At 40.2% G+C, this 57,671-nt stretch carries 47 protein-coding genes and 2 pseudogenes (1 of these 49 running past the window's edge); 38 read left to right on the top strand and 11 right to left on the bottom strand.

The features are described from left to right. Window positions 1-58: 58 nt before the first annotated feature. The 9 genes from AB3N00_RS29195 to AB3N00_RS29235 all read right to left on the bottom strand — a co-directional run bounded on the left by AB3N00_RS29195 (window position 59) and on the right by AB3N00_RS29235 (window position 11,649). Entirely contained in the window at window positions 59-523 is a 465-nt protein-coding gene (locus AB3N00_RS29195) for a hypothetical protein (RefSeq protein ID WP_413037639.1), read from the bottom strand. Between the two features lie 618 nt (window positions 524-1,141). Beyond that, on the bottom strand, window positions 1,142-2,908 hold the full coding sequence (locus tag AB3N00_RS29200; protein ID WP_413037640.1) for a glucosaminidase domain-containing protein: 1,767 nt from the start codon (window positions 2,906-2,908) through the stop codon (window positions 1,142-1,144). A gap of 19 nt (window positions 2,909-2,927) precedes the next feature. Next, window positions 2,928-5,621 carry a CD3337/EF1877 family mobilome membrane protein gene (locus AB3N00_RS29205; protein WP_413037641.1) on the bottom strand — a complete coding sequence of 898 codons (2,694 nt, stop codon included), beginning with the start codon at window positions 5,619-5,621 and terminating at the stop codon, window positions 2,928-2,930. Further along, window positions 5,599-8,241: an ATP-binding protein gene (locus tag AB3N00_RS29210; protein WP_413037642.1), complete on the bottom strand. Its 2,643-nt coding sequence runs from the start codon at window positions 8,239-8,241 to the stop codon at window positions 5,599-5,601. Before AB3N00_RS29210 ends, AB3N00_RS29205 begins: the two co-directional genes overlap by 23 nt. 33 nt (window positions 8,242-8,274) lie before the next feature. Continuing rightward, window positions 8,275-8,679 (bottom strand): TcpE family conjugal transfer membrane protein, encoded by a 405-nt coding sequence (locus AB3N00_RS29215; protein ID WP_413037643.1) that lies wholly within the window; start codon window positions 8,677-8,679, stop codon window positions 8,275-8,277. Between the two features lie 3 nt (window positions 8,680-8,682). Then, window positions 8,683-8,994: a hypothetical protein gene (locus AB3N00_RS29220; protein WP_110756157.1), complete on the bottom strand. Its 312-nt coding sequence runs from the start codon at window positions 8,992-8,994 to the stop codon at window positions 8,683-8,685. Then, window positions 8,969-10,147 carry a conjugal transfer protein gene (locus AB3N00_RS29225; protein ID WP_413037644.1) on the bottom strand — a complete coding sequence of 393 codons (1,179 nt, stop codon included), beginning with the start codon at window positions 10,145-10,147 and terminating at the stop codon, window positions 8,969-8,971. The genes AB3N00_RS29220 and AB3N00_RS29225 overlap by 26 nt, the downstream gene beginning before the upstream one ends. Window positions 10,148-10,164: 17 nt before the next feature. After that, on the bottom strand, window positions 10,165-10,569 hold the full coding sequence (locus tag AB3N00_RS29230) for a hypothetical protein (protein ID WP_413037645.1): 405 nt from the start codon (window positions 10,567-10,569) through the stop codon (window positions 10,165-10,167). Window positions 10,570-10,722: 153 nt separating this feature from the next. After that, the gene (locus AB3N00_RS29235; RefSeq protein ID WP_413037646.1) at window positions 10,723-11,649 is read right to left on the bottom strand and encodes a replication-relaxation family protein; all 927 of its coding nucleotides are present in this window, start codon (window positions 11,647-11,649) and stop codon (window positions 10,723-10,725) included. A 575-nt stretch (window positions 11,650-12,224) separates the two neighbouring features. Between AB3N00_RS29235 and AB3N00_RS29240 the strand changes: the two genes are divergently transcribed. The 4 genes from AB3N00_RS29240 to AB3N00_RS29255 all read left to right on the top strand — a co-directional run bounded on the left by AB3N00_RS29240 (window position 12,225) and on the right by AB3N00_RS29255 (window position 19,721). Next, complete coding sequence (locus tag AB3N00_RS29240; protein ID WP_413037647.1) at window positions 12,225-13,553, top strand: hypothetical protein; 1,329 nt, start codon at window positions 12,225-12,227, stop codon at window positions 13,551-13,553. Window positions 13,554-13,593: 40 nt separating this feature from the next. Then, on the top strand, window positions 13,594-14,214 hold the full coding sequence (locus AB3N00_RS29245) for a hypothetical protein (protein ID WP_413037648.1): 621 nt from the start codon (window positions 13,594-13,596) through the stop codon (window positions 14,212-14,214). A gap of 1,862 nt (window positions 14,215-16,076) precedes the next feature. Further along, window positions 16,077-17,066, top strand: coding sequence for a hypothetical protein (locus AB3N00_RS29250; protein ID WP_110756168.1), 990 nt, complete (start codon window positions 16,077-16,079; stop codon window positions 17,064-17,066). 114 nt (window positions 17,067-17,180) lie between these two features. Then, window positions 17,181-19,721 carry a TraM recognition domain-containing protein gene (locus tag AB3N00_RS29255; protein ID WP_413037649.1) on the top strand — a complete coding sequence of 847 codons (2,541 nt, stop codon included), beginning with the start codon at window positions 17,181-17,183 and terminating at the stop codon, window positions 19,719-19,721. 20 nt (window positions 19,722-19,741) lie between these two features. On the opposite strand, the gene AB3N00_RS29260 is transcribed toward AB3N00_RS29255, so the two are convergent. After that, window positions 19,742-20,047, bottom strand: a complete 306-nt coding sequence (locus tag AB3N00_RS29260; RefSeq protein WP_413037650.1) for a hypothetical protein — start codon at window positions 20,045-20,047, stop codon at window positions 19,742-19,744. 1,412 nt (window positions 20,048-21,459) lie between these two features. On the opposite strand from AB3N00_RS29260, the gene AB3N00_RS29265 reads away from it, so the two are divergent. From AB3N00_RS29265 to AB3N00_RS29375, 23 genes and pseudogenes are all read left to right on the top strand, one after another. After that, the gene (locus AB3N00_RS29265; RefSeq protein ID WP_413037651.1) at window positions 21,460-22,305 is read left to right on the top strand and encodes a 30S ribosomal protein S1; all 846 of its coding nucleotides are present in this window, start codon (window positions 21,460-21,462) and stop codon (window positions 22,303-22,305) included. 11 nt (window positions 22,306-22,316) lie between these two features. Continuing rightward, window positions 22,317-23,225, top strand: a complete 909-nt coding sequence (locus AB3N00_RS29270) for a replication-relaxation family protein (protein ID WP_413037652.1) — start codon at window positions 22,317-22,319, stop codon at window positions 23,223-23,225. A 13-nt stretch (window positions 23,226-23,238) separates the two neighbouring features. Then, complete coding sequence (locus AB3N00_RS29275; protein ID WP_413037653.1) at window positions 23,239-24,597, top strand: hypothetical protein; 1,359 nt, start codon at window positions 23,239-23,241, stop codon at window positions 24,595-24,597. 428 nt (window positions 24,598-25,025) lie between these two features. After that, window positions 25,026-26,012 carry an SAF domain-containing protein gene (locus tag AB3N00_RS29280; protein ID WP_413037654.1) on the top strand — a complete coding sequence of 329 codons (987 nt, stop codon included), beginning with the start codon at window positions 25,026-25,028 and terminating at the stop codon, window positions 26,010-26,012. Next, complete coding sequence (locus AB3N00_RS29285) at window positions 26,009-26,683, top strand: hypothetical protein (RefSeq protein WP_413037655.1); 675 nt, start codon at window positions 26,009-26,011, stop codon at window positions 26,681-26,683. Before AB3N00_RS29280 ends, AB3N00_RS29285 begins: the two co-directional genes overlap by 4 nt. 3 nt (window positions 26,684-26,686) lie before the next feature. Then, the gene (locus AB3N00_RS29290; RefSeq protein ID WP_413037656.1) at window positions 26,687-27,526 is read left to right on the top strand and encodes a hypothetical protein; all 840 of its coding nucleotides are present in this window, start codon (window positions 26,687-26,689) and stop codon (window positions 27,524-27,526) included. 4 nt (window positions 27,527-27,530) lie between these two features. Beyond that, on the top strand, window positions 27,531-29,384 hold the full coding sequence (locus tag AB3N00_RS29295) for an ATPase, T2SS/T4P/T4SS family (RefSeq protein WP_413037657.1): 1,854 nt from the start codon (window positions 27,531-27,533) through the stop codon (window positions 29,382-29,384). A 3-nt stretch (window positions 29,385-29,387) separates the two neighbouring features. Beyond that, a complete protein-coding gene (locus AB3N00_RS29300) occupies window positions 29,388-31,460 on the top strand; it encodes a hypothetical protein (protein ID WP_413037658.1) in 2,073 nt (690 codons plus the stop codon). A 19-nt stretch (window positions 31,461-31,479) separates the two neighbouring features. Continuing rightward, the gene (locus AB3N00_RS29305; RefSeq protein WP_110756197.1) at window positions 31,480-31,941 is read left to right on the top strand and encodes an ABC transporter permease; all 462 of its coding nucleotides are present in this window, start codon (window positions 31,480-31,482) and stop codon (window positions 31,939-31,941) included. 65 nt (window positions 31,942-32,006) lie between these two features. Then, window positions 32,007-32,384: a hypothetical protein gene (locus tag AB3N00_RS29310; protein WP_413037659.1), complete on the top strand. Its 378-nt coding sequence runs from the start codon at window positions 32,007-32,009 to the stop codon at window positions 32,382-32,384. A 122-nt stretch (window positions 32,385-32,506) separates the two neighbouring features. Continuing rightward, window positions 32,507-32,956 (top strand): hypothetical protein, encoded by a 450-nt coding sequence (locus AB3N00_RS29315; protein WP_413037660.1) that lies wholly within the window; start codon window positions 32,507-32,509, stop codon window positions 32,954-32,956. Continuing rightward, a complete protein-coding gene (locus tag AB3N00_RS29320; RefSeq protein ID WP_413037661.1) occupies window positions 32,943-33,929 on the top strand; it encodes a hypothetical protein in 987 nt (328 codons plus the stop codon). The genes AB3N00_RS29315 and AB3N00_RS29320 overlap by 14 nt, the downstream gene beginning before the upstream one ends. A gap of 529 nt (window positions 33,930-34,458) precedes the next feature. Continuing rightward, window positions 34,459-34,695 carry a hypothetical protein gene (locus AB3N00_RS29325; protein ID WP_413037662.1) on the top strand — a complete coding sequence of 79 codons (237 nt, stop codon included), beginning with the start codon at window positions 34,459-34,461 and terminating at the stop codon, window positions 34,693-34,695. A 63-nt stretch (window positions 34,696-34,758) separates the two neighbouring features. Continuing rightward, window positions 34,759-35,715, top strand: a complete 957-nt coding sequence (locus AB3N00_RS29330; RefSeq protein ID WP_413037663.1) for a copper amine oxidase N-terminal domain-containing protein — start codon at window positions 34,759-34,761, stop codon at window positions 35,713-35,715. A gap of 11 nt (window positions 35,716-35,726) precedes the next feature. Next, window positions 35,727-39,053 (top strand): DUF5704 domain-containing protein, encoded by a 3,327-nt coding sequence (locus tag AB3N00_RS29335; RefSeq protein ID WP_413037664.1) that lies wholly within the window; start codon window positions 35,727-35,729, stop codon window positions 39,051-39,053. A 420-nt stretch (window positions 39,054-39,473) separates the two neighbouring features. Continuing rightward, window positions 39,474-39,782, top strand: coding sequence for a hypothetical protein (locus AB3N00_RS29340; protein ID WP_413037665.1), 309 nt, complete (start codon window positions 39,474-39,476; stop codon window positions 39,780-39,782). A 323-nt stretch (window positions 39,783-40,105) separates the two neighbouring features. After that, window positions 40,106-40,543: a hypothetical protein gene (locus tag AB3N00_RS29345; protein WP_413037666.1), complete on the top strand. Its 438-nt coding sequence runs from the start codon at window positions 40,106-40,108 to the stop codon at window positions 40,541-40,543. An 821-nt stretch (window positions 40,544-41,364) separates the two neighbouring features. Further along, window positions 41,365-41,904: a hypothetical protein gene (locus tag AB3N00_RS29350; RefSeq protein WP_413037667.1), complete on the top strand. Its 540-nt coding sequence runs from the start codon at window positions 41,365-41,367 to the stop codon at window positions 41,902-41,904. 193 nt (window positions 41,905-42,097) lie between these two features. Next, the gene (locus tag AB3N00_RS29355) at window positions 42,098-42,409 is read left to right on the top strand and encodes a hypothetical protein (protein WP_183524447.1); all 312 of its coding nucleotides are present in this window, start codon (window positions 42,098-42,100) and stop codon (window positions 42,407-42,409) included. A 472-nt stretch (window positions 42,410-42,881) separates the two neighbouring features. Continuing rightward, on the top strand, window positions 42,882-43,256 hold the full coding sequence (locus tag AB3N00_RS29360) for a MarR family winged helix-turn-helix transcriptional regulator (RefSeq protein ID WP_413037668.1): 375 nt from the start codon (window positions 42,882-42,884) through the stop codon (window positions 43,254-43,256). Window positions 43,257-43,876: 620 nt separating this feature from the next. Continuing rightward, entirely contained in the window at window positions 43,877-45,841 is a 1,965-nt protein-coding gene (locus AB3N00_RS29365; protein ID WP_413037669.1) for a GTP-binding protein, read from the top strand. 846 nt (window positions 45,842-46,687) lie between these two features. After that, a pseudogene (locus tag AB3N00_RS29370) lies at window positions 46,688-46,990 on the top strand (GrpB family protein); the annotation flags it as partial. 47 nt (window positions 46,991-47,037) lie between these two features. After that, window positions 47,038-47,562, top strand: a complete 525-nt coding sequence (locus AB3N00_RS29375; protein WP_413037670.1) for a DUF3841 domain-containing protein — start codon at window positions 47,038-47,040, stop codon at window positions 47,560-47,562. A gap of 885 nt (window positions 47,563-48,447) precedes the next feature. Here the strand turns inward: AB3N00_RS29375 and AB3N00_RS29380 are convergent. Beyond that, complete coding sequence (locus tag AB3N00_RS29380) at window positions 48,448-48,681, bottom strand: hypothetical protein (RefSeq protein WP_183524433.1); 234 nt, start codon at window positions 48,679-48,681, stop codon at window positions 48,448-48,450. 187 nt (window positions 48,682-48,868) lie between these two features. On the opposite strand from AB3N00_RS29380, the gene AB3N00_RS29385 reads away from it, so the two are divergent. The 11 genes and pseudogenes from AB3N00_RS29385 to AB3N00_RS29435 form a co-directional block, all read left to right on the top strand. Continuing rightward, window positions 48,869-49,630, top strand: coding sequence for a LytR/AlgR family response regulator transcription factor (locus AB3N00_RS29385; RefSeq protein WP_413037671.1), 762 nt, complete (start codon window positions 48,869-48,871; stop codon window positions 49,628-49,630). Between the two features lie 737 nt (window positions 49,631-50,367). Beyond that, window positions 50,368-51,318 carry a tyrosine-type recombinase/integrase gene (locus AB3N00_RS29390; protein ID WP_413037672.1) on the top strand — a complete coding sequence of 317 codons (951 nt, stop codon included), beginning with the start codon at window positions 50,368-50,370 and terminating at the stop codon, window positions 51,316-51,318. Window positions 51,319-51,401: 83 nt separating this feature from the next. After that, window positions 51,402-52,214, top strand: a complete 813-nt coding sequence (locus AB3N00_RS29395) for an Rpn family recombination-promoting nuclease/putative transposase (protein ID WP_110756241.1) — start codon at window positions 51,402-51,404, stop codon at window positions 52,212-52,214. 304 nt (window positions 52,215-52,518) lie between these two features. Beyond that, window positions 52,519-53,253 (top strand): Fic family protein, encoded by a 735-nt coding sequence (locus AB3N00_RS29400; RefSeq protein WP_110756243.1) that lies wholly within the window; start codon window positions 52,519-52,521, stop codon window positions 53,251-53,253. Window positions 53,254-53,437: 184 nt separating this feature from the next. Beyond that, window positions 53,438-53,626 carry a WG repeat-containing protein gene (locus AB3N00_RS29405; protein ID WP_110756282.1) on the top strand — a complete coding sequence of 63 codons (189 nt, stop codon included), beginning with the start codon at window positions 53,438-53,440 and terminating at the stop codon, window positions 53,624-53,626. Between the two features lie 338 nt (window positions 53,627-53,964). Beyond that, window positions 53,965-54,408 carry a hypothetical protein gene (locus AB3N00_RS29410; RefSeq protein ID WP_110756245.1) on the top strand — a complete coding sequence of 148 codons (444 nt, stop codon included), beginning with the start codon at window positions 53,965-53,967 and terminating at the stop codon, window positions 54,406-54,408. A gap of 202 nt (window positions 54,409-54,610) precedes the next feature. After that, window positions 54,611-55,045, top strand: coding sequence for a hypothetical protein (locus AB3N00_RS29415; protein WP_110756247.1), 435 nt, complete (start codon window positions 54,611-54,613; stop codon window positions 55,043-55,045). Window positions 55,046-55,130: 85 nt separating this feature from the next. Next, complete coding sequence (locus tag AB3N00_RS29420) at window positions 55,131-55,688, top strand: hypothetical protein (RefSeq protein ID WP_110756250.1); 558 nt, start codon at window positions 55,131-55,133, stop codon at window positions 55,686-55,688. A 169-nt stretch (window positions 55,689-55,857) separates the two neighbouring features. Further along, window positions 55,858-56,429 (top strand): annotated as a pseudogene (locus AB3N00_RS29425) (histidine phosphatase family protein). 179 nt (window positions 56,430-56,608) lie between these two features. Further along, window positions 56,609-57,148: a hypothetical protein gene (locus AB3N00_RS29430; RefSeq protein WP_413037673.1), complete on the top strand. Its 540-nt coding sequence runs from the start codon at window positions 56,609-56,611 to the stop codon at window positions 57,146-57,148. A gap of 394 nt (window positions 57,149-57,542) precedes the next feature. Beyond that, on the top strand, window positions 57,543-57,671 hold the start of the coding sequence (locus AB3N00_RS29435; RefSeq protein ID WP_413037674.1) for a DNA/RNA non-specific endonuclease. Its footprint extends 774 nt past the window's final position; 129 of the gene's 903 nt are visible here — the first part of the coding sequence; the start codon lies at window positions 57,543-57,545; the stop codon falls past the right edge of the window.

Genomic DNA, 57,671 nt, shown 5'->3' on the forward strand with positions numbered 1-57,671 from the left:
AAAACATTATCTAATCATGTTATATATTTAATGTTAAACATCGCACAACTGAACATTATCATTTCCATCCGAACTCAGCCTTTTTGTATCCAGTAATGAATACATCAGTATATGACCAGTTGATGACCTTCTGCCATTCTCTGGACCGCCTGCTGATGTACTGACTGTCCTTATGCTTACCAACTACCCCCTCCATCCCCCTAGCTTCTATCTGGGTGTACAGGTCCTCTCCTGCGCCTTCGATGTGCGGTACAATCCCAAAACTTCGGGAAGGCAATTGAAGACGGTGTAGGATAGCCTTTCGATCCAGGAGTGGCAAGTTACGTAGGTCCTGACCTTTGTACTGCAGGATATCGAATATGGCAAACGTGACCGGTAGTGTCCTGGTGAGCTGTTGGATCTTTGAAGGTTGCCGCGTACTAAACCGGCTCATTACAGCTTCAAAGTCGTTTATGCCCGTCTTTTGATCCGTACATGCAACCTCACCGTCTAGGATAATATCAGAGTCAAACGGTAAAACCAATTCTGGGTACTGGCGGGTGCAGTTATTGTGATGACGTGTATATAACCGGACAGTCCGGATTGTTGTGAGTATATCAACCGGTGGCCATCGACCTTTGGTTCAAAGATGAATTCTGAGTGGCTGAACGGTCCCGGTGCTGTTTCAAGTAACATAGGACTGATAAACATAATAACACCTTTTCCCCATTATAGCGTTTGCTATAAGGGATTGAGGAGGTAAGTTATGGTTCCTTGTTAGATGGATGTTTGGACTCACATGCGTTTCGTGACAACGCTTTATCTCTCCATAAGGATATAAATATATCTAAATCATAAATCAATTATAATTCAATTATATGAAATCAGTGAAACAAAAAAGCCCCTATACTAGGGGCTTTTCCCATCATCATGAATGAAAATCGAAGAAATCATGTAATGAAGTATACAACGTGTATCTAAATTTTATCATTCCGTAGGGATGGATTATAGCTCAATAAGTGCACGTCCACCATGAATGGTTTTATACTGGAGATGCAAAGCAGTAATAGACGCCCCGGGTTCATTCGTGTCGGTTACCGTTACATATACTCCAAGTTCATCATGAAGAAATTAAAGTTTAAATCGACCGTTTGTGATTTCATCAGTATTTCCCCTTTATATATTGTACATTAGTTACGAGTAAAGCATCCTTATCGGATGAATTAACCGTGACGCTTATCGCTTCCGGAATGTCTTTCATATAGATTCGTGGAGGATTTAAATCCCCATATCCTAGGTTTAACACACGATTATAATTCTCCAAATTGACGATCGTGTTGCCGCTGTCCGGATCTCTAAAGGAAGTGCCTGAGTTCCCTAGTGTTGCGGGAGTTCCGTAGTACTGTCTTAACCCAAAGGTGATCGTAATCGAGTCTACGAGACCAGAGCTTGGCCCACTCCCAAATGGATTGCTTACATAGGCTTCCCCAGTGACTGGATTAACTCCTCCGTTCATGTCTAAAGCAACCAGGTTCTGACTGATCATAATGGATTTCAATTTATTCGCGTATTGACTGTCTGTAGCGTAGCCGGCCCGCTGCAGTTCATTTGCAAAATCAAAAGGATTGTCCATCTGTAGCGCTTTTTTATATCGGCTATTTTTCATGAGGAAACTTGAATGATCCGCAAATGACTCGGCAGGACTACTGTATGCTCTAAACTTAGCTTGAATCTGTACGCTGACTCCGCCAATTTCTTCATGCGTTGTAGCTATACAGGTAGCCCCTTTCCAGCTACTATTCGCTTTTATGCCAAACATATTATTGCATATGGCTCTTTTCCCATATCCCGATTCCAAGGCTGCTTGAGCAAGCGTAATACTGGCTGGCACCCCACTACGCCGTTCTTCTTCCTGGGCAGCAGATGCATTGGAAATGAAGAAGGGGTGGGTCATCCCTCCTATTTCAGACGGTAATTGAACTGGAGGAGATTCTTCGGGTTCTATGGTACTCCCGTCAGGTGCAAGAATCTCGACAACGTTGGTGCTTCCGGATACAAGTTCACGAATGTATGTGGTTGCTTGATCGCTAAACTCTGGAGCTGCAGTAGTCATATACACATTACTGATATACATCATTTGGTTAGATATAAAATCCGAACCGTCGGTGTTCGCGTTCGTCCACTTGATTTTCTTCGCTAGTTCAAAGGCTTCAATACTTGCCGTCTCCGTTACTTTGGACATTAACATCACGTAAGGTTTAGGATCGATCGCCTCTTCCCCTTGCGGCATCATCTCAAAATGAAGGTGAGGGCCGGTGGATCTTCCGGTGTTACCCGATAAACCAATGATATCTCCTGCTCGAACAGATTGTCCTGTGGTGACTAATGCATTACTGAGATGAAGGTAGCGACTGCTCATCCCAATTTCAGGGTTGGTGCTTTCCACGGTCACGTAAATGCCAGCATTCTGTGTGGACTCCGGATCGGTTTTCCGGGGGTAACTAACCTGAGTCACGATCCCATCGAAGGAATTGGTTACGGGAGTTCCAATCGGGATACCGATATCGATTCCTTTATGGAATGACTCGACAACCCCTGTTACAGGGTGCGTCCGCTTCCCAAAATCACTGGTAATCGACTGCTCAAAATTTCGTACGTATATGGTTGGTGGGAGAATGCTCTCAAAGATTTGGGTTTCCTCGGCAACCTCTTGGGCGGATGAAATGGCTGCTGCTAGCGTATAAAAGATTAAAAAGAATGCTAGAATACTGAGAATAATCCCCCAAAATACGGGGGATTTAAGCAAGGTTTTACCGATGATCTCCTTGGCTTTCTTATTCACTTTGTTTTTGACCTGCTGCTTCATTTGCTCTTTGAGCATTTCGCCTGCGCCAGACGAGGGGTTAGTCCCAGGAGTCAGGATAATCACGTCCCTTTAAACTTAAAAATTAGCTTTCGTCTCCGGTTGGTTTAGATTTCACCGATTGTGTACGGGCTGCTTGAGCTTTTCTTCGGATCTGTTGTGTAACATCCTCTACTTCCGCGTTAATTGGGGCCGTTCTTGCCCTTTTCATCGTTTTTAAATGCTTCAGTTCACCTTGGAGTCCGTCCGAGACTTCGGTAGAGATCTTCCCTTTAAGCTGAACGGCCACACGCTGGTTGGTTTCAGCGTCGACATTGATTTTTATATCTTCTGGCCGCATGCCTGCCTTAAGCCTACCTACGGAGTCATCCATCTTCGCTTTCAATTCCCGGTTATTGAATTGGAGTGATTTCGGAGAAAACGGTGTCTCGACTGAACGTTTTACATTCAGTAACACGGCGGCCTTCTGTTCCATCGTCTGTGCTGTCGCCTGAATCTGACTATTTGGCATAGGAGGTAACGACTTCAGAATGGTCTTTGGATTGGCTGGAACAGTCACACGTACTTGTGGTCCAGGAACAACAATGCCTTCTTGAGGCACGTTAACTTTCCGGAATGCTTCATTCGCTTGCAGTAATTGCATTTTGTAGGCTTTAAATTCTTCCATGCCTTCGAATTTGGAAGCAATAGAGACCCTACCAGACCGGACTAGCATCATGTCGTTGATCTTTTGATTCGTGCTTAAGCCAGATTCTTTGAATCTACCATTCATTTCTTTCACAAAGTCGGTATGTTGGACCGGTTGATCCGTCATATTAGAGGTATCTACCGCTTGTTTGTATTCGACTTTGTACCGATCAAACAGTTGGATCATACAGAAATCGTCGACGGCCGTTTGCAATTTGCGGTTTCGATTGAGCGATTTGACCCTTTGCATCTGATCCACGGCGCGTTGCGGACGCTGAACCATAAATGTGGATGCCTTACGAATGGCATTCTCATTGCCATATACCGTTGCAGCCACTTCTTGATCATTCATATCTTCGCGAACACCTTGCGACAAGATAGCTTGTTTGACATCTCCACCATCGTCTTTAATCTCCTTCAGCCGCGTTTTTTCCTCTTTCCATTCCTTGTCCATCCCGCGGAACGGGTTCGTGGTACCATGTCGAAGGTTCTCATTGACTTTGTTCACGTATGGCGTGTATTGAACCGGTTCACCATTTTCTTCAGCAACATCCTCTGCAGCTTGTCTTTCACGTTGGTACCGCAGCATCATACTGGCAGAGGTTGCATCATTAAGGTTGTTGTCAGCCCGGGTAATGGCACTTGGGTTAAAGGAACGGGGTACTCCCTCATGTTCCCTGCGATTAAACATGCCTGTCACTTTGTTTGTTGCACGGTTATAGATTGAGCGGGTAATGTTACGTTGCACGCTGTCCAGTACCGTCGATTTTTGTTTGGGCATAGCGGGAATCACGCCAACTGCTTTGCTAAACACACCGTTAATTTCTGAACGGTATTTAAATACCATAAAGATGGCGATGGCCTCCAAAAGCATACCGGTAAACCAGCCCTTGTTACTTTTCACTGCAACAACTTCGTATATCAAATGGCCAAATACCAATGAGAAATGTAAGAAGATCATGGTCATAGCCGTCATAATGAGGGCTCCGATCAGTTTAACGAATTGAGTTCGAAGAACGGATATACCTGCCTCTTTGCCAGGAAGCAACGATGCTAATAGAGTAATCGACATAATAGCGGCATGAATCAGTGTTTTGAGGCGCATAAATATGGTGGATACGGCCCAAAACGAGAAAAGACCTAGTATTATGATCGAAAATAGCAAGTTAAAGAGAACGATAATGGCTTGTGAGGCTGAACGTTCTTGTTCCACTTTGGGATATTTGGTTACGGCTTCTTTTAACGCTTCCTCACGTTCCTCTGAAAAGGCTGCAGTCTTGAGTACTTTATCCAGAAGTTGAGGGTCTTTCTCGCCGATTTTGCTATCATCAAATTGGAGCATGGTGTAAGGACGGAGTACGAGCTCTTCCCATACCTGTTCAGATATGATCGTAACTCCATCTTGGGAATTCGTTTTTAGCCCAGTGGTTTTAGCGAGAGAAACATAAATGGAATCGCTAATTGAGGTAACCAGGCTATTAGAGAATTTCAAAAACGTTGCTGCCTGAGAAAAGAATGCGATGGAGACCAGTAGTGCTAAGACAAAGCTGACCGCTTGGGAAAAGCCATCGATCACTCGTCCTCGTACCATAAGATAAAGAATGTATCCTACCGTGATCATGACAAGCATGCCACCCATGGTGTCCCAAAAGCTTCCGGAAGTAATCATGCCATTCTTAATCCCCGTAATGTTCTGAATCATTTCCCCGATTGCATCGATGAGCTCGTCCATAAAGCTAAAGGTGAAAGCTTCTCGGATGACGTAATTCGTGAACTTGACAATCATCACATTGGCCAAGAACACCATGGACAACATGGCATCAAATGCCCGGACAATTCCATCCTGTGCTTTCGCACCGACTTGCCAAAAATGATGGTCCTTCGCAACGGTTTGGAAAGAGTAGTGTGATACACCGTACTTGTTATAATTGGCTTCGGATTGACTATCTTGGGGAATCATTTCATCCAACGAATCTGCCATTACCACATTACTGTTTAGCAAGCTAGTGAACAGGATAATGATCGCCATCCCCAAGGAGAGCCATATAGGGTGATGAAGCCATGTAAAGCTACGTTTTATCTTTTTGTTCATCCTGCGAGGCAACCTCCTCCTCACCGTACTCTTCATCATAATAATGTTGGAAACGCTGCAGTACATTCGCGTTTTCTTCCTGAGCTTGATCTTCCTCTTTGGCATGAGGACGGGTATCGAAGCAATCAAACAAGTGCTGAAATACGACATCAATGTGGACAAGACCAATACGCCCATACAGGTCCTGCATCAAACACTGGCCATTTTCTAGATTTCGTATCATATCAATGTTCTGCTGAGTAGCTTCTAAGCCGAAGTAGGCAAGGGTGTTTTTAATTTTGTCGCTGTCTTGGTCGCGAAAAGCAAACTTGGCACCGATATTCCCTGCTAGATCGCCAGCAACATCCGTTGCATTTTGCGTGATGAACACGGCACCCCCATTGAGGCTTCGGCCGGTACGGACAATGGTATCGGCCAATGCTTTACCCGCTTCGGTTCCAAGCAAGGCCCACGCTTCATCCATTAAAACAAATTTAAAGATGGAGGTATCATGATAAATGAATTTATGAGTGAATCGGGCAATTGCAAACATCAAAGCCACACTCATTTTTTCCGCCAAAGAGTAGTTCTCTTGGGCTTTTTCTGGAGAGGGCAACTTGAGATTTTGAATTTGAATAATGTTAATGGAGTAATCCATTTTGATCGTGGATTCTCCTCCGGTCCCAAACAGCAATTTCGCAAAGGAAAGGGTTTCGAAGCTTTCCAATATCTCAGCTAGAATCGTAGCCTGAGGTTTGGTTACACCCATGCCGTAAAGGACGGATATAGTTTTTGCGAGATAGGGATCGGGCTCTTTGGCTACGATATTGACGGCTTGGGAGATATAGCTATACTCCACGGAGTTCGTTTTCGTAGAAGATAGGTATGCCAGGATCTCAACCGCTGCCTCTTTTGCCGTTTCAATATCGTTAAGCATGACGAATGGATCCAGTTTCCCCATATCTTCTTTTTCTGTGGATAGGGTGGCCACTTGGATTTGACCGGCAAGCTCCGGTAGATCTTCAGGCCAGTTCGATCTCTCCCCTTTCGGGTCAAAAATGAGTGTTTTACCCCCCAGAATGGCATTTTGATATCCGAGTAGGTTGGCAGTGACCGATTTACCGCCACCTAACGTACCCGTAACGGTCATACTAGGACTTCGGTTTTCTTGACTGGCGTTAGCCGGGTCAAAATATACGGGGTGTTCCAATGAACCGGTTGTACCGATGTATAGTCCTTTACCATCACCAAGTTCCTGTGTAGCTCCTACCATGCCTGCAGCTAAGAATTCAGGGGGGATCCGATGGATATAGTCTGTGACATATTTTGGTGAACCCGGTATGAAGTCATTAAACAGTAGCCATTGATCACCACTAGGCAGTTCAACCTGTATATTTCCGAAATCACGGTAATGGTCTGTTAATATGGAGACGTTACTCTTTAACATTTCCAGGTCAGTATGATAGAGCCCATAGGTGACTTGCGTGATGAAGGTGGGATTCTTCCGTTTTTTGTATTCATCTTCCAAATACATGGCATTCTCTTGTTTTTCTTGGAGATCTACTGGAACGGTAGCTCGTGCTTCGTGTATGTTTTTCACCTGGTTGTCGATGTCCATCCGCTTACGGCTTAATTTCTTCAGTGCGTCTCTTGCTTCCAGAATGTCTACCTTGATACTCATCGACACGGGGAATGGGAGGGTTGCTGCACTATACAGCCATTCACTCCCTGGCATATCCATGCTTTCCGGTAAATCCGAGAGTGAAAGATACGCATGGTGAATGGATTGCTCTGTACCCTCATAAAGTTGCGTCATTGTTATACGCCGCGGATGACTGGTATCGATGTCAGCTTCGGTGAGGGTAAGAACTTGTCTCGAGTCATATAAGAATGATCGTTTTCCCTGCTTCGTACCTTTCGTCTTTTTCGGAGACCAAGGATCCTTTTCGGATGAGCGCATTGGAGGTTCGGCAATCCCCCACCAGAAATTCCGACGGATGAGCCATTCTGTTGTTGCTTCGGTACCTCGCTTGATCTTTAATCGGCGAGATAGTCGTTCGAAAATCTGTCGTTCCTTGGATTGGTAACTTACGTATTCATGTTCAAAAATTTCAGGATCGTTTAAACCTGCAAAATTCTCAATGGCTCTCTTTGGATTTAAGACGAACTTTTTAAGTTCAATGGCGAGTGTGCCCAGTTCTTCGGCTAAATCTTTACTATCGCTGCTAGGAAGAAAGACAATCAGGTATGCTTTGTAGTTGGCGTTGTTTGCTCCATCCACGGCGTTGTAATTTCCAATAAGGTAATCTTCCATCATATCAATGATTCCAAGTGCTCGGCTTTTTAGTGGACCGGAGACCCTTTTATGCCTAAGTTTTTCATGATGCTCATGAATATCATGGGTTTTGGGTAGCCAAAGGAGTTGAAAGCGGTCTGTGAGCATGTTTAGAGAAGCTGTTTGCGTTAAGAGTCGATCTAGTTTTTGCTGGTCACTGAGATGATCATAGATATAGGAGTTCAACTCGTAGACGGCCCAAACTTCTTTGTTATGGTTGAAAATGAGGTTTCCCTCGAAGTAAGCGATTGGGAACTCAACATTGATTTTGTTTGGTTTTTTCTGCACTTTTCCAAGCGTAGACAATGGGTAGTTCCTCCTTATTTAAAGAGAGCGTGGTTACTCGCTCTCTCTTCTACTGTTGCGGTATGTAATTCTGGTTTTGTAAACATACCGGTGATTGTGCTCAACTTTGCGGTACCTATGTAAATGTTTGGGGCGCATCCAATAGAAAATCATGCCCAATAGCCATTTATGGGGGGCCTTGCCGTCGAGCTTTTGTTTAGCGATAATCCAAGCGGATACTCCTGGTAGAAAGGCATATGTGTAAACCGCGGGTATGAAAAATAGAATGTTCCCAACGATAGCCCAAAAGATTAAACAAGCGAAAAAGATTCCCACGATTCGAAGATTGGCTGGCAGGGGAAGTTTCTTTCCTTCTATCGCGTAAATGACCCAGTCCAATGTCCATATTTTTGAATAGTTCGATACGGTGATCCTGGGATTTTCTTTTTTATTGCTCATAGCTTAACCAAAGATGGTAGTCCAGAGGGATTTGGCAAAACCTTTCATGGCTTCCCAGTCAGAGATTACTGCAACTAACAACACCAAGCCAAAGAAACTTAAAGCTTTCATCCAGTCACGAGTAACTAGGAATATAACAGCCCCAATAATAATGACACCTGGTATAAGAGCACCAATATTTCTTACAATCCAAGAGTTTGCTTCCACACCTGGATCTTTAGCAGCAAATGCAGGTAAAGCAATCAATAGTCCAGTACAGACCATAAGAGAGACCCGAATCAATAAGGATTTATTTAGAAAATGGTTTAAACGCATAAAGTAATTTACTCCTCTCGGTTATTCTGTTGAAGTAATGGAATGCATGATTATCTTCCGGTGTGGAGATCTCTTCTCGTGTTTCCTCATCGTTAGATGGTTGTTGAGTGTTCATGCCCATCTCTTCCCCAGATTCTATCGACTCTTGTTTAGGGTTACCGATGGACAAAACATAAAGCCGATCTCCTTTGTTCACGACATTAAGAATCCAACGGTTCGTAAAAACTTCCCCTATGTCGTTTTGAACCAAAACGGAAGTCTCCATACGAATATGCTCAGGACGGCCTTCGCTACTTGGCATATTATAAAGTGATACATTTTCGACTTTGTCCAATGTGAATTCACTTTGACTTAAGCTCGAAGGAGCGGTACCACTGTCTTCGTAGAAATACTTCAGCTGATTAACATTCCCAGCAAAATAAGCTTGAAGAACGTTTGTTGCCAATTCGGATGATTGATTAATGAGATCTACATTCGTATTCAATTCCCCTGGTGTTAAGGGGGCGGACTCCCCTTTTAATTGATTCCCAATGAAACGCGGGTAAGACTGGATCACATATCCGGAGGGGGACACAGTTACTGGAACAACCATGTAAGTTTTTTTGATTACACTGCCTTTTTTATCTTTGGATGGCTCAGCACCTTGTAGTGAATCTAAATCCACTTCACGTCTAACGTTCAAAGTAACTTCATACTGTGAATCACTGATCTGTGACGTGTCATAAATCTCAACGGAAATTACGTTGGATGACCCTTTAATTTCATAGCCTTTCAAGCCAGCATCCTGATCGATTCCACTGATAAAGCGTTGAAGGCGTACAGCGCGATCATTAACATTGTTAACTGACCATGTGAAATATTCGGTTGCAAAATCACTGGCAAAGCCCTTAAGGCTGTCCTCAACTATGGTTTGGTTTTTTCCTATATTGGTGACCTCTTGGATAATTTGAGTTCCCTTAGCATAGGACACTGCACCTTTTATGATGAGGAATATAACGAAGATCCAGAATAGGTAACGAATAATTCGCTTACCTGCAATTCTTTTTGGAGATTTGGGTTTCAATCCTTTTTCAAACTTACGTTCTTTCTTAATGCTCTCTTCATTTCCTTGTTCACCATCTTGTTTCGATGGTCTTTTTGATAGGAATCCCAAAGGAACACCCCACTTTGCTAGCGTTTATTTTTCTTTCTGCTCCCCTCTCCACCAACTACTGAGAAAATAAGGACGGAAACACCTAGAAGAATCAGTGCATACTTGGTATCAAACTCCATAAACCAGTTCCCTGTGTTCTTCACTTTCTCCCAAAAACCAGGTGCTCTGTCAACAACGATACGGGTAGCTTGGTCTATGATGTTCTCAACCTTCTCATGCGATTCATCACGGTCTTTAACTACCTCATCTGTTACAGGTGGAGAGTTATTTTCCGGTGACGCTTGTACGGTAGGTTCTGTAGTTTGTTGTGAAACCTCCTGTTTCTCTGTGTTCTGACTTGGCGTACGGATAAACAAAAAAAGAGCTGTTAATAGGAGGAGTAAACTGATACTTATTAAAACGACCTTGGTGTTTTTTTTCACTGTAGGTAAACCTCCTCTCATTGGAGAAATTATAAGTAGTATACTAACATAATAGCTAACTAATTAGTATATTAATATATAATACCTCATTTTAGTTCCATACGAATATAAGCCTGAGTTAATGAAACTAATTCATCAATGTTGTTATAAGCATTAGGTTATCTTTAGAATGATGTCTTCTATTACTTTCCCCGTAAGTACTTTGTTGTTGACTCGGAATATTTCAGCTGCAGCCTTCTCAATATTATCTAATCGCGTTTTATAGATTGCTTCAGGAATAATGAAAGCTATTATCCCTTGCTGAATAATTTCATTTGATGTAAGCCTAAATACGTTACGATACCTTTCTAGTTTCTTTTCTATGGATACTTGTTCTGTTTGAAAAGGTGAACGTTGAATTGGTTCGGTTGAGCGATCCAACTCCACAAAGAAAACTTGCTGGCCTATCCGAAGTATTGCATCAGGCCGTACATAAATGGTTTCGTCATCGCTATAGACCGTCATTGACGGATGCCAATCCCATTCATAATACTGACGAAGTTCTTGATTCGTGTTTAACAAGTTATATCTTAGATCTAAGTATACTTTGCCAAGTTCCCAGAAATGTTCCTTCTTAGCTCGCTCCATATCTAAGTCATTTTTAGATAATCGATTTTCTTCAAGTATCCCTCTCTTCACTTCCACCACTCGAAGACCTCTACTACTCAGGAAGTACCACGTATTCCCTGATCTCGTATGGGTTCTTTTTTTTGCTGGTAAACTCGACGCGTTGGGATCGAACGAAGAGTACTCAATTAAACCTCGATCTTTTAATCTCTTTACGGTTCTCCTGAGTCGATCTAATGCTCGAATGCGGTTTTTTCCTTCTAGCTCTCTCCTCTTCTCATGGGATGCTTTTTCGTATTCTGAATAATGATAGGCTGGAGTGTCGATGAAGTAATACTCCATTAGGGCTCTTTGAGGCATGCACCTACACATATATAGGTCAGTGAGCATATTCCAATCTTTATCGGTAAGTAAATCGATGACTTCACCCAATGAAAACTCGGATGCAGGTTTTCTTTTCTTTTTTGGTTCCATTATGCTCTCCTTTCTTAAGCCATGAGTGGCTTGGGTTGATTGGAGAGTATTATACGGTGTTGGTCGCGTTTTGTTCAAGAGAATAACTCTTTGATATTCAATTGTTAGCTGCATTATCAAGTGGTTTTCATCACTGAATGAAAATGTAGATGAATTGGATTAGATAATGGATTACTAATTTATCGATTAATTGGTTGCTCAGAGTGTTACTAAATTGAATTCTAAAAGGTTACTAAATGTATATATCAAATGTTGTTTTTATCTGAATAAATACAAATTAATTCGGATAAATAGGGCATTAACCGGATATATCCGGATATCCGTATTTATTCGATAGGTGGATACACGGATATATCCGGATTTATTCGCATTAAACTGATTTAATACGGTTAAACCGAGGTATACTTGTATTTATAAACAATTTATATTTAATTATAAATGGAACATAAAACAAATATAAATGATTAAAAATACAATCATTATTATATTAAATTAGTGGTTGACTGTAATTATGAAAAAAGATAGACTCTTTATGTGGTATGTTATGGTAACGTACAAATTTAGGAGGTAAACAAATGACTTTAAAATTACATATGAATATTGGAAATGATATTGGTAACAGTGAGATAGATATGTACATCAACGGTCAATTGATCAGACAACCGAATGTTTATTCCCTGATTGGTCAAATGCCTTGGAAAGATGACGATGTTGAGGTTCAGAAAAACCTGAAGAATATTTATGATAATCTGGTGGTTTCTATCATTTCGTCTGCTGTACCAACAGGAATGTACACAGTTGGGACACATGCCCTCAAAACAAAAGGTGAAAATGTAACAAATTTATATGTTAAAGGAAATGAGTCGAAGTCAGATCAACTGGTTCCTTACATAAATACTTTGGCTTTAGTTGCTGCCAGAGCGGTTCAAGAAGCTCACCTTGCTGGAGAAAGCCTTGATGAGATTAAAGTAGTTGCTGATATGGGTACAGCGTTACCGGTTAAACAATGTTCCCCTGAAAACGTGGCGACATATCGGAAAAAGTTTATGAGTGAAACTCATACGGTTACTGTGCATTTGGGGCTAACAAAGAAAGTTAACGTGTCGATTGATTTTGATTATGTCCATGTGCTTCAGGAAGGTACCCCAGTGACTTTTGCTTTACAAATGGACAGTGAGGGTAACTGGAGAACGAACTCTTATGAATCAAGTTCTGATGAGACCAATGATTTGTATTCGGAATTTGCTGAGTTATATGATTTAGAGGATGTCGATGGAAGCTACTTCGACGGAAAAAACATCTTGCATGTGGATATGGGAGATGGTACTACTGATACCCCATTCACTCGGGGAGATGCAGTTGATAATGATTTTTGTGATGGTGTAAACAATGGGATTGGACATGCACTTAGGGATGCCATTCCAGACTTAGTATCTTTAGCACCGCACGCATTCAACTCTGTTACGAGACAACAATACAGTGAAATTCTGAAAAGTCAGTATGCTCCAAGGAAGCACAAGTTCTTGAACGAAGCAATTCAGGCTTTCAACCCACACTGTGAGAACCAAACAACTCAAATTGTTCATCATGTAAATGACCAAGTTTTTAAAATTGGACCAAACGAAATTGATGTTGTGGTTGTTTACGGTGGCGGTAGTATCCTTACAAGATCAATTATCTTTGATAAATTGAAAGAGATGTGCGACAAGACTCGTATAGAGTTGTTTTATGTACCAGCTAAATATGCTGTGACTCTTAATGCTGAAGGATTAGACTATTTTGTTCGTAGCGAAATCTACGCACATTTGAAAAAAAATTACATGTCTTCTGCAGAGTACACTGCCGTTACAGGGAAAAATAATGCGGCTCAGAAGAAGAAAAAGGATGCAACACCAACCGTATAAGAATAATCACTAGACTTGTTTCATGAAAGGAGGATTGAAAATGGCTAGAGCAAAGTCTCCAGAACGCGGAAAGCCGGCTGTGATGAAACTCCGTGATGACGAGGAAGAAGCAATCATTGAGTGGATCTCAGCTCAATCCAACTACTCTGATTCACTTCGGTATCTGATACAAAAAGAAATTGCAATGAACGGCATCCAAAATCTTCAACTTCAGATTCCTACAGTTCGCAGTATTGAAACACTAAGAAGTTCAATGAATATTTCAGCAGCGAACCTGAAGACTGAAAATGTTAATTCTAACATTCTCGTGAAACGTCCAGTATCTATCCCTCATCAGGAAGTTGCAAGTTCTGAAAATGTGTCAGTTGTCCCACAAGAACAGCATACGATGTCTTCTCCTATCCAGAATGAGAACGTGGAAAATGGTGTTTTGGATTATAGTGTAGAGCCTGAAAGAGAAGTGTTTATCCCGCCGGGAGTTGATACTGAACCAGAGATGAAAGATGTTCCAGTTGTTGAATCTGTACCTACTCCTTCAACAGTGATTGCAGATACTCCTAAGTCTGAGAATAAATCGTCATCATCGTTAGGGACGGGAACAACAACCAAACGGCCAGCTAAGAAGAGTTTTGATCCATCGGTTATAAGCAGTTATCAGTAATATAATCTTTATTATGGAGTTCACTTGATATTTATCAGGTGAACTTTTTTTATTCAGCCCAGTGTACTATTAACGCTATTATATCTTCAGTAACACTTACATTTAATGCTGTGGACCATCCCCTTCAAAACTCTCTCCCCTTTGAGGGTTCTTTTCGTGGCATATTAATGGAATTACCAGTTCTTGCTGCGCAAATTCTAAACTTGTTAGTGGCAGTTCCGATGATTAGGAATCTCAAAGCTTTGATCTTTTCTTTCTAGGCTGTGTGGTCGATTGTTTCAATTTCAATCTCAATCTCAATCTCTATAGACGGGCAAGTTATCTGAAGGTAACATTGGGATACTTGTTTCTACTATGATTTGGCTTATTGCTTAATCTAGACAGGAAAACAAAACAGTAAATTTTTTGAGACCTGCATATCGTTAGTTAAGTATCATCGTTACTCTACTTCCCTTATACATTCAAAGACCCAAAGTTGATCTCCTCATGGTTGTTTTTTTCAGTATCATTTCGTTGATTTTATCCTATTTATAGCCCGCTTACTTTATTCCTTGCCCTTTCTTCCACATATTAAGCGTCTGTAAGTTTCGTTCTGTTAATTAAAACGCACAAAAAAATGTGTCAAACATAGCCCCTCCCCTACTCCATCTACTTCTTCAATACCATTTCGTCGGATCTGCCCCAGCTACAGCGTTCATTATGACTAGGACGTTAACGTGAGCGTGCTGAGGACCTCCACCGAATAGACAGACTGCCTCCGTATAACAAGCGCCGAACCGTAGGAACTGCGAGTATCGCTTGGTTGATAGCCTTTAATCGTTGCGTGATTGTGCCATCCGGGTAAGCACGTGTTCTTTTTATGATGCTCTGACTAACGGTAGTTCAGCCGGGTATTCACGAATTAGTTTTTCGATAGTCTAGATAGTCTTATTTGATTTTATGGTTTCAGACAACATTATCGAATTCTTGCGGAGCGCAAATTCGGAATAGCGGTACATCAGCCGTTGATTGCAACTCCCCATAAAAGCAATCGATAGCAAACACTTCACATCAATGTAGCGATGATGGTTTCTTATACACGCAATAGTTTTATGAACGAAATGTAGGCCTCCCCTCACATCCCTGTTATTTGAATACATCCTTTAGTGAACTTGTTACCGCTTTGGTTATACGCCCGTTTTTAGTCTGGTAAGTCCCCCTAATTCTATTGAAAGAGGATCTGATGAATGTGATGAGACCGGTAGTCGCTAATTAAAACAATTAAGTTGTTGCAGCCTCATTTTTAAATGAATTGATTGGTAAGAGTCTTCTCTCTTCAGCACAAATATGTACATCAAGCTAACTAGTGAAGTATGTCCTGTTATTTTCCTGCCAATACTGCAATTCAAATTATGTGCTTATTTATCAAATAGCATATACCGCTCTTTTATTATGATTATTTTGAATGATTATACAAGATTTAAGAAGGATTCATAAATGAAATTGAATTGAATATTTATAATAGTATTATTTAATTATAATTGAATTTAACCAAGGGATTATTAAAAGAAGTGTATTTATCCGTATAACTCGAGTTATTCGCTCTTATCCACTTGATTTGCTATCCGGATATATCCGGATAAATCCGTATAAATCCGTGTATATACGTAGATATCCGGATAAACACTGAATTGAGCCTTTTATCTCTCTTTATTCGGTAATGAATATATACAGATTAATACGTATAAGACCGGATAAATCCAGATAAATACGTACTAATTCGGATATAACCGAATAAGAAAATTGGTGTATAAAGCTGTATAAGCTGTTCTTATTCAGTTATAATAGAGTTATATACTGAGAACGAAGCGGGTGTTGAAAGAATGAGTGATTATATATCGAGAGAAGAGATTGAAGAAGCTCAGCAAGAGGAAATGAGAGATCTTTTGATGGATGCCTTTTCTGGACATTCAGTTCTCTTTGAGATTTACAGTAGAAGAGGTTGGTTAGAACGGTTATTTACACCTAAGATCCTTCTTATGGACAATGAGGCACTATACACTACTCAACAAGTAGCTGATATCTGCGAGACACAAGCCTACGTGATAAAGAATAAAAGACGAGAATTACTAGATTATGTAAACCCAACAGTTTTAGGGGAAGGGAATACAAAAATCTATAAGCACAATTATATCTCTGTATTTAAAATGAAAATGATTGTTGGGTTAACTGGAGAGGGTTCGGAGTATACAATTCCACAACTGAAGGAGATTATTTCGGGTGGAGTTACTAGAAGCAATCCATCAACTGGAGTCAATGAGAGTTCAAATGAATTGTTACTCAAAGTATTGCAAAAACTCGAAAACTTCGAAAAGTTTGAAAGATTAATAGAATCGGATGAATTTTTTCAGGATATCGAAAAGCGAGTAAAGCAGACTTCACAGCAATTACTTCTAGAAGACTCAAAAACCGAAGCAGAAGCTAAACAAAGTGCAATTGATCTATATGAAAAAATATTGTCAAGTAGTACCACCATTGCTGATAAAGAGTTATTTCTAGTTGAACTTAGTTCCTTAGAATCGAAGTATCCGCAGCACGCATACACAATTAGATTATATAAAACCTCCGCGGAAGATAAGATTTTGCGTTTTAAACAGGATGAAAAAGAATTGAACGTAATGAACCTAAAACAAGAAGTGAATGAACTTTTTGAAGAGTATGATAGGACCAAGAATGAGGCAGAACGTGATACCGTAAGAGACAAAATCAAAAAATTAGCAAGTGAGAATCCCGACCTTAGTTTTGAAATTAGGTTATGGCTTTCAACTGCTGGCCAGAAGAAGAAAAGCTTTTTCAAAAGGTTATTCTCATAATTTCTGAAGCAAGCCCTAATAGGAGGCTTGCTTTTTTTATTGAAATCGAAATTTCATGACACATATTAATATATATAGTAATATACTAAATAATATAGGAGGATTGATTCGTTCATGAAGTTCATAGCCATGGTTCTTGGTGGAATTATATCAGTGATAGGTCATATCTTTGCGTTTGTTTTTAAGAATATTTATATTTCTGTTCGTAGATATGCTATGGACCCAGCAAACAAATATTCATTATGGAATACTCAGGCAGTTACGATCTTATGCATTCTATTGTTATGTTTTTTTTGGTTAGTAGGGAGATACCAGGATATATGGTATGGCACCAGTGAACCAATATTCTTAAGAGCCATCCCACTTTTGTTGGCAGCTTTTATGGGACATACTATTTATTCATCACCAATGTTTTTCAAGAATCTGTATTCAAAACCGACCATTCAGACCTTTCTGAATACACTAAGTTCCTTGGCGCTTGGACAAATAGTTTTATGGTTTGAATTATCGACATGGACTGTTTTTATAGTTATGTCCATAGTTGCAACCACTGTGGCCTTCTCTTTAATACATGTCTTAAAAGGGAATACGAACAACACAATATTTTCAAAACTACATATTGCGGTTGAAAAGTCTAAAAGTGTGAGAAGCAATCCAAAACTGAAAATGACTTTGCCCGAAATAATAGATCAGAATAAATTGGATTGTGACTCTTCCGGACATGTAAATGAAAGAGAGGAATCTTTAACCACATTAAATGAATCCAAAGAAGTTGATTTAGTATATAAGTTTGACATTTCAGAAACCATTGATATTTCAAAAAAAGGGTCGCTTGCGCATCTCAGGTACAGTTCTGAAGAATGTAAGATCGTACTATTTCATACACAACCCACAAAAAATCGTCAAAGTCAGTTAGTTACAATATCAAGAAGTGATAGAGCACAGCATGGACAAACCTTAGGTGGAACTGGAGCTGGTAAGACACTTTTTGCGACGAATAAAGTGACGCAGGATCTTCTAAACGACTATATAGGAAGCACTATAATCGAACCCAAAGGGTCTTTTATCAGACGATTAGCTAATTTCTTGGACCGGGTAGGTAGGCCCTACCATCGGTTAGATCCGGAATATGAGCATACAGCTTGTTTAAATCCGATGTATAGTCCCGAAGGTCATGATTTTGATGACATGATTGAAGCTAACGTGGCAGCCTTTCATAGTTATCTTGGACCGGATTCTGAAAGATACTTTAAAAGTAGGTCAACACAATTACTTCGGGTTAGTATTAAGGCATTAAAGCTTGCTTACGGTAACGAGTGTGGATTAAACGAATTGGATAGACTTATTCAACCTTTAAATGATGATTATAGAGCTGAAGTGTTGTCACTTCTTAAAGGTTATGACAGTCAGATTACTTTGTTAAAACAATACACTCGCAGTATGGCCGGTAGCCCACGAATGCAAGAACATGCTATGCAAACTTACTCTAACCTTCATGATTACTTATCAGAGTTGACATCAAATAAGCATGTTCAACGAATTTTTTGCGGCCCCTCAACATTTAATATTGATGATGTATTGGCGAATGGAGAAATAGTTTTAGTCAATGGTGCCTATGGTAAACTCTCAACCTTAACGTATACCGTAGGAAGGTTATTTATCAATCTATTTCGAGCAAGTATATTTAGACGCTCACTAATAGAAACTCCGAGAGCACATCAGCTAACAGTTGATGAACTTGAAATGTTTGCAGATGAAGAATTTAGTACATTTATGGAGATGGCCCGTGAATTTGAGGTCTTTGTTGACGTTATTCATCAAGGTAATGAACAATTAACGGATGAAAGTAAACGTCTTGCAGCAATGGTAAAACAGAATGCTGTGCAAAAATACATTATGGCTGGTTTAGAGAATGAGGATGTTAAATACATTGCCGAAATGATTGGGGAGGATTATGTTATTGGCCAAAGTAGTGGAACCGATGAAATGGCGACAAGCGGATTTAAAACACAAGTTAAAGAAGAAAAAAGATACATTGTTGAACCGAGAACAATAGCTTCATTAAAAGGTTATAATGTGGAAACCGGCGCGCCTGCAGAAGTACTTTACAGAGGCGTTCATAACAATGAAAGATTAGAACCTGTGATCGGACTAGTTTATCCACTTCCAAGAGAACTATTTGCAGCCGTAGACGAAGACGACATCAGAAATATCTTAGAAACAGAAGATGATCAGGCTAAAGCTGATATTTTATTAAATTTAAATAATGGGAATTTTTTGGATCAGACACACCAAGCATTAGCAGATGAGAAATCTATAAGAGTGGAGAGAATGAAAGAAAAAGCAATGCAACAGAGAAGTTTGGTGGAGATTCACCAAGAATCATCTAAAGAGACGATAGATAGCAGAACTCATGAGGAATCCCAAGTTCTTATGATAAGAAGTTCTATTTGGGATGATGCTGAGAACAGTAACCACATCAAAGTAAGAGCAGAGCAACTCGTTAAGAATGAAGAGCCGGCACGATCTGGTGAGATTGAAAATCCCATCAAATTTGTGCCGGCATCAATAGATCCAACTGCTCTCAAATTAGCTGAAAGAATAAAACAAGCTAGTATGGAGAAGCGGAGTATAGAAGGGGATAGTAAGCCTTAGAATGGTTTAGGCTTACTATCTTATCGTTCTTCATTTAATGTTGTTATAATATCGTTAAACTCTTCATAACAAAGTTTGCCTAATGACGTCAAACTATACACTTTTTGGCGACCACTTGTGGTGTAAGAAACTAAGCCTAACGATTCAGCCCAAATCAAAGCTGCATTCAATTCTCCTCTACGAACACGAGCATTTAAAGAGAGATCGTCCTTATTGAAATCTGCTTGATTAAGTGTTTGTAAAATTAATTTTGTTCCATTTGGTAATTGACTAATCATATTTTGAAGATAAGTTTTTAAAGGGGTGTTAAAATCATAGGCGCTCATTGAAACAGTCCTTTCAGGGTATTGTAATATATATATTAGCACATTATTTAATTAAGCAATATATATATTGTAATTTGCCTAAACTATTATTGCCTGGTGCTAGAGAATTATGCATAGGTAGAATTGGGTCACAAACTTTTCAAAGAAACCAGTCATTGTTAACACAAAGTCTAATTCACAATTCTTGCGCAGTGAGTTAACTAACTATAGAAAGAATACATTACTCGCAAGATGTACATGGACCCTTGCACCCTTGAATTTATGCAAAGTACAAAAAGATTGTTGCGATGTACTGCATTGTTTTTACCATGTATTTAGCTATGCCATCAGAATTCACAAATTTATTTATCAGGCACTATATTTCGTATAAGACGTTTAGTATTCTCCGTAGGAATAGAAACTAAGGTAGAATTTTTTATAACAGCATCTTCTATAATTGATGCAAGTTTTAATGCACGAACCCAACTAATTGATTTGCATTTCCACTGACACGATTATCTCCCAATTCTACATCCCGTATATAGCCGTGGCTTAATTTATTCGTTTAGCTGCCTCGCGTAGGGAGTACCCACAAGCCAGACGAAAGTATTCTAAATACTTTCCAATGGAGTGCTTCATTGCTTTTCTCCTTCAATATCTAAGCATGTATTTTGCCACATTATGTTAATTATGATATATTTCTCCCATTAATAAAAAAAGATAGGAACATACGTAAAGTACTGAGAATTATGGTCAAAAAAGAGGTGAATTGATTTATAATTATGTACAAAATAAATCGTAAATCATTTCATATATAATTATAATTCATTCAATAAATTGTTCGAAAAAGAGTATGAAAACACTTAAGAGGAGTAAAATAATTTATTCTTCTATTTTTTGATTTAGTCTGGTATATTTCATATATATTAATTAGAATACTATATAGCTAATATATAAGAAAGGAGAACTCGATTGAAACATGATGGACTTATGGAAGAATTAGACTTTGTCATAAGTCACCCAAAATGTAACATCCGTAATTTAGAAACGTTCTATAACAATTGTCTTTTCTCGTATAAGACAGCTCAATAGTTGCACACATCCGGTTCAAAAGGCCCGACTTAGAATAAATGGACTAAAGAAAACGATATGATACATAAGGTTAGCCAGGAACTGGATTCACTAAACAAAGAAGAAACGCCAGCAAAACAAGAATTAATAATTTATGTTGATCTTACAAATGAAAGACCAATAAGCGGGTACTACAAAGTTGCATGGGAGCCCGGCATGGACTATGAAACAATTAATGCAATGTTCCGAAAGAAACAAGTGAATGTATTATGTGTCAGGTAGGGGAAAGTGAAACTAATTGGTTTAATACAGGTCGATGAGCATAGATGCCATCTATTTTTAAAAGTAAAGGGGTAACAAGCATGACTTTCACAGAAGTGGGTCCAATGAAAAAATATGAAACGTCACTTCGAAGAAAACAAATACATCAAGGCGTGGTGACGTCTATTGAAACGCATACTCCTTTCGGTATAAGTATGCAATGTGCAATTATCGACTTGGGGGATAACATCAAAGGAATGATTCATGAGGATCAATTCGATAAACAACAGTTCAGGTCATTGGTAGGGTTTATTGATCACACCGTGGATTTTATGGTGCTTGATCCCAAAAAGCGTGGAGGTGATACTGACGATATTCAAGTGTTTGACCGAGAGAAAGGTATTGTGCTCCTATCGAGAGTACAAGCTTTAGAGGAACTACAAGAAGAATTTTGGGACACAGCTGAAGAAGATCATATCTGCACCGGCACAGTATCAGGTTTTGAGGAGGAGCGAATATATCTTTTGGTAAAAGGTGTAGTATGTATCCTACCCATTTCAGATTATGAATATGATTGGACTCCATCAGGTAGAAATTTGCTTCCATTAGGTACGCAGGTGACTGTGAAAGTCAAAAAAATCGATAGAGAAAAGAAGCGAGTCACTGTGACAAGAAAAGAACTGCTAGAAGATCCTTGGAACAGGGTGAGAGAACGATTTAAGCAAGGTGACTTTCACCGAGGAGTTATTACAAGTGTTGTGGAGAACACCGGCATATTCATTAAATTATGTCCAGGTGTCGAGTCATTGGCTTGGTTTCCGAATAGAGTGCCTTCCCATGGTGAACTTGTTGGTAAAACTGTTTCTGTGAAAATAGGAAAAGTTGATCTGGAAGCAAGAAAAATCAAGTCCAAAATCGTACATTTTCCGCATGAAATCATGGGTTAGGAGGCATTTAGATGGAGCATATGGTATCTCCGTTAATCAACCCAGAAGAAGCGAAGGTGCCTACATATCCACTCCTTGATGATCCATACAGTTATGTGACTGAGATCGATGCACTAACTAAACATCAATACTATTACATTGAACGAAAAGTTGAACAAGGGTGGATTACAAGTAGGGATATAGATATAGTTCGTTTTGTTTTTGTACACCGTTGGGTTACCTTATCACAAATAGATCGAATCTTTTTTCCCGAAGCGGAGAGAGAGAATACAGCAAGAACCCGTATGAAAAAATTACTTAAATATGGTTTGCTCCGAAAAATAAAATGGACGAGCTACTCAACAGGAAAAGAAACTAGACCAGCCCTTTATGAAGTTGGTGCCAGCGGTGCAGATGTATTAAAATTTCGATTCGCGACGTTTTTAGGACAAAGAGATCCGAGACATGCCAAACCAACAACAATGTTATTTCGAATGAAATATGTTGCCGTTAATGAGTTATACCTACAGATGAGAGAAGAATTCAATTTGGTTCATTTCGAATTTCATCCTATTTTGAAAATCAACGACGAACAGCAGGTTCCTACTGCCCTTTTTTCATTAAGAAACCCATCTGGCAAAGAAATAGACTTTGTTCTCATTTGTCATAGGGAAGATGAAAATTGGCTGAAAACGATTCGCTATCAAGCAATGTTTTATGCAGCATATAAGACTGTAAACCGCACTTTAACTTTGTTGATTCATGTATCTACTGATGAAAAAGCAAAAATGGCAAACCACGTGCTAAGTCAAGAAGGTTTGGCAGGGGTTTGGTTTATTACGGACGATGATCTTTTTGACAAGAATAAACACATAACCCAAAGTTTTAGCTTTATTGATACAGAGGGCAATCGAATTTACTATGATCTGGGAAGACGTTAAGGTGGTGATTTAAATGAATCGTATACTTATTTGCTCATCGGAACGAGATGAATGTGAATTTCTGAAAGAAGAATTGGAGGATTTCGGGAAAGTCGTAAAAATTGTTGAGTCGTTAGACTTTTTTATTTCTCAGTGGGAATCCACCAGTTCAATTAACACGATTGTTTTTACTGAGTATATTGTAAAGAATACAAGTTCTTTTGAAAAACTAATCAAACAAGTCGAAGCTTCAAATCCAGAAGTACAAATTGTGTTTTTACATTTTAGAGAGATAGACGAATTCATGAGGTCTCTTTCTGATTTAGGGATAATTTGCATCTCGTATATAGATCTAACTCCTGGATTAATTCTCACGAAACTTCAAACAGAAACAAAAAAAGATACGGATCCAGAGACTCCACTAATCACAACAGATAAATCTCAGTGTGCTGTTATAGACAGTTCTGAGGATGCATTCTTACATACAAGGAATGAACCAGAGCCAAGAAATATGTATGAGGAGCAAGTTTTAAAGCATAAGGATGTAAGTGTTGAAGAAAAACCAGATATTCGAGATGTTTATCAAGAAAGAGACTCTGTTAATGCTTCTGAGAAATTCCTGAGATCTATGATTGAAAAAGGTAAGGAATTAAAAAAAGTTTTGGAGGTTAAAAATAGTCATTCAGAGTTTAAGATTGACGATTTTAATTACGATCCACTACTTCAAAAACGTAAAAAGGTCAGAGATCGTTTTATAGGCACGATCATAATAGCAATTATTGGAGTGGATAAGGGAGTAGGGTGCACTCATACTTCTCTGTTAATAGCGAATTATCTCGTAAAACAGAAACTTTCTGTGGCTCTAATTGAAGCAAATGAATCGAATGAGTATAAGGAAATTGAAGCTTCATATGAAGGCGTGGACTCAGAGCTCTTGCATACTTCTAGTTTCTATATTGAAGGAGTACATTTTTATAAAAATCAGAACAATATCGATGTGATTCCACTTTTATCGGGTGAATATGCTTATATTGTGCTCGACCTAGGGTACTATGTTGAAACGGAGTCATACACTGAATTCCTTAGAGCAAATGTTCAAATTGTAGTGGGTTCGAGTAGGGATTGGAAACAGCATAAGATAAATGAGTTTATAGATGGTCAAATTCATTTAGACCAATCGAATTGGAGAATATGCCTTCCTTTAGCTGATAAGCAAGATGTAAAGGATCTGAGAAAGAAATGGAATCGAAGGCGACTATATACTATTCCATATTTTCCAGATCCGTTTGACTCATCTGATGTAATTGAAGATTCGCTGGAAAGTATGCTGAAAATCAATCAGCAGCATAGACTCTCTTTGCTTAGGAGAAAAATGCTGAATGTATTTCAGTAAATGGAGGTGATGGTATTAAATTAATACGTATGTGATTGAAGTAATTACAGCTAGTATTTTGGGTATCTGCTCATACAAATATGTATGCGTTTTGCTATGTAGGTTGACAGAAAGGACTCGAGTTTGTAGCTGTGGTTTTGTGATGGAAAATCTTTAGCGGAAGGTATACGGAAACGAATTACTGAAGAAGTTGTTCACACGAACAAGGCTGGAAAAGTGCAGCCAGTATCTATAAGTATTGAATTTGTGAAAGGTTTGATGGATGGAGGATGGAACGAAACTTGAACTACGTGGTAAAAGCAATGGTCACGGCTAAATTACAAGGGGCTAATCAAGTCGTGCAATTGAAAGAAGTATAATCGCAACACTAATATTTATATACTAATATAATAGTATACTAATATATATTGAAGTGTGGAGGATAGACAATGTCAAAAATACGATTCAGGCAGAAGAAAGTACTCATTGCTGGGGGGATTGGTGGCCTTATAGTTCTTTTGATTTGTGTTCTAGTTGGATCATTGTACATTAACCATTTAATGGTAAAAGTGAACGGCCAACGGCAAGCTGTAGAGCTTGAACTAGAACAGACCCAGCAGGTCTTAGAAGAGGAAATGGTCGAGGTTGAAGTAGTGTCCCGGGATATTCAATCCGGTGAATCGATCCGGACCAACGACCTGGAAACACGTAAGATTCCCAAAAGTGTTATTGCTGATGAGGCTGTGCTGAGCAAAGAGCTCATTAATGGCAAAATTGCGAAAGTGTATCTTCCACAAAAGTCACCAGTCACGGCTTCAGTAATCTATGAAGATGAAGTGACTACCCGGGATATCCGGAACCAAGAGTTCGGTCTGATTGAGCTTCCGATCAAGCTGAAGCAAAACGATTATGTCGATGTACGTATTAAACTTCCGTCTGGACAAGATTACATCGTGCTCAGCAAGAAACGGGTTGAAGACCTGCAGAACGGAACCGTTTGGTATCAGATGTCCGAAAAAGAAATCTTGAACATGTCTTCAGCTATCGTAGACGCGTACATTAATGACGCCAGCATCTATGCTTTGACGTATGTCGAGCCTGGTATACAGGAGAAAGCATACACGACCTATCCGGCCAATAAGTCAGTATTGGATCTGATCGATTCTGACCCGAACATTGTTCAGAAAGCAACCACCGAGCTGGAACGCCGGAATCGTGTGAAGCTGGAAGAAGCTCTTAATGCAATGACTCCACAGCAGCGGCAGGACTACAAAAGCAACCGTAACACGCAACAGACGGCTGAAGAGCAAGCGGCTGCAGAGGAAACAACATATCAGCAGCAATCCAATGATCTGATGAATGAGACGAGTACAACACAACCTCAAAATACAGAAACGATTTTTAACGATCAAAATAGTGTAGGTGGGACACCATGAAGCAGATCTTATTCATTGGGGCTTATGAAAAGTCAGATATCCTCTTTTATGTAGCCAAACTCCTATCCGTAGAACATAGCGTGTTAATCCTGGATGTCACGGCCCATGCGGACTACGAATACGCTTATCCAAAAGTCGAAGGACAAGACGGGGTACAGCAGCATGATCGCTTTGACGTGATTGAGAATGCCACGCTGGAGACGTATCAGGAACTGCAAAAAGAGAGTAAATATGATTTGGTCCTTGTTGATATCAGTCGTAGGGATGAGCTGCAGCGGTGGCCAGTTGCCGATCAATATTATCTGGTAAGTTCTTATGACAACGCAATAATGCAACGAAATGGTATCCTGATGAATGCATTTTTCCAAGACAAGAGCCAATCGGATCTGATTCCGGTTCACAAGTTGATTCAGGAGTCAGCTGTTTTCCCGGAAGAAGTCATTCAGGAGACGTTTACTAAACACCCGATTGACTGGAAGGAGTCCTTTATCTTCTACCCAGACGAAAGGGACCTGGAAAGCAAATATATGAATCAGCATTTATCTATGTTGCATACCAAGAAGCTCTCAGGCGACCTTAAATCAGCCTTACAGCGCGTTGCATCCCAAATCCTAGGCATGACAGCTAAAGAGGTAAAAGGGCTATGGAAGCAAGCAGAAAGGGGGAAATAACGCATGGCAATCATATCATTTTGGGGCATACAGGATGGTTTGGGTGTAACAAGCAGCACAGCTGCTACTGCTGCACTTATCGGAATGGAATACCAGGTACGCGCTTTAGTTTCACAACCACAGTGGTCAGACAATACGCTTCAGCGCATCTTCCAAAAAACGATTCAACATCAAAACCCACAGGGATTTCAAACCAGTGGAGGGCTGGATGCTCTTGAAAGAGCGGTTCGGTCAGGGAGGTTCGAACGGGAGTCTGTGAAAAACAATTCGCTGATTCTAGTACCAGACCGGCTCGATATTTTGAAAGGTACAACAAAGGCAGATCGTGGCCAGTTTGACGAAGCGAGTGAAGTTATCAACCTCATCTATCAGAAGGCAACCGAATATTACGATCTGGTTCTGCTCGACTTACATAGTGGTCGAAACAGCCCGGTAGTTCTGGAGGCATTAAATCAATCGGATCTCATTGTCGTGTGTCTATCTCAAAATATCAACGTGTTGGAACGATTCTTCTTGCAGCGAGAGCAGCAGCCTGAAGCTTTTCAGAACAAGTCCTTCGTGATCCTGCTCAGTCAGTATGATGAGGATTCAAAATTCAAAGTTAAAAATATCTGCAACAAATATCGATATAAAGGACCTGTATTCACGATGCCGTATAACACTAGCTTTAAAGATCACAGTAATGACGGCGAAATCCAGTCATTTTTCCGGAGAAACCAGCAGCTGACCAAGTTTCATCCGAATCGATTCTTTGTTGAGGAATCTCGCAAACTAGTGTTGCACATCTTGAACGAATCGGGGATCAACACCCAGGTTAAGCAAATCTCAGGAAAAGGAGCATGAGTAGATGGACTCATCAATCATTTTCAATATTCTGTTCATTGCTCTTATCATATCTGGATTAATCGGGTTGCTCCTTTACTTTCTGTGGAAGAAGCCGAATCGCCCCAAGGATTCGGTCCAGGCACAAGCAGAAAAGTACTCTATCCCGATACTGGTTGAATATACCAAAGTCATGATTAACGAATTCGTTAACACCAACTTAATGGATATGGGGTTGTCCGGAGAGGAGTATGAGCGCCGGCAAGCCGTGGTCAATGAGCTTAGAAACGCAATGCGAAACGCCGTCTCTGGTGAAATTCGAGACAAGCTTTATCTGAAGGAGCACATTGAAGCCATTTTGGAACATGATTACCGACTCGATGAGAAAAATATCGATTGGGTAATTCCGTTTTCTCAGCCTGAACGGTTAACTTATCAAGATCGTTTCGACATCCTCATGAACCATTTCAAAGAAAAGCATGGCTATAAGGCCTTGTCCTTTATGATCGAGAAGTATAACCTGGCTCAGCCCAAACATGTGATCGAGGGCGGGAAATCGGAGTCCTACGTGATTACCGGAGAGGAGATCCAGGCGATTTATCGTAAAGAGATCCGCGGACTCGACTTTAGGGATAAACTCAATGTCATCGTTCAACGAGTGTACCAGTTGTACAAAGGTTTCGGGGTTGCAGATGAGATTCGAGATATGAACATTGATGGTTTATCTGGTGGTGTCTCAGGGGCACCAAGCAAGATGACCACCGTAGAACATGTCGCTGAGTTGGTGGGACAAATGCGCAGTAGCAAGCGTGGAAATAACTCGCTTTGGATTTTCTATAAAGGGAAGACGATCCATCTTTCATTTTTGGAATTTGAAACAGACCTTGAGCTCAAACGTGTAGCCCAAAATATTTACAAGCACAACAGCCCTGGGCCGTTAACCGAAACATCCGGTTTTGTGGTAAACGATATGGCTGACGGTTCCCGGGTCGTGGTTGTCCGGCCACCATTCGCAGAAAGTTGGGCTTTCTGGGTTCGGAAGTTCGATATTCCGAATCTATCGATCGAAAATCTGATTCCGGATACTCATGGTCAAGCCGAATTAGCGAGGGATATGATCAAAAATCTGATGAAAGGTGCCCAGACTACTGCATACACCGGGAAAACGGGTGCTGGTAAGACCTCTCTCATGATGACGAGTATCGGTTTCATGTACGCCTTTCTCAATTTGAGAACCGTGGAATTGATTTTTGAGCTTAACTTACGGCAGCTGTACCCAGAACGAAACTCGATGGCGTTTCGAGAGCTTCCGACCATACCTGGTCAAGAAGCCCTCAACTTGAATAAGAAGACGGATACAGATGTCAGTATCTTGGGTGAGGTAGCCAGCCAGTCAGTGGCTACCTGGATGATCCAGATGACACAGGTAGGTAGTTTGTTCACGATCTTCTCGCATCACGCGGTGACCACACGGCAACTGATCAAATGGTTCCGGGATGCACTTCTGGCCATGCAAATTATGCAAGATGAACGCTTGGCGGAAGAGCAAGTGGCGGAAGCCATCAAGTGGGATATCCATGTGACTCGAGACCAAAAAGGGAATCGTTACATTGAACGCATCACGGAAATTACGTTGGTCCAATACGATGATTCTTTCTTCGAAAACACGAATGATTATGAACAACTGATGAAAGAGAGTATCCGCAGAAAACATGGACCACTTTGGAAAGAGAGAAACATTCTGGAGTACAGGGACGGGGGCTATGTAGCAGTTAACCCGATCTCTCCAGAGCGAATTCATGAAATGAGAGGAAACATGTTGGCGGAAGATCAGATCGCCTTTGATGCATTCATTAGTAAACATTGGGGAGGGAACTAATACATGAAAATTCTCTTTATCATTCTCCTCTCCATCTCGGCTATTTCAGCTATTCCGTTGATCTTCTATTTCGTGAAGTCCAAAAGGGATCAGAAGAAATCCGTTGATATGTTTCATGTAAGCCGTGTTCAAAAACGGACAAATGCCAAAATGATGGTGTTTTATCAAAAATCGTATGATCGGTTTTCCAATATCCCTATTCTTCGGAATCAACTTGCCAGCATCCGCAGAAGGTTATCGCTGATCAATACGTATGATGAATTCACTATTCGAAAAGAAACCATGCGAATTACGTTTTGGATACTCGGCTCCATCTTTGTCGGTATTACTGTCATTGCCATTGTGAGCTGGAATTTGATTGCGATCATGATTGCGATTGCTGTTGCCATTGTCGCTAACGGCATGCTGATTACGGTATTTGTAAACAAAGTGGAGGATCGATTACTCAAACAGTTTGCGGACTTCTTAGAAGAAAATCGTCATGAGTATCAAGAGTCACGTCGGGTGGACGATGCCATGTATGATGCAGCTCAGATTGCGCCTCATACGATCAAGCTGCAGGCCGAAAAGATCCATGAAATCATTTCTTCGGAGGATCCACAACGCAAACTGAGTGAATATTATGCGGTTGCACCAAATCGGTACTTGAAAATCTTTGCCGGCGTGGCCCACATGGTCATGGAGTATGGTGACAAGCCTCTGGCCAAAGGATCCATGTACCTGGCGACCATTACTAAATTCGTACAGCAAATCAGATATGATCTGCTTCGCAGAAGGCTCCTGAATTACAAACTGCAAGGATTGACCATGATTGCACTATCACCAATTTTGTTGTCTTTTCCGGTCCGAAAGTGGTCCGAAACTTATTTTCCGATAACCGCAGATTTTTACAGCAGCCGGATCGGATACATTATCTTAATTCTCATTTTCGCTTCATCCATTATCAGTTACATGTTCATCCGAAAAGTCGGCGAGCTGGATGAGGACAAAATGAAAGGTTCTTCTCCCGAAAAACAATGGGAAAAGAAAGTCTATTCCTGGCCATGGGCGAAGGCAGTTGTTGATCGGGTGGTGCCTGAGCGACACACCAGAGCCCATTACAAACTAACTAGGTTCCTAAAAGAATCAAACTCGCCATTAACAAAAGAGTGGTTTTATATACAACGACTGACGGTGGGTTTGGCCAGTTTTATCACCGTTGTCATCCTGTGCGTTTTCTTACACTACAGTGCTATTCATCAAATTAAGACGAACCCAACGGCTGGACAACAAAACGTGATGGGGACGTTATCAGGCGATGAACTACTAAAAGCGAATCAGCGAACAGCAGCTGACAACGAGATAATGAACTATTTCAAGGAGGTGCACATAAATTTCGGGGACCTGAAGGATCAATCCAGGGAGGACCTGGTTCAGATGATTCAGTCCAAGACTGGTATTAACATGAGCGTAACTGAGATTGAACAGGTAACGAATCGAATTCTTACGAAAATGGAATCGATGCAAAGCGAGTATTTCAAATGGTGGGAGTTATTGATAGCTCTTGGAGTCGCAATGATTGCCTATTACATACCGTTATGGATTCTCCTATTTAAGAGGCGCATGCGCGCTATGGAGATGCAAAATGAGGTGGATCAGTTCCACACGTTGATTTCAATCCTCATGCAGTTTGATCGGATGTCAGTCGATACCGTCCTAGAATGGATGGAACGCTTTAGCGTCATCTTCAAGACACCTTTACGCCGAGCTGTACTGAACTATGAAAGTGGCGCTGAGCAAGTGTTGCAGGCTTTGCGGGAAGAAGCACCTTTTGAATCCTTTGATCGGATCGTCAAGCGCTTAATCCGTGCTAGTGAAAAAGTCTCGGTCGCGGAATCATTCGCTGACTTGGAAACGGAGCAAGAATATTATGCGAAGGATAAAGAGGATAAGCTGACCCGACTGATTTCGCAAAAAGCAATTTTGGGCCAAGCTATCGGCTTTGTTCCAACGACAATCCTGATCTTTTTGTACTTAGTTTTCCCCATGCTCTACATGACATTACAGAGCATGTCATCGGTTAACCAAATTTTCTAGAAAAGGGAGAATCATATCCATGCTTGAAAATGTACCAACGTGGCTAAAGGTCACCGGAGGAATCTTTTTGACTGTACTGTTAATCACCTTTGTTGTCGGTTTCGTCATGTTCGCTATGGACAAGAGCCAAGAAGGTAGAGAAGAAGTTACAGGTGTCTTCAATAACCTAACAGACGCAAAATACACTATGTATTCCGGAGGATACAACTCCGGTAGTGAAGTGATTAATGCCATTCGTCAATATTCAGCTAAACAACAGTTTGGAATCAAAGTCATCACAGGTAAAGGTGACACTTCCTTCTACGGAAACACGTTCCAAGAGGACGGAACAGTATCCTCGACGGACAAAATTACGAACTTTAGCAAAGCGGAAGATCCAACCTCTCCCGCATACGTGAACCTTTCTGGGAATTTCGATTCGAAGTTGGTTCGAGATGCTAACTCAGTAGTCGTCGGCATCATCTTCACACAACGGAAGTAAGGAACTTCAAGGATTTCCCTTCTCAGTAGAAAGAGAAGGGGAATTCAAGAAAGGAACGATACCCTTTGAATGAAAGTGTAAGTGATTATCTCTATTACGCTGCGTGGATCATGCTTTTCTTAATTGCCTTGGGAACAGCATCAACCGATCTCAGCATCCAGCAACGAGCTCAACAGTCCATGCAAGAAACAGCCACCGTCGACCATAGATTATTTACCACATTCGGTTCGGTAGAAGAAGAGACGTACAGCGGTGCAGAGGTGCTGCAAAGTATCCAGCGCATTCAAGACATTAGGGCGAACATTCAAGTCGAAGGAGTCACTTTCCAGCAAACCTTGGATATCGACAGTGCAGATGTTTCCATGATTAATCTACGCAAGACGTACAAGGTTCAGTATGTGCGAGACGCGAGTGGAACAGTGAAAACCATCATTTTTACATAAGGAGGAGGGCATGATTGAATGGTTCCGCATTTTCAAAGATCTTTGCATCATTTCTAGCAATCATACTCTTGTTTATTTATCCCCTATATCAAAGCATGGAACGACAGGATTATCGATCGCAAATGGTTGTTCAAAAGTCAGTCACCCGGTTTGTAGATGCTGTACGAACCAAAGGATATGTGACACCAACCATGTATAGGCAATTTAATGAAGAAATAGCGGCTACCGGAAACGTATTTGATATCGAAATGGTTCACGAACACAAGCTTTACATTCCTGTATATCGGGATCCGGAAAATCCAAGCACGTTTGAAGGCAAATATATCACCGATTTTAGTAATTTCTACACGGACGACATCATGAAGGTGATGTTTCCGGATACGACAGAGCCTGATCAGAGTGAAACCAGACGATATCATTTGGAAGTTGGCGATTTCTTCACAGTAACCATTAAGAACAAAAATCGAACGCCGGCAACGCATATGCAAGATATGTTACTGGCCGGGAGCACAGGTGATAACACTAAAATTTTTGTACCTTACGGTGGGATGGTAATCAATGAAGACGACTAACCTAGCCATTATATTTCTTCTCATTGTCGTACCGTTTTATCTCATATTGGATATGCGAACATCGGATCAGAAGCTAGTTAACCGGCTAGAAGCACAGTATTCAGCAGCATTACATACGGCTGTCCAAGATGCGGCGTTTGCCCTGAATCAAAATGAGTATCAGGAGAATGAAGCTTCCTATCAGTCCAGCAAGTATTTCAATGCAAATAAGGAAGCTGCCATTGAGACATTTTGGAAAACCATGAACCTTAATTTTGGTGCAGGAGAGGATCCAGTAGCTCAGGGCGCGCTAGCTGCATATGTCCCGGTTGTTGCCGTTACGGATTATAGCGGATTCCATATCTACGCATTTACGGAGTATACGGATGCGGGTGGGAACAAGGTCTATAAACACGAATGGAAACCGGAAAAACCTTATGCCTACAGCGACCAGGCCGGGAACAGCATTAATTTCACCTTGGATAGTTATGTAACCGCGTATGAGGCAAGCACAGGCACCTGGCTGAAGGGTTATCGTCAAGAGCTGGAAGGACTTACGGATATTGCACTACTGAATGATGAAAAGCAGTTTGATGAGATGCGGCGCAGAACCATTGTGAATGCAGTTCAGAAAGATGTGGCCTATTTCATCAATCAACATAATCAATTTGCGCTTCGACTCGGCAGTTATTATGACTTTAAAATTCCGCTGATTCCCAATGAGGAATGGACAAACAGTGTAGATGACATTGGGATTATGGCATTCATCCAAGGCTTGCCGGTGGGGCACCAGTTCTATAACAATTACGCATTTGGTAGTGGCCGGATCGTAAAGAAGAATGTCGTGTATGGAGCGATAGATGAAAGTACTGGTCTGAAATACTATTATCGCAGTAATTATCCACTGCACGTGCGCGTTGAGGAGACGTTCGCATCAGAAAAGGACGCTGCAGCTGCAGGATACATGCCTGCAAAAGGACTCAATACCAGATAGCTGCTAGTGGGATCTGTGCCGATTAAACCGAAGGAGCTGATGATTTAATGAAATTTGAATCCCATCCAGCGAACCAAACCAAAACAGGAAAAACAAAAAACATACTACGTATACAGAATCTTTTAAAAATCATGTCACAAGATTCGAAAGTCATTAAGTCAGCCTGGGAACTACAGGTGAAAGAAAAAAGATAAAAATCGGCACAGATCCGAAAAGCAACGAACAAATGCAATGTTGCCTTCCGGCTCCCCCGGAAGCCTGCGACCTTCTATGTCACTTGCCGCGACTTGGACCAGCGTATCATGGCCCTTGTAATCGTCAAGGATTTGCCGCTGCGCGTTCCTGCCTTGACGATTAAGTTCAACTACTCCGGTAGCGTCTTCGTCGCTTTGCGGAGCCTCCAGTTGAACTACGGGCGAAGCCTGTTATGAAGGTATATTCGGCATGATAAGCTTGAGCCAAGCGGCAAGCATAACGGTCGCCACCGATCATATCTGATCCCACATAGATCGAAGAAAGGACGAAAACCATGGAAGCAGAAATCATTGTTCGTATTACCAAAGAAGGATGGACTGAAACACTGAAAGTAGACGGCAAGGAGTTTAACAAATCCTATGTCAAAACATGTACCGGATCCGAAGGGGAACAGATTTGTTGGGAGGATGATCCCAAGGTTCCAGAGATGGCCTATCCAGCTTTTGATGAGCTGACAATGGGCTGTCAGGAAGCGATGCACGTTCTCCGATCGTTCGAGGAAGGTTGTTAACTGCAGGTATTGGAATTACCGATAAAAATAGGGACTATTAATTTTCGAGGGGAGACATTTCAAATGAAGATGAAAAAAGTATTGTTGACTGTTGTAGCAGGGGCGATGATGTTCACGGCAGTAGGGTTTGGTGGATCTGCAGCACACGCTGCAACGACACCGAAGCAAGTCGAGGTTTTGCTAAACACGGTGAAAATGAAGTTTCCGGATGCTAAGCCGTTCCAAGATGGTCAAGGTAGCGTCATGGTTCCAATCCGTTTCGTTTCAGAAGCCCTGGGCGCTAAGGTAACGTATTCTAAAACCGGCAAAGTGTCCAAGGTAGGCATCAAGTCCAAGGATCACACGGTAGATATGACGATCGGACAGACAACTGCTACCGTTGATGGTCAAAAGAAAGACTATGGAACACAAATCATCTTAAAACAGAATCGGACATTTGTTCCGTTGCGTCTGGTCAGTGAAGGACTTGGGCAAAAGGTAGAATGGGACAAAATTGGCCGCTGGGTCTGGATTGGAAATAAGGATTTCCGGAGCACAGATAATAAAGAGTTTAGGTTGACGAAGCTTAGCAATTTCAATGCTTACACGCAAACTAAAGACATTTTCAAGAACTCGAAGGGTGAAACATACTCAGGCGTTAAAATTATAAAGGAAAGTGACCTTCCACTGCAATTAGCTGATGGTCAGGTTGTATACAGCATTGATTTAGTGAAAAATCCAATCAAAGGAGATGACTGGGTTCAAATTAGAAGCAGTTCCAGAGGCAACCCAGTTACTTTTCTGGTGAAAAATAGTTTTGGTAGAGGAAGACACGTTGTTGATGCAGGGTTTGTGAATAATGGAGATAAGACAGGTATGAATAACTATCCGGTTTTAAGTAGTCTTGATCTATTTCAAAACGGGAAATTTGTAGAGAATTATGATTACAGTAAATTTAAAATCAGTTCGGCTGATTATATTCTCTTAGAAGATGGCAACTTAGAAGATTATGCAGTTGCCATTGTAAATCCATTTAAATAAAGGAGATAGGGATGAAGAAAACCATTAACTCCTTGCTTAGTGTGGTACTTATCTTGTCTTCCATTCTTACGATTTTTACGTTTCGTATTGGACAGGCTGAAGCAATTGGCTTTAATCGACTTTATCAAGATGAGGATCCGGCTAAGTCAAATATTTACTACTTTGTAGGAATGGTATATTACGAAGTTTGGAGAAGTTCAGGAGGTACTTGGACTGATGAAGGATATAAACCGGGTGATACTGTACGAAGAGTTGATGGCGGCCCTTATGAATTCACATTTTCATCAACTCGTAAAATTAAGTCTGTGAAAGTAAGTCAGTTTGACTTTGGGTGGGATTACGCTGATGAAACCTTTAATGCTTCACGGACGGGAGAACTAGCGGAAAATGATAAGAAATACTATCAAGATGCCACTTCTAAGGTTCGCTATACTTATGAACAGACGCCAGTTACGGGCATAGGGACAAATTCAGCTAAGTTAAATGTGTATGTTTTGAACGGCGTATTAGATGCGGTTAGAGCAGTTGATAGAAAGTATGAACAAGAACAAAAACCTGGTACTCCACCGTTTGCTCCTGGAGTGTTAGGTTTCCGATACTATTTTCCAACTTTGTTCACTATCGAGCTAGAACCTGAAGAGGGAAAAGCCATCATTCAGCACTGGACTACAACTGGTCAAAGGTTGAATGGAGTCGAACATTTTGTTGATCGAGAAGAAAAGCTGGAAAAGAACAAAGATTATAACTTTGTCCATACTGATCCAGGGAGCAATTATACGTATGCAGGATATAAAAAAAGTACTGTGTCGCCGCCTTCGGGCGGTAGACCAAGCGCGGGAGACCCTGGGAACTTTAAATACAATGGATCTTTTCCTATATATTATCTGAATTTTTATTATGAACCGAAAGGCGGTACAACAATACCAGACAATCCGAGTCCAGGACTGGTTTGTACAAAGCCAGAACCTGGTCGTACTTTGGAAGGCAAGTATATGGATCCGGCCGCAACAGGAGTTATTAAGGCTGATGCACGAGGAAGCGAACCTTTTGATGTGTTAAAGGGCATACCGACTTCAGAAAGCCTGTATGGTAACGTCTTTAGCAAAGACTACTTGGTTCAAAACAAATTTGTGGAGATATCAGGGATATGCACTTATACGGTGGTTGTCGAAGAAAATTGGACACTGACGTGGAAAGATCCGCGAGAGGTTCCGACAGAAGACGGTGGTACCAGGACTGTCTATGATGTTCCGCGATCAAAACTAGATGTAAGACGACCAACATACCAAGTAGTTCGGCCATACTCTTATTGGGCTATCGATGAGCTTAGTGTCTATAACATCAAGAAAGCTACATTGATGCAATATGCTTTTTCGGGTAGTCAAATATCAATTGAACCTTCTGGATACGTGCCACCGGAATTTCAGGCGGAAACGACAGGCTATTTCTATCCAGCTAACAATCCAAGCCCGGTAATTGCACCTTCTCGGAGCAAAGACGGTGGTACGAGTGAACCATCCATGGACGAAGACAATTTGCAAAGCATAGCTGAAGCAGCTGTTCCGGATGTGCAAGTTGAGAATGACTCACTGATTTTTAAAGGGCAAACGATCATGAATAAACAGCGTGTGGCCAAAAGTGGACCTCAGCCTGGGAACATTCCGGCTCCAGGAGAGATCGGAAAAGATGTACTGTACAGCCCGTACAACTACATTCCGTCCAACAAGGTCAACAAGAAAGATGAGGTCAGCACAGGAAAAATCGAGTTTATCATGGCTGCGGGCAGTATTAACACCGAAGAAGAGGAATTGGAGTACGAGATTAACGGCATAAATACAGTGACCGTGCATACGCCAGTGGTAAACTATTCTGCGGTGTCTGACGATCAGCCACACAATCAGAAGACGAAGCCAAATATGAGTCGGTCAGCGCTGATTTTGGATAGGCCATTCATTGTCCGGATCCCAACATCTGGTCAGCATTTAGATGTGGCACAGTATCCGGGGTATGGCAACAGGGATTACGCGAAATATTTCCGGACCAAGCAGGTAAGATTCCCATTCGACGTATACAATGAGTCGAAAAGTCAATTGATCCCTAAAGACACCTGGATTGATATCCCGGTGTACCAATTAGATACCACGTTCCAGCTGCCAGTTTGGGTCGATGAAGGTGACTACCAGGTATATTTCCGGAACATTGCAGAAAATGCGCCAGAAGGATACAGCTACGAGCAGGATGCCAACCTGAATCTCGCAAACCACGCAGCAGTCGATCAAGTGAGTGTTGAAGTTATTGGACGATTGTATGACTTCCATATCACGGACATTGCAGATTACAACTGGGAACGTGTCTTCCGAACATACATCGGTAGCAAGGACTCTACAGGCATGAGCTACTGGGTTGGCCAAAATGGCATCGATGGAGCTCCGCGAGGAAATAACGAACCCTATACGCTGCCAATCCGAGCAGGCAGTAACCCATTGACAGGAATGAAAAATGTAGCTGTTAAGACAGGATATCATTTTAAATTCGACTTCAAAACCATGGGTAACATGTTTGGAACTAAAGATGGAATTCGGATAACACCGACATTAACATACGTAAGTAAGAATGGTGGTGCACCTATTCCGGTGGATCTGTATTACAAAACCAACGACCAACCATTCATAAAAATCGGATCTCCGGAAGATAAGGTTGAGCGTTATGTCATCTTGAACGAGCGCTTACGCAGCGTGCCGCAGGGAGATATCAAAAATGCAGGATACTGGCGGTACGATCAATACTTAACAGCAGACCAGCAAGCCGGCACGGATCGAGATCTCTATATGCGAAATTACGTTCTCAAGTACACAAAGAAGCCAACGCCGGTTGGTGGATACGCTCAGCTGCTGCTTCCGGAACAACTCAAAACACTGATTGGACCGAAGGAGATCCCATCCAACGCAACGGTCACTCCGGAACGAGCAAATGCATCCATTCAGCAATGGTACGGGGAGTATAGCATTTCTGCAGACAGCTATGTAGTTGCACAAGGAACAGACTTAGCCGAATATGGCCGGCTCCATGGCGGACTTACTGACAAGTCTCCCATCTTCCTGAAGGACGGTTATATCGTAGTCAACTTCGATATTGAATCGATTCAGAATGGAAACCTGCAGGATCCGCATCTACAGTACATTAACGCACCGCTCATGAATCAATGGAGACTGGAAGGATACCGTCCGAACATCCTGGATTCGTCCATGAATGTGTTCAATCTTCGTGACGGAGACATCGTGTTCTATAATGCGGACCAATCCAGCCGCGATGATTTCAGCGCGCAAGCTCCACATTAAAATACTCGGGGCAGCCAACCTGCCCCACCCTTTAATAGGAAGGAGAACGGAATGAGATTTTTGGAAAATATAACTTGCTCGTATTTTTTCGCTCTTTTTTCGATTTTCACGCTGCAGACATAGGCAAATGCAGAATGAATCCAATGTGGATTTTCTGCTCTCACCATTCAAAGAAGTGGAGCAATCTAGTGGTATTATCGCGAGAAGGTGGACGTATGTATAAGTCCTAATTTACATTTACACTCTCTTCAGGTATCTAATCATCTTACTCTTGGAAGAGCGTACAGCCCTTCCAAGAAAACAAACATGAGGTTCTAAAGTGAGTGATAATCTACTTGTGAAATATTCTAATAACTAATAATAATCGATGAGTACTCAATAAATAAAAAAACAAAGTAGAAGAAAGGTTGGGTGAGGGACATGAACACTATAGAAGAGATTGAAATTTCGGCTAAAGAAACAGTGAAGATGATAACGGAACGATTCTACAAAGGAGAGATAGACCAATTTCAATACATGGAGCAGATACATACGTGCTGTGCAATGATCGATGGATTCAGTGATTCATTAAAACGGTCGCGAAAGCAGGATACAGAGTTAATACTGAGATTCGTTAATCTCCGGGATGATATTACACAACCCGTTATGCAAATGGTATATGATACAATTACATCCTCTGTTCTGAATAAAGATGAAAGTGAATGCGATTATATGGTGCTTGTCGACTAACCACACAGGTAAATGGTAATATATCCATTAATTTAGCTTATCAACTGATTGTTTGACGAAAAATGTGAATTGTAGTATAAATAGATTAATACGAATTAGTTTATTTTCATTGTCACCCAATTAGACAGTGATGGAGTAATTACTAGTGTGAACTGGTACATAATATATTTGTGCTATTTAGCCATGGAGACATAGACACCGAATAGGGTGTTTTTTGTGTTTCGATGGTTTTTTAATTTTTATATCGATTTTCAATAGATACTTATACGTGTTCAACTTCTTAAGCTAACATCCGCGTTAATTACATTAAAGGGGGATATGAAATGAAGAATGAGTTGGAAATGTTAGTTATGTTTGAAGAGGATCGCGCTGAACAGAACGTGACAGCATACATCCCTTTTTTAAAACTGGGTGTTCATGGGGATACAATCGAAGAGGCTCTTATAAACGCTATGGATCTCGTTGAGATTGAGATTGAGAATGGCTGCCTTCAAGGTGTAGGTATTCAGATTGACGCACAGATTGAAACTATTCAAATTAATAACGTTGAACTAGTAGTTATGTTCGAAATTGAAATGGGATCAGCGCAGGTAACTGCCTATATTCCTGCATTAAGACTCGGGGTAAGGGGAAATACTATCGAAGAAGCACGTGTAATGGCAATTGAACTTGTGAAAATCGAATTAACAAAGAAAAAAGTAGATTTGACTGAAAAAAATGTTTTCTTCGATAAGTTAAAAGTATCGAATACAGTAGTATGAATTTTAACTGACACCATAAAACTAATTTAGTTAGGTTAGCTGAAATAACTTTATACGTTCTAATACATACAATTAACGGATTCCTGCCTTTACAGGGTTTGAAAACTTGTTTTTTATAAATTTTATTTTTGTATTATTTTTACTGTGGATGATGCCTTTGGGTATTTATAAGACTTACGATATAAAAAAGTGGACAGCCAGAAGTTAATCAGATCGGCTATCTTTTCATTAATCTAACGGGCAGGTTAGTTTGGCTAAATTGCAGCATAAATGAATTGAGGATGCATTCTGAAAAGCTCGGCAATTAGAATCTATTGCTCATATATTGACATTCGAAGTGAATTTTGGCATCATTATCTGGCAGACAAACGAATTAGAGAATTAGCCCAAATACATTGCGGCGAGCCTTTGCTTTGCAACTCAAGAAGCAGGTTGCAGACCTCGGGGATGTAGTATTTCGGGGGTCACTCTGATAGCGAAGCAACGGTTCGCTTAAAGCCAAGCAGCCTTGGGCACCTTCATTCAAACTGCATAGGTCAAAAATGGAGAAGTGAGTACTTATAGATGTTATTCATTTGAAAATCGTGTGTCAGACCTCAAGGAAAAAGGACTGCTTAAATTTGCTACACGTCTGGTGACTTTGTAGCATTTCGGAATAATAAGCCCTGTTCATTGAGAACTTCTATACGCTAGAGCTCGCTTGTTGAAATCGGAGGAACGAAAAAACCGTATAGGTTCACGATGGGAAGGCAGCCAAATTGTAAATATTAGTAGATCTTTTGGGCTTTCTTCTCATATTGTACCTTTGAGGGGGAGTATTTTTGAAAAACATACTATTATTATTTTTAATGGCAGTAGCCCTTGTGGCTTGTACTGATACCAGTACTAAAGAAACAAAAACTCAGACAGCCCAGGTGTACGAAACCAGAGTTTTGAGTGTAGAAGAACAAAAGGAAGTAGTGAAAACGTACGATGAAGGATCCAGAGAGCTACTGGAACAACTTCGGAATGCAGCTGATCAGATGCAGGTCTACATGAGCGAAAATGAAGCAGGTACATTAAACACAGCAACATTGGAAGAAAAACAACAAGAGTTTATCGATACTTTGGATAATCTAAGTTATGAAGCAGGCTATATTCTAGATATAAACGGCCTGCCTGAGGATGTTGGTAAAACGTTGGAAAACGCCAGCCTTGCATTAGCTGAGTATTTCCACAGCGAAATGGAAGCAGCAAAAATTGCTTTCAAAATGGGAACTGGCGACCAAGAAAAATATAAAAACGATTCTGAGCTAGCTTTAAAGCAAGCTGCGACCAAAATATTGGAAGTTAAAGAGATGGTAGGGTTACCATCAGAATGATAAAGACACCCAAGAGGGTATTATTATAATTTCCTGAAAGAGCCTACGGAAGAGCAATTCTGAACCACTCATAAACAAACTCAAGATGTTAGCTGTACTCTTGAAGAGAAACCCTTGATTCATATTTTATATAGGAAGTATCCTTTATTTGGATATATTACATAATTCAAATCAACTAGAAAGGATGACGGTAATGATTCTTTGGAAAGGATGGGGAATTCTCGGTATTATCTTCCCTGTGGTTGTCGCTGGTTTGCTTGCTTCTTTAGGATTTACTGATGAAAACGCACGTTGGTATTATTTTATTGGCCTTGCCTTATCAGCCATACTAATATGGTTTATTGGTAAGCATTTGAATAAAGATAAAGATGAAGTGTTTACGCATGAAAAAACAGGACAGCGGTACAAGTTAGGAAATCGCCATACACTTTTTTTTATTCCCCTGCAATACTATGCAATAGTTTATTTGATTTTAGGTATCATGCCCTTTTTTGCTTCAAATTAATTCATGTACACGTTGTTCTCTCCTTGTGAAAGATAACGTGTTTTTTATTAGGTAAGGTACCCCGGAAGGTTAACTGTTTTTCTCTCTTGGCCCCGAAGAGTTCAGGATACAACTAACGGGCAGGATAATCTCAAGGCTCATAAGAGTAATTTTAAAAGCAATAGTAGCTCATAAATTCGCCCTTTGCAAATGGGCTCCAAATCACAGTTATCGTTATATTATGTTATGTTTATCACTAGCCTCAGCTGCTATCTCAATTTCTTTTTAGAGTATGACAGTTAGTTCAAATTTTCTGAGCATCCTTTTTGACTTTTTGTCAGACTGAGCCGAGTGCAAATACAAACTAAGTGTTTTATATAATAAAATAACGATCAGAAATCTAAACGGAGTGCTGAATTTAGTGGAGAAAAAAAGAGCGAAGAGAAGAGTTGCTGATTGAAAAGGCACTCAAGTCCTCCATGTTTGATAAAATTTGGTTGACCGACTGGAATTCCCAAGAATCATTGAACCTTTCTTTGACCGAGGTAAGCATACTGGAAATGTTAGTTCTGAAGGGCAAAAGCGTGCAAAAGAATTATATGAGCCGTTGCATATTACTTCTGGAGGAATAACGGTTATATGCAACTGGTTGATTAAAAAAGATTTTACTGAAAGGACGCCAGGCGATTCGTATGATCGCCGCTTTGTTGTTCTTGAAATTAGTGATATAGGCAGAAAGGTTGTCCAAGAAGTCTTTGATATGAGATTAGAAGTATTATCTACTCATTTTGGCTCGCTGATGGATGAAGAAATCAAAGAATGGAACCAGAAATACAAGAAATTGCTTAAACAGGTTGTCTCGAGGTAGTGAATTCATATGTTAAACGAAGCAGGAAAACTGTTTCGCCTACTTTTTATGCCTGCAGACCTGCTTGGCACTTATATATGTGAAAATATCACATTTTAATACTCGTTAAACCAACGGGAAACGTTAATTGAATAATCAAGCTAGCAGCTGGTCAATGTGATTGGCTGCTTTTCTTTAAGCTAACGGGCAGGTAATGAAATATAGATCATAAAGTATACTTCTCGACATTTAGAAATAAAGGACGCGAGAGAGCGTTGGTTGTGCAAGCCCACACTGTAACTCGATTTGTACTCTAAGAAACTAAATAACCAATCGTTATTTGATGATCGACGACTGGCTGCGTTACTTAAAAGGTGTTTTGACGTTCGTGATACTCACTGTCTTGCCCTAAAGCAAGTCGTCCCAGTATCTTTCCGTTTTAATCATACTTAAACATGTCAGTTGCTTGATAATGAGTAGACTGACTGTATACAAAGGTATGTTAGAGCATGTAAAATCATTGAACACACAATCTATGCTCAATTCCACTACTTCTCTATATCAACTCCTATCCATTCTCCCGATTTCTATGCTTTAATAAAAAGAACAGTAAAAACAAGAATTGTTGAAAGTGGGATTCGATGAAGCGACTAACGATTGGCCTGTTTGCCCACGTGGATGCAGGTAAAACAACTTTTGCGGAACAGCTGCTGTATCATACGAACAGTATCCGGTCGCGAGGGCGGGTGGATCATCAGGATGCCTTTCTGGACAGCCATGACATCGAGCGTGCAAGGGGCATTACCGTGTTTGCAGATCAGGCGGTACTAGAATATAAAGGAGATAGCTACTATTTAATAGACACGCCAGGACACGTCGATTTCTCCCCGGAGATGGAGCGGGCAATTCAGGTCATTGATTATGCCATACTGATTGTAAGCGCAGTTGAAGGTGTCCAGGGCCATACGGAGACAGTCTGGCAGCTGCTACGCAAGCATCGGGTGCCAACGTTTTTCTTCATCAACAAGACGGATCGGATCGGAGCGGATGCAGGCAGAACCGAGGCGGATATCCGTCAGCAGTTGACAGGTGACGTATGTTGCATTACACAGGGCTTCGCTGACGGCATAATCGACGAATCGCTGCGTGAGACCATGGCAGAGCGGGACGAAGCTTTGCTGGAAGCATTTTTGGAGGGGATAGATGATTCTGACTTCTGGTTAGGGGCCATGCAAAGGATGACAGCGGCGGGCCTTTTCTTTCCTTGTGCTAAAGGATCTGCGCTTCAGGACACAGGCATTATTGAATTTCTGGATCAGTTACATTCGCTAACGACAACCACATATGACGAAGAGGAATTGTTCCAGGGGCGGGTTTATAAAATTCGGCATGATGCAGGTGGAGCAAGACTCACGTTCATTAAGGCACTAGGTGGTCAGTTGAAGGTGAGAGAACAGCTTAGTTATGAGAGTGACGGGGTTCAATATAACGAAAAAGTTACGCGGCTCTTCTTATTTAACGGTCTTAAATCGCAGTCAGTGGAACAAGTTGAAGCTGGCGATTTGTTTGCAGTTGCCGGATTGTCCGCCGCCGAAACCGGACAAGGCCTTGGGTCGATAACAGACAAGTTAGCTTACGATTCGGAGCCGACATTACAATCGAGGGTATTATTCGACAATTCGATACATGTACAGAAGGTGCTCGGTGCTTTCCGCACACTGGAGGCTGAGGAGCCGTCTCTCAACGTCGTTTGGGATGAGAAATTGCAAGAGATTTCTATCCGCGTCATGGGATTGATTCAACTAGAAGTGCTGGAGCAGCTTGTTAGAGAGCGGTTTGACTTTACTATCGCTTTTGGACAACCGGAAATCTTGTATAAGGAAACCATTAAATCGGCTGTGAAAGGGTATGGCCACTTCGAACCGCTCAGACATTATGCGGAAGTGCATCTGCAGATTGAACCGGGAGAAAGAGGCGCTGGCATCACGTTCGATAGCATATGCCATGCCGATGATCTGAATGTCAATTATCAGAATCTGATTCGGAATCACCTCTACGAAAGGGAGCATCACGGACTGCTGACCGGCATGCCGGTCACCGACGTGAACATCACTTTACTCAGGGGCCGGGCGCATAAAGAACATACCCATGGCGGCGATTTTCGTGAGGCTTCCTTTCGGGCACTACGACAGGGTCTGGAGAAAGCGGACAACGTGCTGCTGGAGCCCTATTACGATTTCAAAATTAAAGTCGCTATCGATGAAATGGGTAGGGTTCTATCCGATATTCAACGTGCTTCAGGTAATTTTAATCCGCCGGAGACAGTTGGAACGCAAGCGGTGGTCACGGGCAGAGTGCCCGTGTCAACTTTCATGAACTACAGTGTAGAATTTGCATCCTTTACGCATGGAAGAGGTAGCATCCGCTGTGTGTTCAGCGGCTACGACCGCTGCCATAATACGGAGGAAGTCATAGAGCAGATAGGCTACCGCAAAGGGGCGGATCCACTATATACATCTTCCTCCATCTTTTGCGCCAAGGGGGCGGGTTACTCGGTGCCTTGGGATAAGGCGGAAGCTAAGATGCACCTTGATTTAGGACCTTAAAATGATCTATAAAAAAACAAATCATCAAGAAATTATCAGGAGTGTTGAAATAATGGGACGGTCCGATCGATTGGCTCCCCACACCGGGCCGAATGACAAGAGTGTGTTTTCGCGATTGGATCCGACGTTGCCGAGATCACTAAGGTTATCTCCCGCTTCGAGAACGACGATATAGACGTCTATGCACTGAAGAAACGGACTCTCATCTTCGTCTTTCAATTAACCATAAGTTGTAGAAAGTAGTTCTCGATCAGATCTAGAAACGCCGCTGGGAGCACCCTGCCCGGCAAGATACCAAAATCCTGCTGTGATTTGACGACGCTCATACTTTCGTCCCACCTAACAATGAAAATGCCCTCTCGAAAAGGGGCTCCTTATTACTTCACGAATATGATATATATCTGAAAGATTACTTGAAGTGGTATTGATCTACAGGTCTGTTTCTACTTATCGCAAAATTCAGTGGAGGGTGATTTTTTTATGGCTTCAAATGTACAAGTCGTTCCATATGACCCCAATTAGGCTCAGTTATTTGTAAAGTTACGATACTTTGTACTACCGGTTGTGAATGATCATATTGTCACAATAGAACACGTTGGGAGTACTTCGTTTTCAGGGGTTAGCACCTAAACTAAACCGATTGTTGATAGGGTTGTGGTCGTGTCTAATCAAAATGATGTTCATATAGCCATTCAAAGACTTACAACTTTTGGCTATGCTTATGAAGGTGATTTAATGGGCAACAGGCTAGGAGGCTTTTTTCCCTCCAAGTAATGTACCTTGGCATTACTTGTATATATGCACTGTAGAAAACGCCGTATATAAACGTCACATACTGTCCGAGATTACTTAATATGCCATCCCGAGGATGCTAAAAAGCACTGTGAGTTGAAGTTAGGACTTGCACAACGATTTTATAGAGACCGAGCGGGATACACAAACGCTAAGAGTGATTTTGTGAAGGAGATCTTGAAACGAGCTGGGTCGGAAATAACTTATTCGAGGATGGTTGGATGGTATTTCTTTCAATCCTTGCCGTTACAGACGACGCGGAGAACCGATCACAAGTCATTAAGCGAACGAGAGTTTAGTAAAGTCAATATGACAGTTTCTTCAACTAAAGAGCATCATAACGAAACGGAACGATAAAGTGAAGATCTTACAAACAAGGGTTAATGTGTGGAGGTACGTCAGAAATGATTTATTGGAGCATGCAGACATTAGAGGTTTGGAAACAAGCACAAGAAAAGGGTTACCTGGAGGGGAATTCTGAACATTTATTGTTTCCAGAACAATACATATGGATGATGGAACAAATGAAAGCTAGACTACCACATTATAAAGGAGAATACCCTATCTGGCTTTGGATTAAAAAGCCGGATATGAGATCTACGGGACATTTTGAGGGAGGAACTACATGCGTAAGATTGACCATAGATCTCAATGAGAAAGATGTTCTGTTGTCCGATCTTGATAGGTGGAACATAGTACTTAACGCTGGGTTTTGCTCTGATAATGAACATGAAGCAGCTGAGTTTGAAAAAGGGGTGTTAAAATTGACGAAAGAAAAGAGCTGGGAACGGATTTTTGATTTGAAGAGAGTAGTTGATGTTAGCTGGACGGGTAATGGAGAATGGCTACAAGGAACAACGGGACGAATCGACCTAGATAAGGTGATGAGAGTGGAGCAATTTACTACCCGCAAATCGAAATTATTTTAAGATCAAGTTGTTGAACTGATATTATGGTCATTGTAATCGGATGCATTTAATTAAAAATACTCATACTTCCTTATCATTTTAGGGTGGACTGAGATATCACAGACAATATAGAAGAAGGAGGGCATATAGTTATTGCTCGCTCCTTCTTTTATTTTGTTTTACAGATGGCCTAGGTAGTATGAAGGATACCGCCGTTTTTTAAAATAAAAAATTCACTGTAAGTAATCACCAAGGGTTTCCAATATGTAATTAACCGTTCTGAATCTATTAAGCTAAGTGAAGCAATGGAATTAATTGTGTTGTGTTGAATAACAAATAAGGCAGAGACAGAGCTTAAAGCCATGCAGCTTTCATGCGCGATTGCTCGTTAAAACTGAATCAATGCACGAACTCTAGATTATAGCTCTATCACTTCAAACGTTTTAAAAAATATCATTAGTATCCGTAAGAAAGCAGGCCTAATTATTGCTGTAATCATCAATAAAGGTAGGTAAATTTGTATAACTTTACACAAGCATATAAATCGGACATTTCATGCGTCATGATATCCGCAACAGCCAGATTCCACTGGTTATAATCAATATGTTTAAGTGCTTCATTAGCTCTATTTATTGCTGCAACCTCATAGTTGTTCATCTCCAGCAATGAATTTATTCCCTTCGATTGATAGCATCATCATCCACCTATAAGGATAGACTCTGTGACACGTAAGAGCTCCAATTAAAGAGGATGTTATGAAAATATAAAATTAGGACTGTTACTGTAGTAATAAACAGTAGATTAAAACAGGTACAATGGGCATTCTCTGTTGAGTTGCCTTTTTTTAATGCCAAAATCAGCTACTACTTTATTGGTGACTGGGAGCTGGCTATATTTCTGTTTCATTTAGACTGCTGTTAATGGAAGGGGAGAATCTAATTGTAAAGAAACAAATTTAGAAGAGAACCTCTTGACGTTCTTTGACTTTTGAAATTCTAACTTGATAAGTTCCTTAATACATTCAAGGGCTTCAGTTTCATTATCCCCAACGACGCTCAAACGAAATTCTGGAGCGTATGCACTGACATTATTAGATGAATAGTCCTCCTCAACCAAAATAATAAACTTCATGTTTTTCATATATAGTCCCTCCGTGAATAGTGTATGAATTTCTCTTTCTAGTTAAAATGAACTACTCTTAGTACGATTATATACCTTATAGGAAGGGAATGAGATTGGTATGGCTTATATGGACGATTGTTGAACTTAAATGGAGAAAAATATGTCGAATAACAATGGGGAATAAATGGATTTGGGAGGAATAATTTTGTTGAAAAAGAATTTAACTGCTATTATAGCTGAAGATAACATCAATGACAGAGAGAAAATGGAGAAATATGCCAAAGGGTTAGGAATAACTATCTTGTGCTCTGTTGCTTCAGGCGAATGGCTAATCGATGAGTGTGTCTTTTACAAGCCGGACGTGGTCTTCCTAAAAAATGATCTAAATGGGACACCGGGATTAACGGCTTTCGAAAAACTTATGGATTATGGAATAACAATGCCGTATCTTATTATATTTGCAGATAAGCTAAATGCGGAGTTAATGCTTGCAGGACTTCAATTGGACTGTCTATATTTTCTTAATAAACCACTAAAGCTTAATCAGATGTCTAAAGCTATACATAAGGTTAGAATAGCAATGGAAAGGGATTTGAGAATTGCTAATGGCTCTCCTGGACGAATTATACACCTAAGATCAAATTATAAGACTTTTTATGTGAATGAGCTCAACTTGATTTACGCTCACAAGCTAAAAGGGGCTCACAGGACGATCGTCTTTATTGACGGTAATGAAAACGAAATTACAACTAGCAGTTCACTTAAAGAGATCTTGAGTCAGTGTTCAAATAGTTTGATCATGCCTAATCAATCGAACATTATCAATATGAAATATGTAAAACAAGTATATGCTAGCGAAATGTCGCTTGGGAATTATATCATACAGTTACACAACAACATCGAGATCGATCTTCCGCGTCGGAACAGGAGAATGTTTGAAGAAGCGTTTGCGAACTATAATCGTTAACTACCCTCTTGTATTTATAAAGAGGAAGCCGTTGCATTGAATATAACTGTAATTAAACGAGTGAAAATTTTGAAGCAAGCCTTCCTATGGTGAAGGAAAAAGTACGTTTAGGCTGAAAAATCGTTTCAATCGGCATAAGTGTCGACTAAAGATTTCTCGCATTTGTTATGGTAGTTAATGAAATAGAAGCAAACAGCCTGTCATTAGGTAAAATTATTCTAATTAGAGACTGTAATATGAAGCATAAAACTTGATGATTTTGAGTATAATGTTACTGTAGAAGTTGCTAGTAAGAGAACTACCCGGTCCTCAGGCCAAAGGGTGGTTCTTTTGCTTTTTATACGAGTTTACTTAAAATCTTAAGATTATGAACATATTATATATTATGTAAACTAAAATCTCCTTCTTACATATACCTACTATTCCCATGAGAGAAAAATATTTTTTTGTCCAGGATGGATAAATAAGGAATACCTTTTCGAATAAATAGTGTATGCGGAAATGTTCTCTACTTGAGGAACATATGTGCTATAATTAAGTACGCCAAACATGAATTTGACGCACTTTAATTTTTAATAGATTTTAGTATATGAAGTAGACTCGTTATAGGCGAACTTTCTTCGTAAAATGACCTTTTATTTCAATTAATCATATTAAATGGATGTACTTGTTTTGGAAAATTGATTAACGAATATTTTTATCAAAATTAGTCTTAATACGAGACCGGAGTGAGCGAAATGCGTAACCGATATGAACTCGAGGATTTGTATAGTGAACAAATCCGGGCTTTTCGAATTTATCTAAAACAATCCGGATATACAGCATCAACTCAGAAAGAGTATATGAGAGAAAGCCTGATCTTTTTAGACTCGTTAAATGGATCTCTACCCCAAGATGCAGGGAAATTGCATATTATGGAGTTTCTAAGTGACAAGCAGGGTTCTACTGGTGATAAGACTCGTAATAGGTCTCTTTCAGCCATTCGAACATTCTATATGGCTCTGATTGATTTTGAACTTGCATCAAAAAATCCGGCAGCTGAAGTGAAAAAATCTAAAACTGAAAAAAATAAGAAACCGATCTACCTAGAGGAAGAGGATCTATCTGAGAGCCTTAAATATATTGAAGGACGCTATAAGAACAGAAACATCGCGATATTTTTACTTATGGCCTATTGTGGCTTGCGTGTAGGGGAAGTCCACAGGCTAAATTTAAAGGATCTGAAAAAAACTAGAGGAACGATAGAAGTGTTTGGGAAAGGTCGAAAGTGGAATGAGATACCTGTACCAGACGTATTACTGAACTATCTACTGGAGGTAGAAAAGGAGAGGATTTCTCCTTACAGACTTCAGGAAGAAGCGTTCTTTGTATCTCAAAAAGGACGAAGACTATCTATTAGGCAGATACAGAAAATCGTCAATCTCACATTTGAAGCGTTCAAGAAGAGCAATCCGAATGTTAGTGATATGAAACTTTCATGCCACAAATTAAGGCACTCTTTTGCTACCATGTTACTGAAAAATGATGTAGATATACGCGTTGTGAAGGAACTTATGGGGCATTCTTCGATTGAAACAACTATGATTTATACGCACGTTAATGATGAACAAAAGAAAAGAGCTATGGCAACCGTAAATGTTCCCTTGAACGCAATAGGTGAATACAAACCTTATGCTGGCCAAGCATAAATAGGTTGATACCTGCATGAATATTGCTTTGAACGCTTTGATTTTTGGTATAATGGAAGTGTATAGAGAATGGAGTTGCTGTTATGGAATTGCTTGATCCCAGAGTAGATTTTGTCTTCAAACGTATCTTTGGCAGTGAAAATAATAAAGATGTATTACTGGCATTTCTGAATCGAGTCCTTACTGAAGCAGGAGATCCACCACTTACAGAGATCATCCTGATGAATCCTTACACGGACAAAGATGACCCGCTCGATAAGCAATCCATCTTTGATGTTTATGCTAAAACCTCAGAGGGAAAACTGATTGATATTGAAATGCAGCTATTTAATAAGTACGATATTGAGAAAAGAACGTTATTTTATTGGAGTAAACGCTATTCCAGTCAACTTCATGAGGGAGAGAAGTACCAGGAGTTGAAAAAATGCGTCACAATTAATATCCTGAACTATGCTTTTTTAGCCAATGATGATTACCATAGTACATTTCATCTTAGAGAAGACCGGACAGGTTTAACCTTAATTGACGATATCGAGATTCATTTTCTAGAATTACCTAAGTTAGACGACGTTATTCCGTCACAAGGTGGTCTTGAGAACTGGTTGTTGTTTCTGAAAGGTGTGGATACTACACATTGGGAGGTGCTGAAGATGAATGAACCAGGATTAGAGAAGGCTATGGATACCTTGCAATTTTTGAGCCAGGATTCCGAAGCCCGTCGCTTGTATGAAGCGCGTCAGAAATATTTGCATGATGAAGCGTCAATGCTCGAAGGAGCTCGAAAAGCGGGTATCACTGAAGTTGCCAAAAATATGTTAGATTTGAATTTGGATATATCCACGATCGCCAAGGCAACTGGATTGACTGAACAGGAAATCAATCAATTAAAGAGATAAATACCTTTATTACGAGTCGCTAAATTAGCGACTTTTTTATAAGAAAGGAAATTACTTTTCACTCCAGTTGTGGAAACAGGAAAGATTACAATCTTGTCTTGTTAGGGATGGGACAGTTGTAATGAACGTTAAAATGAATATGTCTTATCTCCTGTATCCACTCGGGGGATTAAAGGAACTAAACTGAGCAAGCTAAGGGAATTGCTTAGCCGATGCTTGGTCTTGGTCGAAGTTAGTAATGTACAGAATATGATTCGAGATTTTGATAAAATAACATCATAACTGTGTAGGAAGGAAAAAGGCCATGTTTGAAGAGATTGATGCTTTGCGTAAAGAAGTAGATAATAAACGACCACTTCAGCCAGATTTGATGAATATTATTACTCAAAAATTTCGTGAAGAATGGACATATCACTCTAACGCAATAGAGGGTAATACATTTACTTATAGAGAAACAGCATTTTTTCTAAGAGAAGGTTTAACTGTAAAAGGAAAATCACTCAGAGAACATCTTGAAATCGTGAATCATGCTGAGGCGATTGATTACTTACAGGAAGTTATCAAAGATAGGGATATTACAGGACGTCTCATTAAAGATCTGCATGCGATTCTGTTCCAAGGGGTTAGGGACATTACCTTCTCTCCAGGTGACTATAAGAAGGAAGATAATCATGTATTGACGATCTCAGGTGAAATCCATCAGTACACACCGGCTATTCATGTTTCAGTAGAGATGGAAGAATTGATAAAATGGTACGATACTCAGAAGACGAAAATGCACTCTATAGAGTTAGCAGCAAAATTTCATCACCGACTTGTGGCAATCCATCCTTTTACAGATGGGAATGGCAGAGTTAGTAGACTTGCTATGAACTTAATTTTAATGAAAAAGGGCTTTCCACCAGCTATCATTCGAAACGAGAATCGTGAGGAGTATTACACAGCTTTAGAACAAGGTGATAAGGGGGATCTTCAGCCCATTATAGATCTCGTTGCAACAGAAGTGAAACACAATCTAGAGCTGATTTTGTCAGTCTAAGTATTGAAATGCATCGTATGAATTTTGTTGAGATTTACACTCCCAAAAAAGTTCTATACGATGCTTTTTATTTTTGCAGGTTTACTTTTCCATAAACAATTTGTTGTTTATTCTTTTAGGAAACTTTGAGGGTAATTATACAGATGTTGAAGCCTTTTCAGAGGGCCTGGAGCAGTGAAGATCAATAAGGGGATATGTTTCAGATCAGGGGGATATCAAGCTAACTGCCCAGTACGAAGAAGCCAAACCTTTTCAAAAGGGAAGTGCCATCATTCGTAAGAACTGCAAGTATGCATTGATTGGACAACTTGGTGAAGCAATTTTGCCTATCAAATACGATGAGAATATACCACTTATCGAGCGAGACAATTAACCAAAAAAAGAGGTAACTTGGAGGCAATTAATGTCTAATCATCAGGTAGATATCACTTATAAATATCCGAATCATCAAAATATCTAGAGCAAATTAAAATTGTGATTAAAGCGGAGAAATAGATGGACGGTCTCATGTTCAGCGAGGTATTCATACATATTCTATTGGAGGAGCATCAGTTTTGACATATTTATCTTAATTGGAATCTAATAGTGATATCAATCTTAATTTATCGGATTTATACAAGAAAATGGTTTTAATTCTGAAATAATAGATATTTCATGATTTAGATGCTGAAAGGATTAAAAGATGATAATTAATAGGTGGGAGGTGAACATATGAAGAAGGTTTCGGTAAATAATTTGTTTATTTATTTGGGGTTCTTAGTAATTGTGAGCTTATTTTTTATATTTGGGTTAAAATATCAACACCACTTACAAATAGAAGCACGCACGACGTATCAACCTATAACTAGTGTTGTCTTTTCTGTATTTTTTCCGATTTTCTTTGGATTATTACTCGGTTTATTAAGATTCTTTGAATTACTTCGGAAGTCTGGAGAATGGAAAATTAATTGGATTAAGCTCTGTATATTCGGCTTACCTTCGCTCTATGTCTCCTTATTTCCAATATTATTCTGGTCCGGTCTATCTATTTCTTATGATGATTTTCCTTTGGGCTCACTTTTGGTCAGTTCAGGAACAACACCATTTACTATAAGCGGTCTAATATTCGGATTTTTATTATTTTACGTAATCGAAAGGAAAATCAAAGAAAGTTAGAATCGATAATTTCTGTTATTCACTAAAAAGGGGGTTCAGCGTAGTGAATCAGCGTTCATCAACCAGCGGAAACGTTAGCTCAATAAAAGCAAGGGGCAGCCAATCAATATGATCGGCTGCCTTTGTTCAACTAACGGGCAGGATAGTTTAACAAATAAGTCGAAGAGTTAAGAGGGATTAGCCTTGCTTAAGGAGGAAAGAGATGACGTTGAATTATAAAAACGTTGTTCACGAAATGCGTCGGCTATTGCCGGTATTAAATAATCTATACATAAAAGAGCTAAATGAACTATGGAAAGAAGAGGGGGAGGTTCCACCTCACGTTGCATTTGGCAATATACTGAATCCGTATTTAATCAACCTACTCCAAGTAAATCATGAATTAACCAAAAGTGAGGAAAAACTACTTCTTATAATTTTTGGGTTTATTGAACAAATGGCTTTAAGTAATGATGATGATGTTCGAAATGTTGTAAGTGTAACAGTGATGGCTCGGCTAGGCGACGATACAACAGTTTTGACTAACGCCTTGAAATATCTAGGGGAACAAACAAAAGTACTGTCTAAAGAAATTGAGTCCAGTTATAGAAGAAGTGGCAATCTAAAGATTCTAGATTCAACTTTCGTGAAACGTTAGTGAGGAATAGCATGGAGCAGTTAGATAGAATAGTTGGTATTAAAGCTTTGGAAAATAGTATTAGATCGGAGATGAGGTTGATACTGTGACTCTATTTTATTATATTGCTGCAAGCCATAAGCTTCCGACAGGCTCCTTCGGAAAGAAAAAAACAGTTATGACAATTAATGATTATGTTACGAATGTGAACCCTGCCGCTAAGGATCAACTCAATATGCAAATACTACTGGAGAAATACCCAAAGGGCGATAAACTTATGGAGGTCTACGATACGGAAGAGGATGCAGCAGGATTATATATAACCGGTCCCATAACCATGCAATCCTCACATCCTTTCCGTCATCCATTTGTATACCAAGTGAACCCCGAAGGTGGTGACTTCGAGATTAATGACGAAATTAAATATTCTCACCCCATTTTATTTCAGACAAGCAAAAAGTGCTTAGTAGAGCTTTTCAAATATATTAGCAGCAATATGAGAATAGGTGAGGACTTAGAGTTGTATTGCTGCTGGGCGCACGGACAGGAAAGATTTTCGGATGCTCCAAAAAAAGAACTCGACCTCGTGATTGAACTAGCCACATTTCAGTTGAGGAATGAGTTCGAATGGAAAGAACGTCAGTATATAAGTGTTAAGAAGTGACTTAAGGGTTTTCCATTAAGGTAACGGGAAACGATAGCCCAATAATACACAGAAGCAGCTGATCAATATGATCAGCAGCTTTTTTTCAACTAACGGGCAGATAGTTCCAATATGTGGTACTATTTGTTTGGGTAATGATGGGGAAATTGTAGTCATTAAGGGGGCAGGTATGGCAACCACAATAGATCTTATTAGACATGGGGTTACTGAATGGAATAATCTTAGCAAGGCTCAAGGAATATCTGATATACCGCTAAACGAAGAAGGAATAGAGCAAGCAGCTGTACTGGCAAAAAGACTTTCAAGCAAGAATGGGATGTTATATTCTCCAGTAATCTAACGAGAGCTAGGCAAACTGCCGAAATCATTCAGCAATGTTTAGGAGTACCCGTATTCACTGATGAACGTATTAGAGAGATTAATTGCGGGCTAATTGAGGGCACCACCGTGGAAGAGCGTATCACTCGTTGGGGAGCAAATTGGCGTGAGCAAAATCTTGGTATGGAAGATTTCAAAATGGTCGCAAAGCGAGGTCTAACTTTTCTCGAAAAACTGATTAAAGAGTATGTTGATAAAAGAATATTAGTTATAAGTCATGGAGCATTGATTGGGCTGTCATTACAACATCTTTTGCCGCAACACCTCCAAAAAACGTATATAGATAATACTTCTATAACCATTCTTACACACACTAACAACAAGTGGGCATGCCAATTATATAATTGTACCAAACACCTTTAGCTATTGTGGACTAAGCTAACGGGAAACGATAGCGATATGAAACAAAAAGCAGCCGACCAACGTGATCAGTTGCTTTTTTTCAGCCAATGGGCAGGATAATCTAAGTACAAAAGGGAACAACATACCTCATATAGAACACTTTAACTCTAATAGGGAGGGGAACAATATTGCATAGTAGTATGAATATGAGACAATTTATTGAGATGACAGTTAAAGAACAACGTTCAGTAGTATTTAAAGTTAATACACAAGATGAATTTTTCCGTGGTGTTTCTAAAGAATTAAATGACGGCTGCCTAATTGTTGAAACAGAAGAAGGCTTAGACTTTAAATTTGAATTGCATGACATCATTGAGATTTATGCTATCAAATCTTCATCTCCAGGACATATTGCTATACACTCCCCCAGTTTGATGAGAGGTAGCAAGGAGGATCTTGAAAACCTTGTACTCCTGTTTGAAGGTTTAAATGACGATGTAAAGATACAAATTATCTTTTCTTTATCCAAAGTGCTGGGTAAGCAAGTGATCATTTCGAAAATGGATATGACTACATACAATTCATCTGAAATTGAGATGATTGCTAACACAATAAATGGCTATATACTCACTATTAAAACACAGGATATTTTTCGTTCGGAAATTTCTAAATCATACAACAATATGGATTTACCTCAAAAGACTTATTTGGGGCAGGGATTAGATCACAATCGAGAATAGCCAAAGGAAAGGCAAAATTATAAACGCTAAAATAGCAGGTAGGGAACTTTAAAAAATCCCTAGGAGGCGAGTATGTGAAAGAAGGAATTAGAAATGTTCTGTTAGGTACTGTAGTTTTTTTGTTGGCTTTTCCATTATTATTCTTCTTACAAGCTCCGATATTGAAGATGAACTTACATATTATGTGAAATTACTCATTAAGCTAACGGGAAACTATAGATTAATGATGACCCGAAGGCAGCCGACGACTAAGATCGGCTACCTTCGCTGCGCTAACGGGGGCAGGGTAATTCAATAGGATATTAGTCTTTTATGGTAAGATTATAGAACAAGAAAAGATAGTTAAAGTCGTCATTTATAGAGTGACAGTATGAAATTATAGGGGAGTCCTAAAATGAAAAAGAAAATGAACTATTTAATCTTGATTTTAACGATCATCTTTATGGTTGGTTGTACCAACGTAGAAGATACATCTAATACAGATGTAGAAACAGATTCACAAGAAATAACCACAGATACAAGA

This window comes from Paenibacillus xylanilyticus (assembly GCF_047246825.1).
Taxonomy (GTDB): domain Bacteria; phylum Bacillota; class Bacilli; order Paenibacillales; family Paenibacillaceae; genus Paenibacillus; species Paenibacillus xylanilyticus_B.

Coding starts and splice junctions, on each gene's coding strand:
- AB3N00_RS29320 (WP_413037661.1), top strand. CDS start 32,943: ATGAAGACGACTAACCTAGCCATTATATTTCTTCTCATTGTCGTACCG.
- AB3N00_RS29205 (WP_413037641.1), bottom strand. CDS start 5,621: ATGAACAAAAAGATAAAACGTAGCTTTACATGGCTTCATCACCCTATA.
- AB3N00_RS29300 (WP_413037658.1), top strand. CDS start 29,388: ATGAAAATTCTCTTTATCATTCTCCTCTCCATCTCGGCTATTTCAGCT.
- AB3N00_RS29345 (WP_413037666.1), top strand. CDS start 40,106: ATGAAGAATGAGTTGGAAATGTTAGTTATGTTTGAAGAGGATCGCGCT.
- AB3N00_RS29260 (WP_413037650.1), bottom strand. CDS start 20,047: ATGAGCGCCTATGATTTTAACACCCCTTTAAAAACTTATCTTCAAAAT.
- AB3N00_RS29285 (WP_413037655.1), top strand. CDS start 26,009: ATGAAGCAGATCTTATTCATTGGGGCTTATGAAAAGTCAGATATCCTC.
- AB3N00_RS29240 (WP_413037647.1), top strand. CDS start 12,225: ATGACTTTAAAATTACATATGAATATTGGAAATGATATTGGTAACAGT.
- AB3N00_RS29355 (WP_183524447.1), top strand. CDS start 42,098: ATGATTCTTTGGAAAGGATGGGGAATTCTCGGTATTATCTTCCCTGTG.
- AB3N00_RS29340 (WP_413037665.1), top strand. CDS start 39,474: ATGAACACTATAGAAGAGATTGAAATTTCGGCTAAAGAAACAGTGAAG.
- AB3N00_RS29290 (WP_413037656.1), top strand. CDS start 26,687: ATGGCAATCATATCATTTTGGGGCATACAGGATGGTTTGGGTGTAACA.
- AB3N00_RS29250 (WP_110756168.1), top strand. CDS start 16,077: ATGAGTGATTATATATCGAGAGAAGAGATTGAAGAAGCTCAGCAAGAG.
- AB3N00_RS29255 (WP_413037649.1), top strand. CDS start 17,181: ATGAAGTTCATAGCCATGGTTCTTGGTGGAATTATATCAGTGATAGGT.
- AB3N00_RS29220 (WP_110756157.1), bottom strand. CDS start 8,994: ATGCGTTTAAACCATTTTCTAAATAAATCCTTATTGATTCGGGTCTCT.
- AB3N00_RS29390 (WP_413037672.1), top strand. CDS start 50,368: ATGCGTAACCGATATGAACTCGAGGATTTGTATAGTGAACAAATCCGG.
- AB3N00_RS29365 (WP_413037669.1), top strand. CDS start 43,877: ATGAAGCGACTAACGATTGGCCTGTTTGCCCACGTGGATGCAGGTAAA.
- AB3N00_RS29330 (WP_413037663.1), top strand. CDS start 34,759: ATGAAGATGAAAAAAGTATTGTTGACTGTTGTAGCAGGGGCGATGATG.
- AB3N00_RS29315 (WP_413037660.1), top strand. CDS start 32,507: ATGGTTGTTCAAAAGTCAGTCACCCGGTTTGTAGATGCTGTACGAACC.
- AB3N00_RS29410 (WP_110756245.1), top strand. CDS start 53,965: ATGAAGAAGGTTTCGGTAAATAATTTGTTTATTTATTTGGGGTTCTTA.
- AB3N00_RS29235 (WP_413037646.1), bottom strand. CDS start 11,649: ATGGAACCAAAAAAGAAAAGAAAACCTGCATCCGAGTTTTCATTGGGT.
- AB3N00_RS29430 (WP_413037673.1), top strand. CDS start 56,609: ATGAATATGAGACAATTTATTGAGATGACAGTTAAAGAACAACGTTCA.
- AB3N00_RS29275 (WP_413037653.1), top strand. CDS start 23,239: ATGAATCGTATACTTATTTGCTCATCGGAACGAGATGAATGTGAATTT.
- AB3N00_RS29335 (WP_413037664.1), top strand. CDS start 35,727: ATGAAGAAAACCATTAACTCCTTGCTTAGTGTGGTACTTATCTTGTCT.
- AB3N00_RS29215 (WP_413037643.1), bottom strand. CDS start 8,679: ATGAGCAATAAAAAAGAAAATCCCAGGATCACCGTATCGAACTATTCA.
- AB3N00_RS29265 (WP_413037651.1), top strand. CDS start 21,460: ATGACTTTCACAGAAGTGGGTCCAATGAAAAAATATGAAACGTCACTT.
- AB3N00_RS29295 (WP_413037657.1), top strand. CDS start 27,531: ATGGACTCATCAATCATTTTCAATATTCTGTTCATTGCTCTTATCATA.
- AB3N00_RS29245 (WP_413037648.1), top strand. CDS start 13,594: ATGGCTAGAGCAAAGTCTCCAGAACGCGGAAAGCCGGCTGTGATGAAA.
- AB3N00_RS29305 (WP_110756197.1), top strand. CDS start 31,480: ATGCTTGAAAATGTACCAACGTGGCTAAAGGTCACCGGAGGAATCTTT.
- AB3N00_RS29375 (WP_413037670.1), top strand. CDS start 47,038: ATGATTTATTGGAGCATGCAGACATTAGAGGTTTGGAAACAAGCACAA.
- AB3N00_RS29270 (WP_413037652.1), top strand. CDS start 22,317: ATGGAGCATATGGTATCTCCGTTAATCAACCCAGAAGAAGCGAAGGTG.
- AB3N00_RS29395 (WP_110756241.1), top strand. CDS start 51,402: ATGGAATTGCTTGATCCCAGAGTAGATTTTGTCTTCAAACGTATCTTT.
- AB3N00_RS29280 (WP_413037654.1), top strand. CDS start 25,026: ATGTCAAAAATACGATTCAGGCAGAAGAAAGTACTCATTGCTGGGGGG.
- AB3N00_RS29400 (WP_110756243.1), top strand. CDS start 52,519: ATGTTTGAAGAGATTGATGCTTTGCGTAAAGAAGTAGATAATAAACGA.
- AB3N00_RS29325 (WP_413037662.1), top strand. CDS start 34,459: ATGGAAGCAGAAATCATTGTTCGTATTACCAAAGAAGGATGGACTGAA.
- AB3N00_RS29380 (WP_183524433.1), bottom strand. CDS start 48,681: ATGAAAAACATGAAGTTTATTATTTTGGTTGAGGAGGACTATTCATCT.
- AB3N00_RS29415 (WP_110756247.1), top strand. CDS start 54,611: ATGACGTTGAATTATAAAAACGTTGTTCACGAAATGCGTCGGCTATTG.